We start from the raw sequence: 56370 nt of genomic DNA on the forward strand, positions 1-56370 counted from the left end.
CTCGGCGACCTGGTCGCCACCTGCTCCTCGCCGCTGTCGCGCAACCGCACCTTCGGCGAGCACCTCGGCCGCGGGCTGGGCGTCGAGGAGGCCACCGCGGTCAGCAACGGCGTCGCCGAGGGGGTCAAGTCGTGCGAGTCCGTGGCCGACCTGGCGCGCTCCCACGGCGTCGACATGCCGATCGTCACCGGCGTCCAGCGGGTCGTCACCGGCCGCTGGACCCCGACGGAGGCGCTGCAGCAGCTGCTCTCGCGCGCCCCCAAGCCCGAGCGCGGCTGAGCGCCTAGGGTGTTCCGTGCCCGTTCCCCGGGCCCCCGACCGAGAGGTACCCCATGACTGACACCCGTCGCCCCAGCGTGGCCGTCGTGTTCGGCGGCGCCAGCAGCGAGCACGGCGTGTCCTGCCTCACCGCCGCGAGCGTGGTGCGCGCGCTGGACCGCTCCCGCTACGACGTGGTGGGCATCGGCATCACCCCGGACGGGCGCTGGCTGCGGGTGGAGGCCGACGACGTCGTCGCGCTGGCCACCGTCGACGGACAGCTGCCCAGCGTCCCCGAGGGCCACCCGACGGCGGTGCTGCTGCACGGCACCGGCGCGGTGCAGCTGGCCTCCCGCGACCTCGACACGCTGCTCGACCCGGTGCCGGTCGACGTCGCCTTCGCGCTGCTGCACGGCCCCTTCGGCGAGGACGGCACCATCCAGGGCATGTTCGAGATGCTCGGGCTGCGCTACGTCGGCTCGGGCGTGGCCGCCAGCGCGGTGTCGATGGACAAGCAGCTGATGAAGCAGGTGCTGGCCGCCAGCGGGCTGCCGGTCGGGCCCTACACCGCCTTCACCGCCGCCGAGTGGCGCGACGACCCCAGCGCCCGGCTCGACGCCGTGCTGTCCCTGGGGCTGCCGGTGTTCGTCAAGCCCGCCCGGGGCGGCTCCAGCATCGGCATCAGCCGCGTCGACGACCCCGACCACCTGGCGGCGGCCGTCGAGACCGCGCTGCGCCACGACGCCAGGTGCGTGGTCGAGAAGGGCCTGGTCGACGTCCGCGAGCTCGAGTGCGGGGTGCTGGAGGGCCCCGACGGCCTCGAGGTCACCGCCGCGGCGGAGATCCGCACCCGCACGGCGTCCGGGTTCTACGACTTCCAGGCCAAGTACCTGCCCGAGGCCGAGCAGGTCGAGCTGCTGGTGCCCGCGGAGGTGGACCCGGTGCTGGCCGAGCGCCTGCGCGACACGGCCGTGCGCACCTTCCGCGCGGTCGGGGCCGAGGGCCTGGCCCGGGTGGACACCTTCGTCACCGCCGACGGGCAGGTGGTGGTCAACGAGATCAACACCATGCCCGGCTTCACCGAGCACTCGATGTTCCCGATGGTCTGGGCGGCCAGCGGGGTGGCCTACCCCGAGCTGGTGGGCCGGCTGCTGGAGCACGCCCTGCAGCGCCCCCTCGGGCTGCGCTGACCGGCGGGTCGGGCGCCGCTCAGACGCAGGGCTGCAGCACCGGGTCGTGCTCGCGGACGAGCGGGGCCAGCTCCACCAGCACGTCCGCCTCGGGGGCGTAGCGGCTGGGGACCCCCACCTCGACGAAGGCCGTCCGGCCGATGGTGGTGAACAGGTAGCCGTCGGTGGCGGGTTCGGCGAACCAGCCCACGCCCTCGACCTCGAAGCACTGGCTGGTCGGCTCGAGCGCCGCCGGCTCCGCCACCCCGCAGCGCAGCGTGATCGGCGGGGTGCCCCAGGCGGCGGTGAGTTTGCCGGTGGCCGGGCCGGTGACGTCGCGGGCGGTCTGCCCGGCGACGGCGGCGGGCAGGTCGGCGACGAGCTGGGTGCAGACCTCGGCGGCCGCGCCCTGCGGCGCCGGCTGCTCCAGCGCGACCTCGGCCGTGCACCCGGTCAGCAGCCAGCCGGCCAGCGCGCCGGCGGCCAGGACCGCCGCGGGCCGGGCCCGACGCCCGCTCAGAGGTTCACCACCGGGCAGGTCACCGTGCGGGTGATCCCCGGCACCGTCTGCACCTGCGCCACGACCAGCCGGCCGAGGTCGTCGACCGTCGCGGCCTCGACCTCGACCACGACGTCGTAGGGGCCGGTGACGTCACGGGCCACCACCACGCCCTCCAGCCGGCGGATCTGCTCCGAGACCGCCGCCGACTGCCCGACCCCGGTCTGCACCAGCACGTAGGCCCGCACACTCATCGCTGCACCTGCTCCCGCCTCGCTCCGCCCGGCCGGTCCGGGATCGGTCGGTGGTGGAGGGACGCACCACCGGGGCACGTCGTCGTGGTGGTTCTCACGCTACCGTGTGCGGGTCCCGGCCTCCCGGGAACGACCACCCGCCGCCGCCCGGAAGGAGCCCTCATGACCGAGTCCGCCACGCTGGCCGGGCTGGGGGAGTTCGGCGCCGTCGGGCTGCTCACCCGCGGCCTGGTCGCCGGGGCCGGGGTGGAGCTGGGGCCGGGGGACGACGCGGCGGTGCTGCAGCCGGGCGGGGCCCGCGTGGTGGTCTCCACCGACACGATGGTCGAGGGCGTGCACTTCCGCCGGGACTGGGGCAACGGGCTGGAGACCGGGCGCAAGGCGGTGGCCGCGGCCGCCGCGGACCTGGAGGCGATGGGTGCCGAGCCGTGGGCGCTGGTGGTCTCGCTGACCGCGCCGGGCGACCTGCCGGTGACCTGGCTGCGGTTCTTCCACCAGGGCGTGCTGTCGGAGTGCGAGCTGGCGGGGCTGCAGCTGGTGGGCGGCGACACCACCCGCGGCCGCGACGTCACCCTGGGCATGACGGTCCTCGGCCGCCTCGACGGCGAGCCGGTGACCCGCGCCGGGGCCCGCCCCGGCGACGTGGTGGCGGTCCGCGGCCGGCTCGGCTGGGCGGCCGCCGGGCTGGCGGTGCTGACCCGCGGCTTCCGCTCGCCCCGCGCCGCGGTGGCCGCCCAGCTGGTGCCGGAGGTGCCGTGGGGGGCGGGCGGCGAGGCCCGCCGGGCCGGCGCCAGCGCCATGATCGACGTCTCCGACGGTCTGCTGGCCGACCTCGGCCACGTCGCCCGCGCCTCCGGGGTGTCGGTCGACGTGGAGGCCGCCCGGCTCGAGGTGCCCGAGGTGCTGCGGACGGTGGCGCAGGCCACCGGCAAGGACGCGCTCGGGTTCGTGCTGACCGGCGGGGAGGACCACGCGCTCGCCGCCTGCTTCCCCGCCGCCGGCGTGCCGGACGGGTGGAGCGTCGTCGGCCGGGTGGTCGAGGCCGGCGACGAGCCGGCGGTCACCGTGGACGGCCGCCGCTGGGAAGGAGCGCAGGGACATGACCACTTCGCCTGAGCCCGGCGGACCGGTGGCGCTGCCCACCGCCCGCGTCCTCACCGTGGCCGGTTCGGACTCCGGCGGGGGAGCGGGGATCCAGGCCGACCTGAAGACGATGCTCGCCCACGGGGTGCACGGGATGAGCGTGCTCACCGCCGTCACAGCGCAGAACTCCCTCGGCGTGCAGGACTGGTGGCCGCTGAGCCGCGAGGCGGTCACCGCCCAGTTCCGCAGCGTCGTCGACGACATCGGCGTGGACGCGGTCAAGACCGGCATGCTGGGCACCGCCGAGCTGATCGAGACCGTGGCCGGGCTGCTCGACACCCTGCCCGAGGGGGTCCCGGTGGTGGTCGACCCGGTCTGCGCCTCCAAGCACGGCGACCCGCTGCTGACCGAGGACGCGCTGGCCGCGCTCCGCGACGTGCTGCTGCCCCGGGCCACCGTGGTGACGCCCAACCTCGGCGAGGCCGCCCTGCTCAGCGGGCTGGGCACCGGCACGGCCCCGGCCGCGCTCGCCGCCGCCCTGGTGGCCGCCGGACCGGACTGGGTGCTGGTCAAGGGCGGCCACAGCGAGGGCCCGCCGACCGACGTGCTGCTCTCGGCCGCCGACGGCTCCCAGCCGGTCAGCTTCACCGCCGAGCGGGCCGACAACACCCACACCCACGGCACCGGCTGCACCCTCGCCTCGGCCATCGCCAGCCGGCTCGCGCTCGGCCACGACATGGTGGCCGCGGTGGCCGCGGCCAAGGAGTACGTCACCGGGGGAGTGCGCACCGGGTTCCCGCTGGGGGAGGGGATCGGACCGGTCGACCACCTGTGGCAGCTGCGCCCCCACCTGGGCCGATGACCCGGCGTGTGCGCCCGGACGCCGGTCGCAGCATGGCGTAGCCTCCCTGGCATGGCGACCCGCGCGTCTTCCCCACCGCGGTCGAAGAGCTCCGGATCGGGCACGGCCCGTTCCGGTTCCAGCTCCAGCCGTCCGCGGTCGTCCGGAAGCAAGACCAGCTCTCCCCGCAGCACCAGCGCACGCGGCACCGGTTCCCGCAGCAGCAAGCCGGCCTCCCGCCGGCCCGCCGGCGGCGGCCGGAGCAGCCGGAACGCGCCCCCGCGCCGGTCGCTGGCGGCGGTGCTCGGCTCCGGCGTCGTCTCGCTCTTCGCCGGGCTGGCCCACGGCGTGGGCGGCGCGGCGCGCAGCTTCGGCCCCCGCGACGAGGAGCTCGACCCGGCGCTGCGCCGCGACGGCGCCGGGCTGCTGCTGCTGGCCGCGGCCGTCGTGCTCGCCGCGGAGTTCTGGTTCGGGCTGCCGCAGCCGGTGGGGCGCTGGGTGCACGTGGGCGTGAGCTCGGTGATCGGGACGCTGTCCTTCGCCGCCCCGCTCTTCCTGGCCGGGATGGCCTGGCGGACGCTGCGCCACCCCGACCGCAACGGCCCGGCCGGGCGCCAGGTCGTCGGCTGGATGTCGCTCTCGCTCGGCCTGCTCGGGCTGGTCAACATCTCCGCCGGCAGCCCCGAGCCCTCGGACCCGCTGCGGCTGCGGGACGCGGGCGGGGTGCTCGGCTTCATCTCCTCCAGCCTGCTGTCGGAGCTGCTCACCGTCTGGGTGGCGGTGCCGCTGCTGGTGCTGCTGACCCTGTTCGGGCTGGTCGTCGTGGTCGGCGTCCCGCTGCACGAGGTCCCGTCCCGGTTCCGGGCGCTGCGCCAGGCCACCGCCCGGCCCCAGCTCGAGCGTCGTCCCGACGACATCGAGTACGGCGTGGACGAGGCCTACGACACCCCGCTGGTGGAGGACGAGCCGCCGCGCCGGCGCGGCCGCCGGGGCCGGGCCGCGGCCGGCGAGCCGACGGTGCTCCCCGAGCCGGTGGAGGCCTTCCCCGCGGCCGAGCTGGAGCCGGTGCCCGACCCGGCGGAGGAGGAGCGCGGCCGGCGCACCACCGCCGGACTGCCCGTTGCCGGCGAGCCGGCCGAGACGGTGCTCGAGCCGCCGAACCACAGCCCGATCCCGCAGCGGGTGGAGCAGCTGACCCTCTCCGGCGACGTGCAGTACCTGCTGCCCGACGCCTCCACCCTCAAGGCCGGCTCGGTGCCCAAGGCGCGCAGCGAGGCCTCCGACGCGGTGGTCGGCCAGCTGACCCAGGTGATGCAGGAGTTCGGCATCGACGCCACGGTCACCGGCTACACCCGGGGCCCCACCGTGACCCGCTACGAGGTCGAGCTCGGCCCCGCGGTCAAGGTGGAGAAGGTGACCGCGCTGAGCAAGAACATCGCCTACGCGGTGGCCAGCGCCGACGTGCGGATCCTGTCCCCGATCCCGGGCAAGTCCGCCATCGGCATCGAGATCCCCAACGTCGACAAGGAGATCGTCTCCCTCGGCGACGTGCTGCGTTCGTCGCGGGCCCGCAACGACCACCACCCGATGACGGTGGGGCTGGGCAAGGACGTCGAGGGCGGCTTCGTGGTGGCCAACCTGGCCAAGATGCCGCACCTGCTGGTGGCCGGCGCCACCGGCTCGGGCAAGTCCTCGTTCATCAACTCGATGATCACCTCGGTGATGATGCGGGCGACCCCCGACGAGGTCCGGATGCTGCTGGTCGACCCCAAGCGGGTCGAGCTCACCGCCTACGAGGGCATCCCGCACCTGGTCACGCCGATCATCACCAACCCGAAGAAGGCCGCCGAGGCGCTGCAGTGGGTCGTGCGTGAGATGGACATGCGCTACGACGACCTGGCCGCCTTCGGGTTCCGCCACGTCGACGACTTCAACAAGGCGGTCCGGGCCAACCAGGTGACGCTGCCCGAGGGCTCGGAGCGGGTGCTGGCGCCCTACCCGTACCTGCTGGTCATCGTCGACGAGCTCGCCGACCTGATGATGGTCGCCCCGCGCGACGTCGAGGACTCGATCGTGCGGATCACCCAGCTCGCGCGGGCGGCCGGCATCCACCTGGTGCTGGCCACGCAGCGGCCCAGCACCGACGTGGTGACCGGTCTGATCAAGGCCAACGTGCCCAGCCGGCTCGCCTTCGCCACCTCCTCGATGACCGACTCCCGGGTCATCCTCGACCAGCCGGGCGCGGAGAAGCTGGTGGGTCAGGGCGACGGGCTGTTCCTGCCGATGGGGGCGGGCAAGGCGATCCGCGTGCAGGGCGCGTGGGTGGCCGAGAGCGAGGTGCGGGCGGTGGTGAAGCACGTCACCGAGCAGCTCTCGCCCACCTACCGCGACGACGTCGCGGCGCCGGCGGAGTCGAAGAAGGTCGTCGAGGACATCGGCGACGACATGGAGCTGGTGCTGGAGGCCGCCAAGCTGGTGGTGCAGCTCGACCTGGGCTCGACGTCCATGCTGCAGCGCAAGCTGCGGGTGGGCTTCGCCAAGGCCGGCCGGCTGATGGACATCCTGGAGACCCGCGGCATCGTGGGCCCGTCGGAGGGCTCCAAGCCGCGCGAGGTGCTGGTCAAGCCCGACGAGCTCGACGACGTGCTGGAGAACCTGCAGAACGGCTGAGACGGCCGGGCCCACCCGCACCGGGTGGGCCCGGACCGGCGGCTCAGCCGGGGGTGATCTCGTTGCCGCAGGTGCTGATCGCCTCCGACAGCGCCGTCAGGTCGTCGGCGTCGGCGGAGGCCAGCTCGCCGTCGGCGAAGGCCTGCAGCGAGTCCGCGGAGGCCGAGTCGTAGATCTTGTCGACCGCGCAGCTGCTCAGCTGGTCCAGCACCGCCTTGCTGAGCTCGCCCATCCCGGGGGCGAACTCGCCGATGGCGGCCGTCAGCCCCGCCGCCACCTCCTCGCGGCTGGGCTTGTCCCCGCCCTGCTCCTCGCTGCTGCTGGTCTCCCCGCCGGCGCTGGGGCTCTCGCCCGCGCTGGGGCTCCCGCTCGCGCTGGGGGCCTGCTCGCTGGCCGCCGGCGCGTCGGGCGAGGCGGTCTCCTCCGAGCTGCCCCCGCAGCCGGAGAGGGTCAGGCCGAGCCCGAGGACGAGCGCGGCGAGGCCCCCGGTGAGGCGGCGGGAGGACGTGGGGACGATGGGCATGGATCTCCTCGGGGAGGTTCGTGGACGTCGGCGGACGGCGCTGTCCCGACCGGGCCACCAGGCCCGGGTCGCCGCCCACCCTAGAGGTCGGGGGGTCCGCCACCCCGGCGCCGAGGGGCCGTCGATGCGGTGCCGGGCACCGGCCCGGGACATACTGGACGACGACATGACGACCCGCACCGAGCCCGAGCGCCCCCCGACGCAGCCGACCCAGCCGACCACCGTCCACCTGGTGTCCCTGGGCTGCGCCCGCAACGACGTCGACTCCGAGGAGCTCGCGGCCCGGCTCGAGGCCGGCGGCTTCCGGCTGGTGGACGACCCGGAGCAGGCCGAGGCGGTGATGGTCAACACCTGCGGGTTCGTCGAGTCGGCCAAGAAGGACTCCGTCGACACCCTGCTGGCCGCTGCCGACCTCAAGGAGTCCGGGCAGGCCCGGGCCGTGGTGGCGGTGGGCTGCCTGGCCGAGCGCTACGGCCGCGACCTGGCCGAGTCGCTGCCCGAGGCCGACGCCGTGCTCGGCTTCGACGACTACGCCGACGTGGCGGCCCGGCTGCAGGACGTGCTGGCCGGTGGCCGCCACGTCGCCCACGCGCCGCGGGACCGCCGCCGGCTGCTGCCCATCACCCCGGTGCAGCGCCAGGAGGCGGCCGCCTCCGTCGCGCTGCCGGGCCACGGCGCCGCACCCGACCTGCCGGCGGGGGTCGCGCCGGCCAGCGGGCCGCGGGCGCTCCGCCGCCGGCTCGGCTCCGGCCCGATGGCCCCGCTCAAGATCGCCTCCGGGTGCGACCGCCGGTGCACCTTCTGCGCCATCCCCGCCTTCCGCGGCGCCTACGTGTCCCGCCCGCCGGCCGACGTGCTCGCCGAGGCCCGCTGGCTGGCCGGGCAGGGGGTGCGCGAGCTCTTCCTGGTGAGCGAGAACTCCAGCTCCTACGGCAAGGACCTCGGCGACATCCGCCTGATGGAGGGCCTGCTGGGCGAGCTGGCCGCGGTCGACGGCATCGACTGGGTGCGGGTGTCCTACCTGCAGCCGGCGGAGACCCGGGCCTCGCTGGTCGCGGCGATGACCTCGGTCGAGGGCGTCGTGCCCTACTTCGACCTGTCCTTCCAGCACGCGGCTCCCGCGGTGCTGCGGCGGATGCGACGCTTCGGCGACCCGGACTCCTTCCTGGGGCTCGTCGAGTCGGTGCGCGAGCGCGCCCCGCACGCCGGGATCCGGTCCAACGTCATCGTCGGTTTCCCCGGCGAGACCGAGCAGGACCTGCAGACGCTGCTCGACTTCCTCACCGCCGCCCGGCTGGACGCGGTGGGCGTCTTCCCCTACTCCGACGAGGACGGCACCGCGGCGACCGGCCTGGACGGGCACCTGCCCGAGGAGGTCGTGGAGGAGCGGCGCGCGGCCGCGGTGGACCTGGTGACCGAGCTGATGGACCAGCGGGCCGAGGACCGGATCGGCGAGCGGGTGCAGGTGCTGGTGGAGAGCGACGACACCGACGACCCCGACGAACCGGCCTGGACCGGCCGCAGCGCCCACCAGGGGCCCGAGGTGGACGGCGTCACCCGGCTGGTCGAACGCGACGGGCGTCCGCCCGCCGGTGTCGGCGTGGGCGACCTGGTCACGGCGGTGGTCCGGGCCAACGAGGGGCCCGACCTGCTGGCCGAGGTGGTGCGGTGACCGCCGCCCGCGAGGGCGCGACGGCGTCCAACGTCAACGTGCCCAACGCGCTGACGGTGCTGCGGGTGCTGATGGTGCCGGTGTTCGCCTGGGTACTTCTGGCCCACCCCCACGAGGCGGGCTGGCGCGTCGGGGCGGCGGCGCTGTTCGTGGTGGCCATCCTGACCGACAGCCTGGACGGCCACCTGGCGCGCAAGCACGACCTGATCACGAGCTTCGGCAAGCTGGCCGACCCGATCGCCGACAAGGCGCTGACCGGGATGGCCTTCATCGGGCTGAGCATCATCGGCGAGCTGTGGTGGTGGGTCACCGTCGTGATCCTGGTCCGTGAGTGGGGCATCACCGTGATGCGGTTCGTGGTGCTGCGCTACGGCGTGATGGCCGCCGGCCGGGGCGGGAAGCTGAAGACGGTGCTGCAGGCGGTGGCCCTGGTGCTCTACCTGCTGCCGCTGAGCGGGGTGCTCGACGTGGTCGCCACGGTGGCCATGGCCGCCGCCTTCGTGGTGACCGTGGTGACCGGGCTGGACTACGTCCGCGACGCCGTCCGGCTGCGGCGCGACGGCCGCCGCCCGGCATGAGCCGCCCGGTGGCCGCCGAGCTGGTGGCCGAGCTGACCGGACGGGGGCTCACGCTGGCCACCGCCGAGTCGCTGACCGCGGGGCTGGTGGCTGCCACCGTCGCGGAGGTGCCCGGGGCCTCGGCGGTGCTGCGGGGCGGGGTGGTGGCCTACGCGGGCGAGCTCAAGGCCGAGCTGCTCGGGGTGCCGGTCGACGTGCTGGCCCGTCACGGCGCCGTCTCGCAGCAGACGGCGGCCGCGCTGGCCGCCGGCGCCCGTCAGCGGCTGCGGGCCGACCTGGGGCTGGGGACCACGGGGGTGGCCGGGCCGGACCCGGCCGAGGGGCACCCGCCGGGGCACGTCTGGATCGCGGTGGCCACCGCGGACCGGGTGGAGACCAGGCTGCTGGACCTGCCGGGCGGACGCCAGGAGGTGCGCGCGGCCACCGTGGTCGAGGTGTGCCGGCTGGCGCTGCAGGTGCTCGCCGCACCCGCCGACGGCGCGGCCCCGACCGGGACCGGGGAACACACCCCGTCCGCCGGCGGTTGAGGAGGAGGACCCGTCGGCGACGCCGGGCGGCGCGAGGCGTCCGGTCCGCGGGTCCCGTGAGAGTGGTGGGACCCAGTGGGTACAGTCTGAGCATGGTGAGGGAGGCAGCGATGAAGCCGGTTCTGTTGCGTGAGCTGATGGGCGAGTCCCTCCGCGAGCAGCGGGTGGCCCAGGGTCGGACGCTGCGCGAGGTCTCCCAGCGGGCACGGGTCAGCCTCGGCTACCTGTCGGAGGTCGAGCGCGGTCAGAAGGAGGCCTCCAGCGAGCTGCTGGCCGCCATCTGCGACGCGCTCGGCACCCCCATGTCCGAAGTGCTGTCCACGGTCAGCAACAAGATGGCGCTGCAGGAGAAGGTCACCATCCTGCCGGTCCGCCAGATCCGCACCACCGTCGCCGCCTGAGCCGGGCCGGCCCCGAGCCGGCTCAGCCCTCGGGCCGCAGCTCAGCGCCGCAGCCGCAGCCCCTGCGGGGTCATCGTGAACCCCGCCTGCTCCAGCGCCCCCTTCACCGCGGGCGCCTCGAACACGTGCACCGAGTCCGAGCGCTCGATGGTGACCCGTCCCAGCCAGCCCGACCTCACCGCCTCGGCCAGCGCCGCCGTCGCCGCGGCCAGGTCGTCGGCGTCGGCGGTGAAGGTGAGCAGCGAGCGGCCGCCGCGCTCGACGTAGAGCAGCAGGTGCCCGTGCCGCAGCACCACCAGCGCGCCGGGCTTGCGGCCCGGACGGTGGCCGCTGCGCTCGGGCCAGGGCAGCGCCGCGCCGAAGGGGTTGGCCGGGTCGCAGGCCGCCAGCACCGTGGCCGGCTCCGGCTGCTCGGGCCGGGCTGGCGGTGAGTCGTCCTCGCTGTGGCTGCGCAGCCGGTCCACGGCGCCGGACAGGGCGAACTGGGCGGCGCCGAGACCCTCGACGAAGTAGCCGCGGCGGCACTGGCCGGCCTCCTCCAGCTGGCTCAGCCCCCGGTACACCGGCCCGAAGCCGCCGTCGGTGCGCTCGGTCAGCACGCTGCCGCGGGTGAGCACCCCGTAGCGGTCCAGCATCAGCAGCAGGTCGGTGCTGAACCGGCGCGGGTCCGCCTCGGCCCGGGGGACCAGCGACCAGCGCCCCGCCGTGGTCGCCGAGTCCAGACCGGGCAGCGCCCCGGGACGCCGGGGCCGGCTGGCCTGCAGCCGGCTGGGACGGCGCGCGGCGGGCGTGCGCGGACGCCGCAGGGCGCCGCCGGTGCTCGCGGCGCGCATCGCGGCGAAGCTGTCGGAGGTCACCAGTCCCGCCCACACCAGCTCCCAGAGCGCGATGCTGGTGTCGCGGCGGGAGCGGTCCGGCAGCACGAGGTCCTCGAACCGCCAGGCGCCGCCCAGCGCCAGCCGCTCCAGCACCTGCCGGGCGTCGTCGGAGGGCGGGGAACCGGGCGGCGGGGCGAGCTCGAGCTCGGCCGGCCACAGGGTCACCCAGCCGTCGCCGGAGCCGTCGGCGGCCGAGCCGATCCGCGCCGTGCCGGCCCAGCACACCTCGCCCGCGGCGAGCAGCTCGTCGAGGTGGCGCGGCTGGTAGTCCGCGACCCGCGAGGGCAGCACGACCGCCTCCAGCATGCTCGCGGGCAGCGGGTAGCCGGCCAGCGACTCGACGGCCGCCATGGTGCCGTCGGTGCCGCGGGTGCGGGACCGCTGCGTCGCCGAGACGCCCTGCCAGTCGGCCAGGAAGCGGGTGTAGGTGGGCTGGTCGACCGGCTCCACCTCACGGCGCAGCCGGGCCAGCGTCCGGCGCTTGATCAGCGCCAGCACGCGGCCGTGGCAGAACTCGTCGCGGCCGGGCCCGGTGAAGGCGCCCGAGGTGAGGGTGCCGTCGCGGACCAGGGTGCGCAGCGCCGAGCCCACCACCGCCACCCCGAGGCCCAGCCGGTCGGCCACCGCGCCCGCCGTGAAGGGACCGTGGGTCCGGGCGTGGCGCAGCACCAGGTCGTGCAGCGGATCGGCGTCGGAGTCCGGTGGCGGGGCGGCGTAGCCGGGGGGCACCGGGACACCGAGGGCGTCCTGCAGCCGGGTGAGGTCCTCGGTGACGGCCCACCGGTCCTCACCCGCGACCCGCACCGGCGCCACCCGCCGGGCCGCCGCGAGCTCGGCCAGGGCGGCATCCACGTCGATCTCGCTGCTGCGGCTCACCAGCTCGGCGGTGGAGAAGGGGCCGGCGGTGCGGACCAGGTCGAAGAGCTGCTCGGTGGTGGTCGCGCGCCGCTCGGGCAGCAGCGCCTGCAGGCCGGCCTCGACCTCGGCGATCACCTCCTCGTCCAGCAGGGTGGCCAGACCGTCGGTGCCCAGCAGCTCCGACAGCAGGCTGGCGTCCAGGGACAGGGCGGCCGCCCGGCGCTCGGCGAGCGGCACGTCCCCCTCGTAGACGAAGGCCCCCATGTAGCCGAACAGCAGCGACGTGGCGAAGGGCGAGGCCTGCGCCGTCTCGACCTCGACCACCTGCACCCGCTGGGCGTCGATGCCCTGCAGCAGCTCCCGCAGCCCGGGCAGGTCGTAGACGTCGTTCAGGCACTCGCGGATGGTCTCGAGCACGATCGGGAAGTCGGGGAAGCGCGCGGCGACCTGCAGCAGCTGGCTGGAGCGCATCCGCTGCTGCCACAGCGGCGAGCGGGAGCGGGGGTCGCGGCGGGGGAGCAGCAGGGCGCGGGCGGCGCACTCGCGGAAGCGGGAGGCGAACAGGGCCGAGGAGGTGACCTCCTCGGTGACGATCCGGACCAGCTCCTCGGCGTCCACCCGCAGCAGCTCGGCGCCCGGCGGGTCGGCGTCGGTGTCGGGGACGCGCAGCACGATGCCGTCGTTGGTGGCGGTGGCCGAGACCTCGGTGCCGTACCGCTCCCGCGCCCGCTGCTCGATCACCAGCGCCCAGGGCGCCAGCACCGAGCTGCCCAGCGGGGAGTGGATGCAGACCCGCCAGTCGCCGAGCTCGTCGCGGAACCGCTCGACCACCACCGCGGTGTCCGAGGGCAGCACGGTCGTGGCCGACCGCTGCTCGGCCAGGTAGCCGACCAGGTTGTCCACCGCCCACTCGTCCAGCCCGGTGCCGGCCAGCCGCTGCCGCGCCCGCTCCGGGGGCAGCGAGGCCACCTCGCGGACGAAGCTCCCCAGCGCCCGCCCCAGCTCGGCCGGACGGCCGGGTGCGTCGCCCTTCCAGAACGGCAGCCGTCCCGGCACGCCCGGGGCGGGGGAGACCTGCACCTGGTCGTGGGTGATCTGCTCCACCCGCCAGGAGGTGGTGCCCAGGGTGAACACGTCACCCACCCGGGTCTCGTACACCATCTCCTCGTCCAGCTCACCGACCCGGCGGCCCGGGGTGCCGGGCTCGGCCCCGACGAGGAAGACCCCGAACAGCCCGCGGTCGGGGATCGTGCCGCCGGAGGTGACGGCCAGGCGCTGCGCCCCCGGCCGGGCCGAGAGCTGCCCGGTGTCGCGGTTCCAGATGATGCGGGGCCGCAGCTCGGCGAAGTCCTCCGAGGGGTAGCGCCCGCTCAGCATGTCGAGCGTGGCGTCGAAGGCGGAGCGGGGGAGGTCGGTGAACCCGGCGGCCCGGCGGACCAGGGCGTAGAGGGCGTCGGCGTCCACGTCGTCGGTGGCGGTGATGGCGACGACCTGCTGGGCCAGCACGTCGAGGGGGTTGCGCAGGTCGGCGACCTCCTCGATGGCGCCGGCCCGCATCCGCTCGACCACCACCGCCGACTCGACCAGGTCGCCGCGGTGGTTGGGGAAGAAGACGCCGCGGGAGGTGGCCCCCACCTGGTGCCCTGCCCGGCCGACCCGCTGCAGCCCGCTGGCCACCGAGGGCGGGGACTCCACCTGCACGACCACGTCGACCGCGCCCATGTCGATGCCCAGCTCCAGCGAGGAGGTGGCCACCACGCAGGGCAGCTGCCCGCTCTTGAGGGCCTGCTCGATGTCGGCGCGCTGCTCCTTGCTGACCGAGCCGTGGTGGGCCCGGGCCACCACCGGCGGGGCACCCTGGGCGGCGCCGGACTGGGCCATCACCTGGGCCGGCGGGGTGAGGTCGTCGGAGACCTCGACGCCGAGGTCGGCGGCGTGCAGCTCGTTGAGGTGGGCGGTCAGCCGCTCGGCCACCCGCCGGGAGTTGGCGAAGACGATCGTGGAGCGGTGCGAGGTGACCACGTCGAGGATCCGCCGCTCCACGTGCGGCCAGATCGAGGGCCGCTCCCGCACCGCCAGCGGGTCGTCGGGGTCCACCGCGGGAGAGCCGCCCAGGTCGGACATGTCCTCGATCGGCACCGCCACGGTGAGCTCCCAGCGCTTCTCCGCCGGCGGGTCGACCACCTGCACCGGGTGCGCGCCGCCGAGGTAGGCCGCGACCCGCTCGGCGGGGCGGACGGTCGCCGACAGCCCGATGCGCTGGAAGGCCGGGTGGTCGTGGTCGCGGACCCACTGCTCGAGCCGCTCCAGGGTCAGGGCGAGGTGGGCTCCGCGCTTGGTGCCGGCGAGGGCGTGCACCTCGTCCACGATCACCGTGTCGACCTCGGACAGCACCTCCCGGGCCTGGGAGGTGAGCATCAGGAACAGCGACTCCGGCGTGGTGATCAGCACGTCGGGCGGGGAGGTGGTGAGCCGGCGTCGCTGCGAGGCGGGCGTGTCCCCGGACCGGACGCCCACCGAGATCTCGGGCGCGGTGAGCCCCAGCCGCTCGGCGGTGCGGGAGATGCCCCGCAGCGGTGCCCGCAGGTTGCGCTCGACGTCGACGGCCAGCGCCTTGAGCGGCGACACGTAGAGGGTGTGGACACCCGTGCGCCCCGCGTCGGCGGGCCGCCGGCTCAGCCGGTCCAGGGCCGCCAGGAAGGCCGCCAGCGTCTTGCCCGAGCCGGTCGGGGCCACCACCAGGGCGTTCTGCCCCGCGGTGATGGCCTCCCAGGCCCCGGCCTGGGCCGCCGTCGGCTCGGCGAAGGAGTCGAGGAACCAGCGGCGGGTGGCCTCGCCGAAGGCCGCCAGCCCCCGGGCGTCACCGGCGGCGGTGCGCGGGCGGGGAGCGGTCCGGGTCGGCATGGCTCCATCCTGCCGCGCACCTCCGACAGTTCCACGCCCCGGGCGCCGGAGGACCGGCGCCGACGACCGCCGGCCACCCCGGGTTGGGCCGGCGGCGCCTCCTCCGCCATGCTGGACGGGTGCGTGAAGCCGAGCTCTGGGAGCGCCTCGACCAGCACCTGGGGAAGGGCTACGCCCGGGTCTGGGCCGCCCAGCACGCCCTGGCCGGGCTCGACTCGCGGACGGTGGAGGAGGCCCTGGCCGACGGGGTCCCCTGCAAGACGGTCTGGCGGGCCGTCTGGGAGGCCCTGGAGCTCCCGGCGCGGGAGCGCTGAGCGCCGTCCGACACGCCGCGGCGTGTCGGCCGGGCATCGAACAGGTGTTCGGTAGGGTTCTCGGTGTGGGCGGGACTCGTCCACACCCGCCCGGTCGTCCACAGGGTCGGGGCGCAGACGCAAACTGTCAGCCGCGGCTCCTAACGTTCGGAGCAGGTGGCGCGACGGCCCCAGGACGCCCGAGGGCGAGATACGGAAGGAACCTCCCATGGCACCAGCAGTGGCAGACCGCACGAAGGCCCTCGAGGCCGCGCTCGCCCAGATCGAGAAGCAGCACGGCAAGGGCTCGGTGATGCGGCTCGGCGACGACACCCGTCCGCCGATCGCGGTGGTCCCCACCGGCTCCATCACCCTCGACGCCGCCCTGGGCATCGGTGGTCTCCCGCGGGGCCGGATCGTCGAGATCTACGGCCCCGAGTCCTCGGGCAAGACGACGGTGGCGCTGCACGCCATCGCCAACGCCCAGGCCGAGGGGGGCATCTGCGCCTTCATCGACGCCGAGCACGCCCTCGACCCCGACTACGCGGCCAAGCTGGGGGTCGACACCGACGCCCTGCTGGTCAGCCAGCCCGACAACGGCGAGCAGGCCCTCGAGATCGCCGACATGCTGGTCCGCTCGGGTGCGCTCACCATGATCGTGATCGACTCGGTCGCCGCGCTGACGCCGCGGGCCGAGATCGAGGGCGAGATGGGTGACTCCCACGTCGGTCTGCAGGCCCGGCTGATGAGCCAGGCGCTGCGCAAGATGACCGGTGCGCTGCACGGCGCGGGCACCACCGCGATCTTCATCAACCAGCTGCGCGAGAAGATCGGCGTGATGTTCGGCTCGCCCGAGACGACCACCGGTGGCAAGGCGCTCAAGTTCTACTCCTCGGTCCGCCTCGACGTGCGCCGGATCGAGACCCTCAAGGACGGCTCGGAGATGGTGGGCAACCGCACCCGGGTCAAGGTGGTCAAGAACAAGGTCGCCCCGCCGTTCAAGCAGGCCGAGTTCGACATCCTCTACGGCCAGGGCATCAGCCGCGAGGGCAGCCTGATCGACATGGGGGTCGAGGCCGGGATCATCCGCAAGGCGGGTGCGTGGTTCACCTACGACTCCGACCAGCTCGGTCAGGGCAAGGAGAACGCCCGCAACTACCTGAAGAACAACCCGGACGTCGCGCTGGAGCTGGAGCGCAAGATCAAGGAGAAGCTGGGCATCGGCCGTCCGGTCGACGAGGTGCCGGCCGGGGTCGACCCGGTCACCGGCGAGGTGGCGTTCTGAGATGACCGCGGTGCCGGGGGCGGGTGGGTCCGACCCCCGCCCCGGTCACCCGCCGGCCGAGGACGGCACCGAGCCGGGTCCCGACGCGGACCCGGAGGCGGTGGCGCGTGAGATCGTGCTGCGGCTGCTGACCGTGCGGGCGCGCAGCCGGTCGGAGCTGCAGACCGCGCTGGCGAAGCGACGGGTGCCGCCCGACGTGGCCGAACGGGTGCTCGAGCGGATGGGCGAGGTCGGCCTGGTCGACGACGCCGCCTTCGCCGAGAGCTGGGTCAGCTCGCGGCAGCAGCGGCGTCACCTCTCGACGAGGGCGCTGCGCCACGAGCTGCAGCGCAAGGGGATCGACCGCGACCAGGTCGACGAGGCCCTCGCCGGGGTCGAGCCCGAGGACGAGCACGCGGCGGCGCTGGCGCTGGCGGAGAAGAAGCTGCGCTCGATGTCGGGGCTGGAGCCGCACGTGCGCCGACGCCGGCTGGCCGGAGCCCTGGCCCGCAAGGGCTTCGGGTCGAGCCTGGTGATGCAGGTGCTCGACGAGGTCGAGCTGAGCGACGACGAGGGCTGATCCCAGGTGGTCAGAGCCGAGAACCGGGCGTCTCCACCTGGGACGCCATCGCCCCGGCGTTGACCGCGTCCAGGTTGCGGTCGGCGTCCATCGGCGCCCCGCCCCTGGAGCTGCGGCGGAGTCGCCGCTCCACCAGCTGCGCCAGGCTGGTCAGGGCGAAGTTGAGGGCGATGTAGACGACCGCCGCGAACACCATCGCCGCCACCACGTTGCCGCGGTAGGTGGCCAGGTCGTTGAGCTGCTTGAGCAGGTCGGTGTAGAGGATGGCCGTCCCCAGGGCGGTGTCCTTGAGGATGACGACCAGCTGCGACACCAGGGACGGCAGCATGGCGGTGATCGCCTGCGGCAGCTGGACGCTGGTCAGCACCTGGCCTTCGCTCATCCCGATGGCCAGGCCGGCCTCCCGCTGGCCGCGGGGCAGCGAGTGCACGCCGGAGCGCACCAGCTCGGCGATCACCGAGGCGTTGTACAGCGTCAGCCCCATCACCACGCCGAACAGCGGGGCGACCTCGCGGCCCAGCACCAGGACGTAGATCGCGATGTAGTACCAGAAGATCATCATCAGCAGCACCGGGATGGCGCGGAAGACCTCCACCAGCACGCCGCACACCCGTGACACCAGTCGGACCGGGCTGAGCCGCCCGCAGCCGAGGGCCAGCCCGAGGACGACCGAGGTCAGCACCGCGATACCGGCGGCCTTCAGCGTGTTCAGCAGACCCGGGACGATGTAGAACCGCCAGCTCTCGCCGTCGGCGAAGGGGCGCAGCTTCAACGCGGTGAACTCGTTGCGCAGCCCCCAGCCCAGGGCACCGAGCAGCGCCAGCACCGCCAGCCAGCCGAGCACGGTGATGACGGTGTTGCGTCGCCGGGCGCTGGGGCCCGGGTGGTCGAAGAGGACGCTGTTGACGCTCATCGCTGGACCGCCACCTTCCGGGAGAGCCAGGTGAAGAAGATGCCGGTGGGCAGCGTGAGCACCACGAACCCCAGAGCCACCAGCGCGAAGATGAAGTACAGGAAGTTGGGGTAGAACTCGATCATCGTCTTCATCGTGGCGGCGGCCTCGGCGATGCCGACCGTCGCGGCGACGGTGGTGTTCTTGGTCAGCGCGATCATCACGTTGCCCACCGGCGCCACCGACCCGCGCACCGCCTGCGGCATGATCACGTGGCGCAGCGAGGGCAGGAAGGGCATCCCGATGGCCCGGGCCGCCTCGGCCTGGCCCACCGGCACCGTGTTGATGCCGGACCGGAGCGCCTCGGCCACGAACGAGGCGTGGTAGACGGCGATCGCCACCACCCCCCAGAACAGGTTCTGGGTGTCCCGGCTCTCACCGAAGCGCAGACCCATGGCGTTCATCAGGCCGAAGACGCAGAAGAAGAGGATGAGCGTCAGCGGGGTGTTGCGGATGAGGGTGACGTACATCCTCGCGAAGAACTGCAGCGAGCTGAAGGGGGAGACCCGCATCACCGCGATCACGGTCCCCAGCACCAGCGCGCCCACCGCCCCCAGCACCGCCAGCTGCAGCGTCATCCAGAACGCGGCCAGCAGGTCGAACCGCTGCAGCATCTCGGCCAAGGCGGGACCTCTCTACTCGGCGCTGCCGGGGACGGTGGGCGGACCCACCGTCCCCGGCAGCCACATGTCGATCAGGGGCAGGTGTCGATCAGCAGGGAGTCGGTCAGGAGCAGGTGTCGAACTCGGGCGGGTTGACCGAGGTGTCGACCTGGAAGCCGGAGGCACCCAGCGTCTCGTCCAGGGCGGCCTGCCACTCGCCGGAGTCGACCATCGAGGTCAGCGCGGCGTTGATGTCCTCGCAGAGCTGGACGTCGCCCTTGGGGATGCCGACGCCGTAGCGCTCCTCGGAGAAGGTCTTGCCGACGACCTTGAGCTGGCCGGCGTACTGCTCCTGCGCGGCGAAGCCGGCCAGGATCGTGTTGTCGGTGGTCACCGCGTCGACGCCGCCGCTGCTGAGGGCCTGCACGCACTGGGAGTAGTTGGCGTACTCCTGCAGCTCGACGTCGGGGTACTCCTCCTTGACCTTCTCGGCCGGGGTGGAGCCGGTGACCGAGCACAGCGTCTTGCCCGACAGGGTCTCCGGGCCCGTGATCTCGGTGTCGTCGGCCCGCACCAGCAGGTCCTGACCGGCGATGATGTACGGCCCGGCGAAGGAGACCTGCTCCTTGCGGGTGTCGGTGATGGAGTAGGTGGCGAAGATCATGTCGACCTGGCCCGAGGACAGCAGGGTCTCGCGCTGGGCGGAGGGGGACTCCACGAAGGTGATCTGGTCCTCGGAGTAGCCGAGCTCGCCGGCCACGTAGCGGGCGACCTCGACGTCGAAGCCGGTGTAGTTCTCGCCCTCGCGCAGGCCCAGACCCGGCTGGTCGAACTTGATGCCGATGGTCACGCCGTCGCCACCCTCGGTCTGGCCACCGGTCTCGGCGGCCTGCTCGTTGACGCAGGCGGACAGCGGCAGGGCCACCAGGGCCGCCGCGGCGATCGCCCAGAACTTCTTGGCGGGGGTCATCAGTTCTCCTTCGTCGGTGCTGCCGCCGCACCGGACGGCACGGCAGCGGTCCAGCTGGTCAGTGGGTGAGGATCTTGCCCAGGAAGTCCTTGGCCCGCGCGCTCTGCGGGTTGCTGAAGAACTGCTCGGGCTCGGCGGACTCCACGATCTGGCCGTCGGACATGAAGACCACCCGGTTGGCGGCGCGGCGGGCGAAGCCCATCTCGTGGGTGACCACGATCATCGTCATGCCGTCGCGGGCGAGGTCGGTCATCACGTCGAGGACCTCGTTGATCATCTCGGGGTCCAGCGCCGAGGTCGGCTCGTCGAACAGCATCACCTTGGGCTCCATGGCCAGCGCCCGGGCGATCGCCACCCGCTGCTGCTGACCGCCGGAGAGCTGGGCCGGGTACTTCTCGGCCTGGTGGGCCACGCCCACCCGTTCCAGCAGCTCCATGGCCCGCTGCCGGGCCTCGGCCGGGCGCTGCCTGCGGACCTTGGTCGGCCCGAGCGTGACGTTCTCGAGGATCGTCTTGTGGGCGAACAGGTTGAACGACTGGAACACCATGCCGACGTCGGCGCGCAGCTGGGCCAGCGCCTTGCCCTCCTCGGGCAGCGCCTGGCCGTCGATCTCGATCGACCCGGACTCGAAGGTCTCCAGCCGGTTGATGGTGCGGCACAGCGTGGACTTGCCCGAGCCCGACGGCCCGATCACCACGACCACCTCGCCGCGGTGGACCGTGAGGTCGATGTCGCGCAGCACGTGCAGCGCCCCGAAGTGCTTGTTGACGCCCTTGAGCACGACCAGCGGGTCGTCCCGCACCGCGCCGCGCCCGGGCGCGGGCTCAGCCGCCTGACTGCCGTTGGAAGCGCTCATGCGTCGGAGACTATCGGCGTCACGGACGCCCGGCCCGCAGCCGACGGTTGAGATTCGGTTACGTTTCCGCCCGACGGCGGCCCGGCTCAGCGGCCGGTGATGCCCCAGGTGCCGGTGAAGACGTCCCCCGGAGCCAGCACCAGCCGCCCCTCGGAGGTGGGGCCGTCGTTGAAGGCGTCGGGACCGCAGGTCATGGGCTCCACCGCCAGGGCGATGTCGCGCCGCTTCTCGCCGGTGAACAGCTGGGCCCAGCCGAACTCCGGGCCCGCCCACATCACGGCCTCCCGCTCCCCGCGGCGCAGCACGATGCGCCACCGCCCGTCGTCGTCGCGGTGCAGGTCGGTGAAGGCGGTGTCGAGCACCCGCTGCCCCAGCTGGGCACCGTCGCGCAGGTCCTCCGGCCGTCCGTCCACCGCCGAGAGCCGCACCGGCAGCAGCCGCTCGTCGACCTCCAGGTAGGTGTCGGCCGGCAGCAGCACCGACACGTCGTCCACGGTGTCCTCCCCGACGGTCAGGTAGGGGTGGGCGGCGTAGCCGAAGGGGATGTCGCGGGGGCCGGTGTTGGTGGCGGTGACCTCCACCGTCAGCCCGTCGGCGTCCAGCCGGTGGGTGATGGTGGCCTCGACCGTGCCGGGCCAGCCCAGCTGCGGGTGCACCACGATCCGCTGGGTCAGGTGCGACTCGCCGTGCTCGACCGTCCGCCACGGCTGCCAGTTGGCCAGCCCGTGGATGGCGTTGTGGCGGTGCGGCTCGGTCAGCGCCAGCTGGTGGGTGACGCCGTCGAACTCGTAGCGGCCGTCGCGGATGCGGTTGGGCCAGGGCAGCAGCTGCTGGCCGCGGCAGCCCACCACCCGGTCCTCGGGGGCGAAGCCGGCCACGACGTCGCGGCCGCCCCGCTGCAGCACCCGCAGCGCGGCGCCGACCTCGGTCACCACCGCCCGCCACTCGCCGGAGGAGATCTCGTGCTGGACACCGGTGGGCAGGCTCGCGCTCATGGCGGCACCCTAGCGTCGCCGGCGACTCGGCTGACAGGCCCCGACCACCTACAGTGGAGCCGCCATGACCAACATCCTCTCCGAGCCCGCGGCCGCGCGGCGCAGCTACCAGGTGCGCACCTACGGCTGCCAGATGAACGTGCACGACTCCGAGCGGATCTCCGGTCTGCTGGAGGAGGCCGGCTACGCCCGCGCCGAGGAGGGCACCGAGCCCGACGTGGTGGTGTTCAACACCTGCGCCGTGCGCGAGAACGCCGACAACCGGCTCTACGGCAACCTCGGCCACCTGCTGCCGGTGAAGCAGTCCCACCCCGGCATGCAGATCGCCGTCGGCGGCTGCCTGGCCCAGAAGGACCGCAGCACCATCACCGACAGGGCGCCCTGGGTGGACGTCGTCTTCGGCACCCACAACATCGGCTCGCTGCCGGTGCTGCTGGAGCGGGCCCGGGTGCAGCAGGAGGCCCAGGTCGAGGTGGTGGAGTCGCTGGAGCGGTTCCCCTCCACCCTGCCCACCCGCCGCGAGCAGGCCTACTCGGCCTGGGTCTCGATCAGCGTGGGCTGCAACAACACCTGCACCTTCTGCATCGTGCCCGCGCTGCGCGGCAAGGAGACCGACCGGCGACCCGGCGACGTGCTCGCCGAGATCCGCGCGCTGGTCGACGAGGGCGTGCAGGAGGTCACCCTGCTCGGCCAGAACGTCAACGCCTACGGCGTGGAGTTCGGCGACCGGCAGGCCTTCGCCAAGCTGCTGCGGGCCTGCGGCGAGGTGGACGGCCTGGAGCGGGTCCGCTTCACCTCACCGCACCCGCGCGACTTCACCGACGACGTCGTCGCCGCGATGGCCGAGACGCCCAACGTGATGCCGCAGCTGCACATGCCGCTGCAGTCCGGCTCTGACCGGGTGCTGCGTGCGATGCGGCGCTCCTACCGCAGCGACCGCTACCTGGCCATCCTGCAGCGGGTGCGCGAGGCGATGCCGCACGCCGCGATCACCACCGACATCATCGTCGGCTTCCCGGGCGAGACCGAGGACGACTTCGCCGCCACCCTGGAGGTGGTGGAGCAGGCCCGGTTCGCCGGCGCCTTCACCTTCCAGTACTCGATCCGCCCGGGGACGCCTGCCGCCACCATGCCCGACCAGGTGCCGAAGGCCGTCGTGCAGGAGCGCTACGAGCGGCTGGTGGCCCGGGTCAACGAGATCGCCTACGAGGAGAACCAGGCCCAGGTCGGGCGCACCGTCGAGGTGATGTTCGCCGCGGGGGAGGGCCGCAAGGACGAGGCCACCCAGCGGATCACCGGACGGGCCCGGGACAACCGGCTGGTGCACGTCAGGACGCCGGAGGACCCGGCGCAGCGCCCCCGCCCGGGCGACCTCGCCGAGGTCGTCATCACCCGCGGCGCCCCCCACCACCTCGTCGCCGACGGCGAGCTGACCCGGCTGCGCCGCACCCGTGGCGGGGACGCCTGGGAGTCCTGGCAGACCGAGGGCCCGCCGGCGCCCCGGGCGGTCGTCCTCGGGATGCCCCAGCTCGGGGTGCCCGAGCCGCTGCCGCAGACGAGCGGCTGCACCCGCTCCTGAACCCCGGGCGGTGACCGGTCCGTCCGGCACACTGCCGCCATGGCGGTCGACGACTGGTCCTGGTTCTTCGCGTCCGAGCACGGCCGCGACCGGATGCTGCGTGAGGAGCTCGAGTCCACCAGTGCCGCCGCGCAGGCCGCCCGGGCGCAGGCCTGGCGGCTCCGCAGCCAGCTGGCGCAGGTGCAGGGCAGCATGGAGAAGCGGCTCACCGCGCTCTCGCGCGCCTTCGACGCCTACGTCGAGCTGGGGCACGTCCGCGAGCGGCTGATGGACTTCGGCGACACACGGCTGGTCCGCCGGGACGCGGCGAGGGCGGTGGAGGCGCTCGCCGCCGGCCACGTCCCCTCCCCGCTCGACCCGGCCGACTACGAGTCCGGCTACTGGCTGCTGGACGCCGTCAACGCGGTGGTCGCGGTGGCGGCCGGCCGCCGCGACCCCGAGCTCGAGGAGCGTGTCGTGCGCGGCGGACGGAGCGGGGCGCTGTTCCTGGTCGGCTGCGCCACCGCGCTGGGGCACGGGGCGCAGGTGGTCGACCGGCTGCCGGCGACGACGACCGTCGACGAGGCCTTCGACCCCGCCTCGCGGGTGCTGGCCGACGCCGCCGCCGCCGGGCTGCTGGGGCCGGCCGGGCTGGCCACGCTCGACCCGGTGGTGACCGCCGCCCTGGCGCGCGACGCCGATGGCTGGACGCAGTGGCTCCACGACGCCAGCGGCACCGACGCGGTCGACGCCCAGCTGGTGTGGCTGGAGGACCACCTGGCCGCGGACCCGGGTCCCGACGCTCCGGCCCCGCAGGACGCCGCACGCGTGGACGAGATCACCGGCCGGCTCCGTGCGCTGACCAGCTCGCTGGTGGCCGAGGGCAGCGACGAGGAGCGGGAGCTGCTCGCCCGCGCCGCCAGCCTGCGCCACCGCATCCAGCACCCCGAGGAGGAGGAGACCGCGGCCCCGGCCGAGGACGGCGACCGGGTGCTGGTGCGGGACTGGGTGCTGGAGCTGGCCCGGCAGCCGGCCTCGGCCGCCGGTCGCCAGGCCCGGGAGTGGCTGCGTGCCCCGCTGGCCGCGCTCGTCGAGCGCATCCCCGCCTCGCCGCCGCGGCCGGAGCGGACGGCGTCGGTCGTGGTCGACGGCTGGCGGATCCAGGCGGGCGAGCAGGGCGTGGACACCGAGGTGGTGCGCCGGTCCCGGGCGACGGTCCGCGACGCCGAGCTGGTCCGGCCTGCCTCGGTCACCGGCTGCTGGGTGGCCGGCGGGCTGGCGTCCCTGGTCGGGGTGCTCGTGCTGGTCGACGCGGTCGGAGCCGGCACGGCCCTGCTGGTGGCGGGACTGGTGCTCCTCGCGCTGGGCTTCCTGCTGCGTGAGCGGGCCCGCGCCGCGCACGCCCGCGAGCAGCAGCGTCAGCTGGCCGCGCTGGAGGACGCGGTCCGCGCCGCGGAGCAGGAGGCGTCGCGGCTGCGGGAGGAAGGTGCCCGCGCCGACGCCGAGCACAGGGCCAGGCGGGAGCGGCTGCTGGACCGGCTGGCCCAGCCGGTGGGCGTCACCGGCTGACGTCCACGACGGGGCGCCCGTCGCGGCCGCCCCGGCGGTGGTCTCAGGCCGGCGGGGCCGGCGGCGGCGGGGTCGTCCCGCCACGGCGCTCGTTGCGCTCGATCAGCCTGTCCACCGCGGCCTGGCCCTTGTCGACCTTGTCGGCGTGCCGGCCGCCGGTGCGCTGGTCCACGACGTCGCCCACCTTGTCCACGCCGGAGCGGAGCTTGTCGGAGTGCTGGGCGGCCAGGTCCTTGGCCTTGTCGAAGATCCCCATGGCGGTCGTCCTCCCTGTTCGTGCCGGACCGGGCCGGTGGGCCCGGCGTCGATGGCTCGACACCTCCGAGTCTGACAGGATCGCCCAACGAGCACGGGGAGGGCGGGAGTGGAGAGCGTGGACGGCGGGGTGCCGGAGCCCCCTGTGCTGAGCCTGATCGGACCCACCGCCTCGGGCAAGACGGCGCTCTCCGTCGCCGTGGCCGAGGCCCTGCGCGCGGCGGGCCGCCCGGCCGAGGTGGTCAACACCGACTCGATGCTCGTCTACCGCGGCATGGACATCGGCACGGCCAAGCCCACCGTCGCCGAACGGCGTGGCATTTCGCACCACCTGCTGGACGTGCTGGAGGTCACCGAGACCGCCAGCGTGGCCGACTTCCAGACCATGGCACGCGCGGCGGTGGCCGGGTGCCGGGCCCGCGGGGTGCTGCCCGTGCTGGTCGGCGGCTCCTCGCTCTACGTTCGGGCGGTGCTCGACGAGATGGACTTCCCCGGCACCGACCCCGAGCTGCGGGCCCGGCTGGAGGCCGAGCTGGCCGAACGGGGGCTGCCGGTCCTGCGGGAGCGGCTGACCCGGCTGGCGCCGGAGGCCGCGGCCCGGATCGAGCCCGGCAACGCCCGCCGCGTGGTGCGGGCCCTGGAGGTGGTGGAGCTGACCGGGGGCTTCACCGCCGAGCTGCCCGAGCCGCGCTACCACCTCAGCGGGGTGGTGCAGGTCGGGCTCACCCTCGACCGGGGCCTGATGGACGAGCGGATCCGGCTCCGGGTGGAGCGGATGTGGGCCGACGGGCTGGTCGACGAGGTCCGCCGGCTGGAGGCGCGGGGGCTGCGCCGGGGCCGGACCGCCTCCCGCGCCCTCGGCTACCGGCAGGTGCTGCAGCAGCTGGCGGGGGAGCTCACCGAGGCCGAGGCGAGGGAGCAGACCGTCACCGGCACCAGGCGCTTCGCCCGCAAGCAGCTCGGCTGGTTCCGCCGGGACCCGCGGATCCGCTGGCTCGAGGCCACCACGCCACCCGAGCGGCTCGTCGGCGAGGTGCTGGACCTGCTGCCGCCGAGCTGAGTTGGCCGGTGCCGGTCCGGCCGGGAGAATGGGCCCCATGCGCAGCTGGTCGTTCGCCAAGGGGCACGGGACGCAGAACGACTTCGTGCTGCTGGTCGATCCCGACGGCAGCCTCGACCTCGGCGCGGACGAGGTCCGCTGGCTCTGCGACCGGCGTGCCGGCGTGGGCGGCGACGGCGTGCTCCGGGCCGTGCGTGCGGCGGCCGTCGACGACTGGCAGGGCGACGGTGCGCTGTGGTTCATGGACTACCGCAACGCCGACGGCTCGGTGGCCGAGATGTGCGGCAACGGCGTCCGGGTGTTCGCCCACCACCTGCTGGCCGAGGGACTGCTCAGCGGCCGGCGCTTCGACATCGCCACCCGTGCCGGGGTGCGCCCGGTGGAGGTGCTCGACGGCGCGCGGTACCGGGTCGAGATGGGTCCGGTCCGGGTGGAGCCGGGGGCGGTCACGGTCACCGCGGCCACCGGCGAGGGGGAGCGGTCGTGGCCGGCCACCGCCGTCGACGTGGGCAACCCGCACGCCGTGGTGCTGCTGGGCCCCGCCGACCCGCAGCTCGCCTCGCTGGAGCTGCACGTCGCGCCCCGCTGGCGGCCGGCGGACGTCTTCCCCGAGGGCGTCAACGTCGAGTTCGTCCGCTCGGTGGGCGAGCGGCACCTGCAGATGCGGGTGCACGAGCGCGGCTCGGGCGAGACCCGCTCGTGCGGCACCGGCACCGTGGCCGCGGTCGCCGCCTCCGCGCGGTCGGTCGGCGCGGCCGTCGGGACGTGGCGGGTCGACGTCCCCGGCGGCACGGTAGAGGTGGAGCTCGCCGAGGGCACCAGCTACCTCACCGGGCCCGCCGAGGTGGTCGCCCACGGCCAGGTGCTGCTGCCCACCGGCTGAGCCCGCGCCCGACCGGTCCGCGGGCCGGTGTGCCCCGGGTGTCGGTGGGTAACGTCCTCGGATCGAGAGGACCACGCACGGGCCGCCGGAACCACGTCGCGCCGGCCGGGGCGGGCGTGAGACGCTGGGAGGAACATGACGGCTCTGCACAGGCACCACGACGACGGCGACGACCTGCCGCGCGACAGCTCCACCCGACCGCTCGAGGACGACCTCGACCTCGACGACCTCGCCGAGGACGGTCTCGACCCGGACGGGCTGGCCCCGGGCCCCCTCGACCCCGACGACTACGACGACGCCGACGACCCCGACGGCGACCAGCTGGACCTGGCGGAGCGGCACTCGCTGCGCCGGGTGGCCGGGCTCTCCACCGAGCTGTCCGACGTCACCGAGGTCGAGTACCGCCAGCTCCGGCTGGAGCGCGTGGTGCTGGTCAGCGTCTGGACGACCGGCAGCCAGGTCGACGTCGACAACTCGATGGCCGAGCTCAAGCTGCTGGCCGAGACCGCCGGCTCGCAGGTGCTGGAGGGGCTGGTGCAGCGTCGCCAGCGTCCCGACCCGGCCACCTACATCGGCCGCGGCAAGGTGGACGAGGTGCGCGAGGTCGTGGTCGCCACCGGCGCCGACACGGTGATCTGCGACGGCGAGCTGACCGCCGCCCAGCTGCGCAACCTGGAGGACCGGGTCAAGGTCAAGGTGGTGGACCGCACCGCCCTCATCCTCGACATCTTCGCCCAGCACGCCCGCAGCGCCGAGGGCAAGGCGCAGGTGGAGCTGGCCCAGCTGCAGTACCTCAAGCAGCGGCTCCGGGGCTGGGGTGGCAACCTGTCGCGCCAGGCCGGTGGACGCGCCGCCGCCGGTGGCGGCATCGGCGGCCGCGGCCCCGGTGAGACCAAGCTCGAGACCGACCGCCGGCGGATCAACACCCGCATCTCCCAGCTGCGGGCCCGGCTCCGCGAGCTCGACGCCACCCGCGAGACCAAGCGCGCCGAGCGGGTCCGCAACCGGGTCCCCTCGGTGGCCATCGTCGGCTACACCAACGCCGGCAAGTCGAGCCTGCTGAACCGGCTGACCAGCGCCGGGGTGCTGGTGGAGAACGCGCTGTTCGCCACCCTGGACCCGACCACCCGCCGGACCGAGACCGCCGACAGCCGCGTCTACACGCTCACCGACACGGTCGGGTTCGTCCGCCACCTGCCGCACGACCTCGTCGAGGCCTTCGCCTCCACCCTGGAGGAGACCGCGAGGGCCGACCTGCTGCTGCACGTGGTGGACGCCTCCGACCCGGACCCGGTGGGCCAGATCACCGCCGTCCGGCGGGTGCTCTCCGACATCGGTGCGGCCCAGGTGCCCGAGCAGATGGTGTTCAACAAGGCCGACCTGGCCAGCGCCGAGACGCTGACCACGCTGCGGGCGGCCCACCCGGACGCCGTGGTCGTCTCGGCCCGCACCGGCCAGGGCATCGACGAGCTCCGCGCCACCGTCGAGCAGCGGCTGCCGCGGCCGGAGGTCGAGGTGCGCGCACTGGTGCCGTACTCCCGGGGCGACCTGATCGACCGGATCCACAGCGCCGGGGAGTTCATCACCAGCGAGCACACCCCCGAGGGCACCCAGGTGGTGGCCCGGGTGCACGCCGACCTGGCGGCCGAGCTGGAGCCCTACCGCAGCTGAGCCGAGCCGCTGGTCACCGCACGGTGACCAGCAGCTCGGCGTGCAGCAGCGAGAACCAGCCGTCGGGCTGCTCGGCCCAGCGCCGCCAGCCGTCGGAGATCCGCTGCAGGTGCTGGCGGGTGGTGTGCTGCTCGACCACCGCCTGCTCGGCCATCGCGGAGTCGACGATGCGGTCGGCCCACATGCCGCCCCACCACCGGCGCTGCTCCGGCCCGGCGTAGCACCAGGTGCTCGAGGTGGCCTCCACCTCGGTCAGGCCGGCCTGCCGGGCCCAGCTGAGCAGTCGACGCCCGGCGTCCGGCTCGCCGCCGTTGCGGCGGGCGATCTGCTGGTACAGCGACATCCAGTCGTCCAGCTCGGGGGTGGGCGGCCACCAGGTGAAGGCGGAGTAGTCGGAGTCGCGGACGGCCACCAGTCCGCCCGGGCGGGTCACCCGCGCCATCTCCCGCAGCGCCTGCACCGGGTCCGCGACGTGCTGCAGGACCTGGTGGGCGTGCACCACGTCGAAGGAGTCGTCGGGCAGGTCGAGGGCCTGGACGTCCCCCACCACCAGGTCCCCCTCCACGCCACGTGCCTCGAGCCCCGCCCGGGTGTGGGCCAGCGCCGCCTCGTCGGCCTCCAGCGCGGTCACCCGGCCGGGGGCCACCAGCTCGACGAGGTCGGCGGTGATCGTCCCGGGCCCGGCGCCGACGTCGAGCAGCCGGTCGCCCGGACGCAGCCGGGGGAGCAGGTAGGCGGCGGAGTTCTCGGCGGTGCGGGACGCGTGCGAGCGCAGCACGCTCTCGGCGTGTCCGTGGGTGTAGCGGGTCATGCTCGGACGGTAGCCGCCACGGCCGTCCCGTCCCAGCCGTCTCGCCCGCCGGTTCAGGCCACCGAGGCCACCGGGGGCGGGGGCAGCACGGGGCCGAAGAGGGCGTCGAAGACCGCGTGGCGGTCGAAGCCGAGCGCGTGGCTGCGGGCCCGGGCCCGGGCCGCGCGGCGCTGCTGCGGCGTCCAGTCGCACACCACCTCGTCCAGCGCGGCGCGCAGCGCCCGGGGGTCGGAGGCCGGCACCAGCACCGCGGTGTCGCCCACCGCCTCCGGGATGCCGCCGGTGGGGCAGGTGACCACCGGCCCGCCGCCGGCCAGCATCGACTCGACCAGGGCGATGCCGAAGGTCTCCACGAACTCCGGCTGCGGCCTGCTCGGCAGCACGAAGGCCGCGGAGCCCGCCATCAGCGCCGACTTCTCGTCGTCGTCGACGTCGGTCAGCACGTCGATCCGGTCCGCCAGCCCCGACGCCTCGACCCAGCCGCGCAGCTCGGCCTCCTGCGGACCGCGGCCGGCCAGCACCAGCCGCACCCGCTCGCTCGCCCGGCTGCCGACGTAGGCGGCCACCAGGTCGTCCAGCCCCTTGGCCGAGGCGAGCCGGGACAGGAACAGCACGTACCCGCCGGCCACGAGCCCACGGGCGCCCAGCACCTCGTCGGCCCGGTCGGCGTCCAGCTGCAGGTAGGCCGACGAGTCCACCGCCGGGTAGGACACCCGGACCCGCTCGGCCAGCTGCTCGGCGAACCGCGTCCCGGTGGCCGCGTCCAGCCGCGCCGCCTCGCCGACGACCAGCTCCTTGGTGTACTCCGACACGGCGACGCAGTGGTCGTTGTCCAGGTAGGTGGACAGCACCTGGATGGCGGCCCCGTAGCGGCCGGAGGCCACGCAGTCGCGGACGACGTTGGTGACGTCGGAGCCGACGGCCTCGGCGATGGTCACCAGCTCCGGGGCCGCGCCCAGCCGGCGGGCGGTCCGCGCCGCGTCGGTGACCGCCGTGGCGTGCGGGCTGAGGTACAGCGACATGGCGTGCGTCGGCACGCCGTCGGTGAACAGCTCCACCAGCCGTCCGGTGAGGCCGGCGAGGTGGCGCCCGTCGGGCACCCGGTAGTCGCCGACGGGCTCGGGACGCTCCACGGTGATGCCGGGGCTGTAGGGCTGGACGTGCTCCAGGGGCTTGAGCGGCAGCCCGCTCTCGACCAGCCGGTCGAGGGTCCAGGTCAGGATGCGGACGTCGGTGTAGCCGCGGGTGAGCGCCACCTCGGCCAGGCAGCGTGCCTCGCCGGAGTGGCCGCAGATCACCGGGTCGGCCCGGACGACGAGGACGAGACGCCGACGGGGGCCGTCGGTGGACTCCGCGGCTGCGGGGACGGGAAGGGAGAGCACGGTCACCTCCAGGGTGGGGTCGGGGACGGACGGGGACGGGATCGGGGACGGGCGGGGACGGGGTCGGAGACGGAGGGGGGACGGTGGCCGGTGCCCCAGCCCGACGGCCGGGGACCGAGCTCGACGGCCAGGTGGGACGCCCGGCGGAGCTCGGTGCCGGTCAGCCAGGTGCGGGTCAGCGGGTGGCCGTCGAGGCTCACCGAGCGGACGTGGTTGGTGGGCGAGCCCGGCTCCGCCGGCTGGAGCCCGCCGGCGGTGACCAGCAGCTCCCCGTCGCCCAGCCGCAGCCGGGCCTCGGGCACCGCCGGGGCGCCGAGCAGCACCAGGTCCTGCCCGGCGACCGGGAACAGCCCGAGGCTGGCCCAGACGTACCAGGAGCTGAGCCCGCCGGAGTCGTCGTTGCCGGGCAGCCCGCCGCGCCCGGTGCCGAACTGGTGCACCAGGACCTGCTGGACCACCTCGCTGGTGCGGTCCGGCCGCCCGGCCCAGTGGTAGGCCCAGGGGGCGTCCACGTCGGGCTCGTTGTTGAGGCCCTCGAACCGGCCCAGCGCGTACCCGGCCGCCAGCTCCTCGGTGGAGGGGCCGACCCCGGGCTGGCGCACCGGCGGCTGCCCGAAGCCGAAGAAGCGGTCCAGCAGGGTCACGAAGGCGGTGTCGCCGCCGGCGAGCTCGATCCGCGCCCGCATGTCGTGCAGCAGCCGGAAGGAGTAGTTCTCCCGGCCGCCCTCGTAGAAGGAGGAGTCGACCAGCAGACCGGTGCTGGGGTCGAAGGCGCGCCGCCAGCCCTCCGCCAGCCCGCACAGCCGGCCGGCCAGCTCGGCGTCGCCCAGCCGTCGAGCCACCACCGCCGTGCAGGAGTAGCCCAGCGCCAGGTCCAGGGTGTGGCTGACCGGGTGGGCCACCCCGCTGACCAGGTAGTCCTCGCCGTAGCTGCGGCGCAGGTCGGCCTCCATGTGCACCATCGCCCACTCCCAGTCGATCCCGGGGAGGTCGAGCCGGCACAGGTCGGCCAGCAGGGTGTGGGCCAGCGCGCTGCCCTGCCGGGAGAACCGGTCGGCGCCCTTGGCCATCCGGTAGCCGATGGGCAGGTTGCCCTCCTGCTCGCAGACCGACAGCAGGGCGTTGGCCAGCTCCACGGCCCGCTCGGGGAAGAGCGCGGTGAGCAGCGGCAGCTGGGTCCGGTAGATGTCCCACATGGTGCAGATGTCGAAGACGAAGGGGCCGTCGGTGGGCCAGGCGGGCGACTCGTCGGGGGCGAAGCAGGGCTTGACCATCGAGTGGTAGAGGGCGGTGGCCAGCACGGTCTGCTGCTCGCCGGAGACCGGTTCGACCTGGACCCGGTCCAGGTGGCTGCGCCACACCTGGGTGGTGGCGCTGCGGCGCCAGCCGAACGCCGGTGCGCGGCCGCCGCTGTCGGCCGCCAGGTTGGCGCGAGCCTGCTCGCAGCCCCGCAGCGAGAACCCGAGCCGGATCTCGACCACCTCACCGGCCGCCGCCGGGCCCCGCCACATCAGGCCGAAGGAGCGCAGCGTGGTGGAGCGGATGTAGTCGAAGTCGAGCCGGGTGCCGCCGGGCATCAGCCGCCGGTCGTACCACAGCAGCTGGCGCCAGCCGGGGCTGGTGACCTCCAGGTGCACCGACAGCGGGACGCCCTCGACCAGGATCTCGCCCTGGGCCACGCCCGGGCCGAGCAGCGCCAGGTGGGCCCTGAGCGGCACGGTCTGGCTGTGCGGCAGCGCGAGCCCGCCCATCGAGGCGTCGACCACCAGCCGGGCCTCGTGGTGGCTGGGGAAGGTGTAGCGGTGGACCGCGGACTTGGGCCCGACGGTCAGCTCGCAGCGCACCCCCGACTCCAGGGTGCCGGCCCAGTACCCGGGAGCGGCCTCCTCCTCGCTGAGCCGGTAGGTCCGCCCGAGGGAGTCCAGCGGCTCCACCATCGGGGTGACCCGGAAGTAGTTGTAGTACTTGCGGATGGCCCCGGTGCCCGACTGCTGGAAGTGGGTGAAGCCGCTGGCCACCAGGTCGTCGTGGACGGTCGGCGGCACGCCCTCGGTGTTGAAGTCGTAGCGGCCGTAGCCGGTGGGGTAGGCGCCGGAGTAGGGGCACACCGAGACCATCCCGAAGGGGTGCGTGGCGCCGGGGTGGGTGTTGCCGATCTGCGGCTTCGGCCACCACCAGGTCGCGGCGAGGCCCGAGGCCGGCGGCAGCCGGGTGGCCTCGGTCCCGATGAAGGGGTCGACGGCGTCGTACACCCTGCACCCCCTTCCCGACCGGTCGTGCCGCCACGCTAGGCAGCGGGTGTTTCGCGGGTGTGTCGTGCGCCGATCCAGCCGGTTACGGCTCGCCGGACGTGCGGGTGCGGGGGTGTGCACACGCGCGGGCGTCGGGCGGCCGGAACGGCTACGGTGAAGCGGTGCCCGCACAGCCCTCGTCCGACCGTCCCGCCCGCACCGGGGCCGGTCACCGGGAGGTGCTGGCGGCCGCCGTCGGTGGGATCTCCGGTGACGAGCGTCCCGGGCAGGTGGCCATGGCCGATGCCGTCGCCGCCACGCTGTCGACCGGGCAGCACCTGCTGGTCCAGGCCGGCACCGGCACCGGCAAGTCGCTGGGCTACCTGGCCCCGGTGCTCAGCCACCTGGCGGCCCACCCCGACGACCGGGTGGTGGTGGCCACCGCGACCCTGGCGCTGCAGGCCCAGCTGGCCAGCAAGGACATCCCGGCCGCGCTGGACGCCGTCGAGCGGGTGACCGGCCGCCGTCCCCGGCACGCGGTGCTCAAGGGCCGCTCGAACTACGCCTGCCTGCTGCGGGTCCGCGACCAGGTCATCGACGACCAGGACGCGCTGGTCACCGGGGCGGATCTGCTGGCCCAGGCCGAGGGCGCCCGCCCGACCACGGCCGACCCCACCCCCGGCGGACCCGGCGCCGGTCCGGGCTCGTCCGCGCTGGGTGCGCAGGTGCTGGCCCTGCGGGAGTGGGCCGAGGAGCAGGCGGGCGGCGGTGGGCTCGCCGACCGCGACGACGCACCGAGCCACGGCCCCAAGGCCTGGGCGCAGGTGTCGGTGCCGGTGCGCGAGTGCCTGGGCGCCGCCCGCTGCCCGTGGGGCGAGGTGTGCTTCGTGGAGAAGTCGCGTGAGAAGGCCCGTGAGGCGGACCTGGTCGTCACCAACCACGCGCTGCTGGCCATCGACGCCATGCACGGCGGCACGGCGCTGCCCGAGCACACCGCGGTGGTCATCGACGAGGCCCACGAGCTGGTGGGCCGGGTCACCGGTGCGGCCTCGGGCGAGCTGTCACCGGCGCACCTGGAGCGGGTGGCCCGGCGCTGCCTCACCTGGCTCGACGACGACCTGGGCGGGGAGTTCCTCGACACCGCCGACGTGCTGCGGGAGGCGCTGGAGGAGGCGGCCCCGGAGCGGCTCACCGACCCGGACCACCCGGTGGTGCAGGCGCTGCGGACGGTCCGGGACGTGGCCCGCCGGGTGGTCTCCGCGATGGGTCGCGGCGAGGGCGGTCAGTCCGGCGAGGTCGACCCGGAGCAGCGGCAGGCGGGTTCGGTGGCCAAGGAGGTCTTCGACCTCGCCGAGCGGATGGCCGCCCTGGCCGAGGCCGACGTGGTCTGGGTGCTGGACCGCGAGCGCGCCGGCCGGGAGCTGCGGGTGGCCCCGCTCAGCGTGGCCGGGCTGATGCGCAGCCACGTCCTCAGCCAGCACCCCACGGTGCTGACCTCGGCCACCCTCCAGGTCGGCGGCGACTTCACCGCCACCGCCGCCTCGATCGGGCTGCAGACCCGGGAGCGCACCGACGACCCGACCCGGGCGCCCACCGAGGAGGTGCTGTCGTGGCGGGGGATCGACGTGGGTTCCCCCTTCGAATACCGCCGGCAGGGGATCCTCTACGTGGCCGAGCGGCTGCCCCCGCCGCGCCGGGACGGGATCACGCCCGAGACGCTGACCGAGGTGGCCGAGCTGGTGTGGGCGGCGGGCGGGCGCACGCTCGGGCTGTTCGCCTCCCAGCGGGCGGCCGAGGCCGCCGCGGCGCACGTGCGCCGCGAGCTCAAGGACCACACCGTGCTGTGCCAGGGCGAGGCCCAGCTCTCCGAGCTGACCCGCCGCTTCGCCGAGGAGCCGGAGACCAGCCTCTTCGGCACCGTCTCGCTGTGGCAGGGCATCGACGTCCCCGGTGACACCTGCGAGCTGGTCATCATCGACAAGCTGCCCTTCCCCCGTCCGGACGAGCCGCTGATGCAGGCACGCCAGCAGGCGGTCACCGAGGCCGGCGGCAACGGCTTCATGCAGGTGGCGGCCACCCACGCCGCGCTGCTGCTCGCCCAGGGGGCCGGGCGGCTGATCCGCCGCGCCACCGACCGCGGGGTGGTGGCGGTGCTGGACCCGCGGCTGGTCACCGCCCGCTACGGCGCCTTCCTGCGCTCGACCATGCCGCCGATGTGGACGACCACCGACCGCGAGGTGGCCGTGCAGGCGCTGCGCCGGCTGCAGGAGACCCGCCAGGCGTCCTGAACCGGCTCAGCCGGTGGTCCAGATGCCGATCTCCCAGATCGAGTAGCCCCAGTCGGAGGCGCGCTCGACCCCCTGCACGCGGACGAAGCGGACCGGGTCCGGGTCGTCGGTGCGCAGCACGTCCAGGGCGCAGCTGGTCTCGTCCACATCGGCGACGTCGGTCCAGGTCCGGCCGCCGGCGGAGGTCTGCAGCCGGTACCGGGTGGCGCAGGCCGCCTCCCAGGTGATGGTCACCGCAGCCACCGGCACGGGCTCGGCCAGCTCCACCTGCACCCAGGCGGCGTCGTCGTAGCCCGAGGCCCAGCGGGTGCTGCGGTCGCCGTCGTTGACGTGACGGGCGGCCAGGTGCGGCAGGTCCTGCTCGACGCTGGAGGCCGTGGCGGTGCCCTCGGCGGCCACGTCGCGGACGGCCCCGAGGTCCCACAGCTCCAGGGCCAGCCCCGCCTCCACCAGGAACACGTCCAGCACACCGTCGGCGATCCGGACCGGCGCGGCGCCCCAGGTGTTCTCCGGCGGCTCGACCCGCACGGCGGCGGCCTGCCGCTGCAGCTGCTCCGACCGCCCGGCCAGCGCGGCGGCCTGCTCCTCGTCGCCGTCCAGACGGGCCTGCAGGGCGTCCAGCAGGGCCAGCGTCGCCTCGCCCCAGAGCCGGGTGGCCGTCAGCCAGGGCTCCGCGTCGGAGACGAACCCGGGGTCGACGGAGCCGGCGGCGATCGTGGCGGGGGCCGCGGTGATCGCCTCGGCGTGCTCGCGGAGCTGGGCCACCGCCTCGCTGCGCCGGCCGGCCTCCCAGTCGGCCCAGAACTCCTCCAGACGCCCGCTGAGCACCGGCGCCTGCGGCTGCCAGGGGGTGCCGAAGCTGGGGGCCAGGTGGTTGAGGTCGCCCAGCACCAGCAGCGCCTCGGTGGCGGCCTCGTCGTCGCCGGCGAGGTAGCGCATAGCCTCACGCCAGCTGCGCTCCGGGTCGTAGCCGGTGTCGTTCCAGGTGAAGTCGGCGACCCCGAAGACCGCCACCTTGCTCGCGGAGGCCTGGTTCATCGGGTTGGAGACGATGCCCGCCAGGTGCTGCGACAGCCCGGGCTCGCGCTGGGCGTAGGGGGCGAGCAGCAGCCGCCCGCTGGTCTGGCCGTAGTCGTTGACCGGGTAGTTGTCCCACAGGAAGGGCGGGCCCCCGAACACCTGGGCCGCCCGGTCGGCCTGCTCGGTGGTGACCTCCTGCGGCACCACGCCGACGCCGGTCCACATCACCACGACGTCCTCGTCCATCCCGCGCAGGGCCTGCTTGTAGGCCGAGTCCTCGGTGTCGGAGTACTCGGTGGGAACCATCTGCAGCGGGTGCGCCCCCTCGGAGGTCTCGATGAACTCCCGCTGGATGCGGTCGAGCAGCCTCGCCTGCGCGACGCCGGCGGCAGCCGGACCGGGAGCCCCGAAGGTCTCCTCGTCGGCCTCGCAGTTCCAGCGGGCGTAGGCGATGTCGTCCAGCGGGACCGAGAAGGCCCGCACCCCGGCGTCGTACATCTGCTGCAGCTTGGCCACCAGCGCCCGGTGGTCCTCCTCGGCGGAGTAGCAGACCGTGTTGCCGGGGGAGAGGGCGAAGGTGAAGCGGACGTGGTGCGCGGTCGCCTCCTGCACCAGCTCGCGCAGCTCGGCCAGCCGGTCGGCCGGGTAGGGCTCGCGCCACAGCTCGCGGTGGTAGGGGTCGTCCTTGGGGGCGTAGATGTAGGTGTTGGCCTTGACGTCACCGTGGAAGGCCATCTGGTCCAGCCGCTCCTGCGGCGTCCACGGCTCGCCGTAGAAGCCCTCGATCGTGCCGCGCAGCGGCATCGAGGGCCAGTCGCTGACCCGCACCGCCGCGAGGCGGGCCCGGGCGCCGTCGCCGACGACCAGCTGACGCAGCGTCTGGACGGCGTAGTACTGCCCGGCGGCGTCGACCCCGCCGAGGGCGACCGTACCCAGGCCGCCGCCGCGGCGGTCGACCCGCAGGGCGTACCCCTCCGGACGGTCGGGCACGTCCACGTCACCCAGGGCGGCGGCCACGTCGGGACGGTCGGCCGGGCCCAGCAGGAACCGCAGCGGGGCGTCCGTGGCCTCGGTGACGACCTCGACCCGGGCGGCCGAGTCCGCCAGCACGTCGACCAGCAGGTCGCGGGCGGCCGGGTCGGTGGTCTCGCCGACGACCACCTCGACCCGGCTGGGGAGCACGGTGTCGCGACCCTCGCGGGCGATGTGCTGCGGGGCCGGTGAGACGGTGGGCAGCGCCCCCTCCGGTGGTGCGGCGGCGGCAGGAGGGACCAGGGCCAGCGGGGCCAGCACCAGGCCGAGGGCGAGCGCGGACAGGGCACGCAGACGGTGCGTCATCGTTCCTCCGGAGGCGCCGCCGGTGGGGGGTGGGGGTGGGGTCGGCGGCTGCCAGCAGTGAACCGGCCGCCGCAGCGCGACGTCAAGGGCTGCCCGGAGCAGCCGCCCGGGTCAGCCCAGCACCGGCTCGTCCCACGGGCGGGAGCAGAAGACGAGGGACCAGGGGCTGCAGCCCAGCTCCCGGCGCTCCAGCACCGGGGCCTGGTTGGACACCACCAGCCAGTCGGTGCCCGGGTCGACCGAGGTCGGGTCCAGCGGCTCGACCGCGTCGGCGGCGTACTGGCCGAGGGTCAGCCGGCTGCAGTGCTGGTCGCCGGGGGCCACCGCGCCGCCCGGCACCCACAGCAGCTGAGTGCCCGCCTCGGAGGAGGGCTCGACGGAGGAGGTGAGCACACGGCAGTGGACCGCGTAGCCGGGGTCCTCCCCGGGTGCGCCGAACAGCTCGGCAGGCAGCGCGCCGGCCCGCTGCACGGCCTCGTCCTCCGAGGCGACCGGGTACAGGTCCAGGGTGGTGAACCAGCAGCTCTGGTGGTAGGCCTGCACGATCCAGCCCCCCTCGGTGGTTCCGAAGGCGCACTGCAGGGCGGCCCAGCTGTGCGTCGGGGGCTCCGGCAGGACCGCCCGCTGCCGCTCCCGCAGCGCGAGCACCTCGGGCTGCACGACGGCCCGCCGCTCGGCGACCTCGCCGGCCACCTCGCGGCGCAGAGCCACGCCGCGGATGCTGCCGATGCCGCCGTGGACCACGTAGACCACGACGGGGACGGCCACCAGCAGCGCCAGCACCCAGGCGACCACCCGCACCGCTCGGCGGAGGCGGGGCCCGTCGGGACGGGCGGCGCTGGCCGGCTCGGGGCTGGTCACGGAGGTGACCCTAGTGGCTGGGCGGGCCGCGGCCGGGACGTCAGACCCGGCGCAGCACCGTGACGACCTTGCCCAGGATGGAGGCCTGGTTGCCGTCGATCGGCTCGTAGGCGGGGTTGTGGGGGAGCAGCCAAACCTGGCCGGGGGTCCGCTTGAAGGTCTTCACCGTCGCCTCCTCGCCGATCAGCGCGGCCACGATGTCGCCGTTGCGGGCGTCCTCCTGCTGGCGGACCACCACCCAGTCGCCGTCGCAGATGGCGGCGTCGACCATCGAGTCACCACGCACCTCGAGCATGAAGAGGGTGCCGTCGCCGACCAGCTGCCGCGGCAGCGGGAACACGTCCTCGACCAGCTGCTCGGCCAGGATCGGCCCACCGGCGGCGATGCGGCCGACGAGCGGGACCGGCACGGCGGTCGGGAAGGCGTCGCCGATCCCGGTCACGTCCCCCTCCTCGGGGCCCGCGACCGGGGGCGTCGGCGCCGTCGCGGGAGCAGCGGCCCGCTCGACGCGGTCGGCCGGGGCGCTCGAGCCCGGGAGCAGCACCTCCAGCGCCCGCGGCCGGTTGGGGTCGCGGCGGAGGTAGCCCTTGGCCTCGAGCACCTTGAGCTGGTGGGCGCCGCTGGAGGAGCTGGCCAGCCCCACGGCGTCGCAGACCTCCCGGATGCTGGGCGGGTAGCCGCGGCCGTCCACCGACTGCTTGATCACCTCGAGGATGCGCCGCTGCCGCGGCGTCAGGCCGTGCCCGTCCTCGGGGCCGTCGGGCAGCGAGGTGACCGACGCGCCGGCCTCGGCCAGCTGCGCCCGGACCATGCTGGCGCTGGGGCGCCCGCGCCGCCGGGGCTGGCCGGGACGCGGTGGGGTGTCGTCGTTGCTCGCCATGGCACCGACGGTAGGGGGTCGGCGCCGGTCAATCAAACACCTGTTCGACGTGTGTCGCGTCGTGTCGCGGCAGGCTCCCAAGACCGTGGTGCGCGCCTGCGTGCCCGTCACCGTGGGCGTCGTCGTCGATGTCGCCGTCGGTGTCGCCGCGGAAACTGTCAGACCCCGCTGGTGGCATGGGGTCATGGGCAGACGAGCGGTCGACACGCCGGTCCCGGCGTCCTTGGCACACACGTTCGATTGCGGTAGACATGAGGTATCGAACACAGGTTCGATCACCGGAGGAGGCAGCATGAGCAGCATCACCGTGGCGACGCACCCGTGGGCCCGGAACCCGGTCACCGGCCGGCCGACCGGCCGCCGTCAGCGCCCCCAGGCGCGGGTCCGTCCCACCGGGGTCCGCCCCACCGGCGTGCGCCCGCCCGAGCTGGCCGCCCCCGCCCCGGTCGTCCGGGCCTGCCGCGTGCAGCCTCCCGCCCCCTCCGTCGTGGCGCCGGCGCCGGTGGCCGCCCCGCAGTGGCGGCTCACCCCCCGCGGCGCGGCGGCGCTGCTCGGCAGCACCGCGTCGCTGCTCGTGCTGGCGGTGGTCGTGATGATCAGCCGGTTCCTGGCCGTCACCGGCTGACGTGGCCGGCGGCATACTGGGCGGTGATGAGCACCTCCGCCGCCGCACCCCACGTCGCCGACCGGCGGCGGGCCGGGCGCAGGCTGGTCTGGACGGGCGGGGTCGTCGCCGTCGGCGTGGCGACCAGCGCGCTCTACCGGCTGACCGGTCTGGGGTTCCCGTGCCCCTGGCTGGCCCTGACCGGCTGGCAGTGCCCGCTCTGCGGCGGCACCCGGATGGGGGCGGCCCTGCTGCGCGGCGACGTGGCGGCCGCCTGGTCCTACAACGCCGTCGCGCTGCTCGCCCTGGGCGGGCTCGCGCTCCTCGCGCTGGTCTGGCTGCTGCAGTGGTCCGGTGCCCGGGTGCCCCGGGTGCCCCGACGGGCGACGTCGGTGCTGGCCGCCGTGCCCGACTGGGGCTGGACGGCCGGCTGGGTCGGGGCGCTGGTGCTCTGGACCGTGCTGCGCAACGTGCTCTGACCCCCGCCGTCCCCGACCCGGCGGGTGGCCGCCGGCTTGCGTCCCGTGGGTAGCGACCCTAGGGTCCCGCAGTGGAGTAGCCACCACACCGGTGTGCGTCCACCGGGGGTCGGTCAGGGGTCCAGCGCCTCCCGGGCGGCACACCCGTCCACAGGGAGGTCGGTCGTGCACTGTCCGTACTGCCGTCACACCGACTCCCGGGTGCTCGACTCCCGGGTGAGCGAGGACGGCGCCAGCATCCGGCGACGTCGCCAGTGCCCGAACTGCGAGCGCCGCTTCACCACCATCGAGCAGATGCAGATGGTCGTGGTCAAGCGGTCCGGGGTCGTGGAGCCCTTCGTCCGCGAGAAGGTCGTCAACGGCGTCCGCAAGGCGTGCAAGGGGCGCCCGGTCGACGAGAACGCCCTCGCCCAGCTCGGCCAGGAGGTCGAGGAGACGCTGCGGGCCTCCGGCAGTCCCGAGATCCCCGCCGACGAGGTCGGCCTGGCCATCCTCGGCCCGCTGCGCCGGCTCGACCAGGTCGCCTACCTGCGCTTCGCCAGCGTCTACCAGCAGTACGAGTCGGTCGAGGACTTCGAGGCCGCCATCGCGCAGCTGCGTCAGCCGGCCGACGAGCCCGCCGCCGGCGAGGGCTGAGCAGGGCCCGCCGTGCAGCAACGCCTCAGCCTCGTCACCCTCGCCGTGCCCGACCTGGCCGCGGTCCGGCGGTTCTGGCTCGACGGGATGCGGTGGACGCCCTTCCTCGAGGCCGAGGACGAGGTGCTGATGATCCGCGTCGGCGAGCACCTGCTGCTGTCGCTGTGGGCGCTGGAGCACTTCACCGCCGAGGTCGGGACGCCGCAGGGAGGGCCCGGCGTGCCGCCGGTCACGCTGGCCCACGACGTGGCGAGCGTGGAGGAGGTCGACACCGTGCTGGCCGAGGCGAGGGCGGCCGGGGCGTTGTCGGTGACCCCCGGCAGGCACCGGGACTGGGGTGGCTACAGCGGCTACTTCGTGGATCCGGCCGGCTTCGCCTGGGAGGTCGCGTGGGCTCCCGGTCCGGTCTCGGACGTCGTGCTGCCCGGCCGGCCGCCCGCCTCCTGAGACGCGACTCCTCCTGACGCGCGCCCGCCTCCTGACGCCCACCTGCTGATGACGCACGTCACCGGCGGGCGGCCCCGGTCGGCGGTGTAATGACCGCATGACGACGTCCCGCTCCGTCACCACCCGGCCCGCCCCGCTCCGTCGCCTGCTGCTGGTGCTGCTGGCTGCGGTCGCGCTGGTCGCCGTGCCGGCTCCACCGCTCGCCCGGGCCGAGAGCAGCGAGGACTGGCGCATCAGCCGCTACCACGTCACCGCCGACGTCGGCGCCGACGGCACCACCGCCGTGACGGTCGACCTCGACTTCGACTTCGGCTCCGACCCGGGCCACGGACCCCTGCTGCTGCAGCCCACCCGGCAGCGGATCGAGGCCGACCCGGACCACTGGCGGAGCTTCCCGATCGAGCAGATCACCGCCGCCAGCCCGAGCGGGGCCCCGGCCGACCTGCACCTGGAGCACAGCGGCGGCGTGCAGACGATCCGGGTCGGCGACGAGGACGTCGAGGTGAGCGGGGTGCAGACGTACCGGATCAGCTGGTTGCAGCGCGGTCTGGTCACCCCCGAGGCCGTCGGCTCGGGGTTGGACGAGCTGGCCTGGAACGTCGTCGGCACCGAGTACGAGGTGCCCCTCTCCGACGTCCGCGTGACCGTCACCGGACCGGTGCCGCCCCAGCGGGTCGAGTGCGCCGCCGGGGAGCCGGGGGAGACCAGCCCCTGCGCCGACGCCCGGACCGAGGACCGGCGGGCCGTCTTCGCCGAGGACCTGGTCGAGCCCGGACAGGGCCTGACCGTCACCACGGGGTGGCCGGCCGGCACCGTCGACGCCCAGGTGCTGCTGACCGAGCGCGCCCACCTCGGCAACACCTTCACCCCCACCCCGGCCACCATCGGTGTGGGCGCGCTGCTGGCGGTGCTGGGCTCCCTGGCCGCCGCCCTGCTCGCCCGCCGCGGCCGCGACGAGCGCTTCGCCGGGATCACCCCGGGGCTGTCCCCGGTGGCCACCGCCACGGCGACCACCACCACCTCCCGCCGGCGCGGACCGGTCGCGGTGCGCTTCACCCCGCCCGACGGGGCTCGGGCGGCCGAGGTCGGCACGGTGCTGGACGAGGTCGTCCACACCCACGACGTCACGGCCGCCCTGGTGGACCTGGCCGTGCGGGGCCACCTGCGGATCGTCGAGGACCCCTCGGGCACGGAGAAGAAGCCCGTCTGGCGCCTGGAGCGGCTGCCCGCGCCGGAGGAGGACCTCGCCGAGCACGAGCGGGCACTGCTGGAGGGGGTCTTCGCCGACGGCGACGAGGTCGCGCTGGCCGACGTCGGGTTCGCCTCCATCCTGTCCGCCACCCAGGCGGCGCTGTACACCGACGTGGTCGAGCGCGGCTGGTTCCGCGCCGACCCGCGGGCGGTGCGCACCCGCTGGTACGTCGCCGGCATCCTGCTGGTGCTGCTCGGGGTGGGGCTGGCCCTCCTGCTCGCCTTCACCGTGGCGTGGGGGATCGCCGGCCTGGGCGTGGTGGTCGCCGGTGTGGCCACCCTGGTGCTCGCCGGACGCGCGCCCGCCCGGACCGCCGCCGGCTCGGCGCTGCTGGACCAGGCGCTGGGGTTCAAGCTCTACCTCAGCACCGCCGAGGCCGACCAGATCCGGGTTGAGGAGGCCGAGCAGGTCTTCTCGCGCTACCTGCCGTACGCCATCGCCTTCGGCGTCACCGACCACTGGGCCAAGGTGTTCCGCGACCTGGCCGCCCGCGGCCACGAGCTCGGCACGCCGGGCTGGTACGTCGGCGCGCACCCGCTGGTGTTCGCCTCGCCCACCTTCGGCGACCAGCTCAGCTCCTTCTCCGCCGCCGTCAGCAGCAGCGTCACGGCCTCGGCCAGCAGCGGCGGCGGCTCCGGGTTCGGCGCCGGCGTGGGAGGCGGCGTGGGCGGCGGCGGAGGCGGCGGCTGGTGAGCTGCCGCACCGTCCAGGCACGCCCGTGGCGGGACCTGACCGGGCCCCGGAGGGTGCGCTACGTTCGCAGCAGCACCGGTCCTCGGTGCCGTCCCGACCGGAGAGAGCTCCCGTGCCCGACTACACCGACTTCGACCTGGACCGCAGCACCGCCGAGTCGTGGGCGGAGTTCGAGGGCCGCCTGGCCGAGGTCGTGTCGATGATCGACGACAGCGGCGACTTCACCATCGGCTGCGTCGCCGTCGACGACGAACCGGTGCCCTTCGTCCGCTTCAGCAGCCTCGACCGCGACACCCTGCTGGCCGAGGCGGCCAGCAACGCGGTGGTGGGTGAGAAGTACCAGCTCGGGCCGGCCGAGCTGGCCCGGCTGGCCGAGCTCGGCTGGCGCGACCCGGTGAGCGAGCCGGAGCAGCCCGGCGAGCAGGTGAGCGAGAACTTCTGGCTGCACCGGCGCCAGGAGGAGTCGGACCGGCTGGCCGCCCTGGCGGTGTGCACGCTGCGCGAGGTCTACGGCGTGCAGCACCCCGTCTTCCTCGCCCCCGACCAGCTGGCCGAGATCCTCACCCCCTCGGTGGAGCCCCTGGCGCTGACCGAGTACGACGCCGAGGACGTCGTCGCGGTCCTGCCGGCCGGGGTCGACCACCTGCGCGACATGGTCGAGCTCGAGCTGACCGACATGTTCGGCCACGCCCCGGTGCACGACGCCGAGGGCGACATCGCCGTGCGCGTCGGCTCGACCATGCTCTTCCTGCGGGTCGCCCCCGACGCCCGCGAGGTTCTGGTCTTCGCCTCCCTGGTGCACGACGTCGAGGGGCGGTCCCGGGCGGTGGAGGTGCTCAACGACCTCAACGCCGACTCCCGCTCGGTCAAGTTCCAGCTGGTGCGCGACCGCGTCTTCGTCACCTGCTCGGTGATGGCCCACCCGTTCGTGCCCGCCCACCTGCACCAGGCCGTCAGCGTGCTGGCCGAGGTCGCCGACGGGATCGACGACGAGCTGGCCGGCAAGCTCCGCGGCCGGACCACCTTCGGCCCCGACGGGGTCTCGGGCAGCTGACCGGCGCAGCACAGGGCCCGCGGGTCGCTTCCCGACGGGGCCCCGGCTGGCTAGGTTGACCCCATGAGCAGCCAGAGCCGGGGCCCGCGCCCTGTGCGACCGGAGCCCGTGCCCCCCGCGGCCGGGCCGGAGGATCCGTTGCGGCGGATCGCCGACCTGCTGGCGGAGCAGACGGCCCTGCTGGGCGAGCAGACCGTGCTGCTGCGTCGCATCAGCCAGCAGCTCGACGCGCTGTCCGGGCGGCCCGCCGCCTCACCGTCGCCGGTGCCACGTGCCGGGGCCCGCCCGGCCGCCCCGGTGCGCCAGCCCACCGCCGTGCCGCCACCGGCCGCGGCGCCCGCTCCGCAGCCGCCACCGGTGCCGCTCCAGCAGCAGCCAGCCGTGCTGGCCCAGCCCGGCCCCGGCCACCACCGGGCGGGGTCCGCGCCGGGCCTGCCGGCGGCCGGGCCCCAGCCGCCGCAGCCGTCCGGCCCGCCACCGCGCCGGCCGCACCCCGAGCACCCCGTCCACGGCGTCCCGTCCCCGGCCAGGTCCGCGGGATCCGCCCCGGTCCGAGCAGGAGGACGTCCATGAGCAAGCCCCTCACCCACCGGGTGGTGGTCGGTGTCGACGGGTCCGACGACGGCCAGCGCGCCCTCGTCTACGCCGTCCGCGCCGCCCTGGCCCGGGAGGCGGACCTGCTGATCGCCCACGCCGTCGACGACGCGGTGCTGGCCGGTGCCTGGGGGGTCGTCTACGACCCCACGCTGCTGCAGCAGGCCGGCGAGTCCATCGTCGACGAGGCGGTCGAGACGGCCCGGTCCATGGGCCTGCCCGCCGAGCGGGTGCACCGCGAGGTCGCCATGGGCAACCCCAGCGGCGTGCTGGCCAAGCTGTCCGAGACCGCCGACCTGGTGGTCGTCGGCCGGCGCTCGGTGCGGGGCCTGGAGCGGCTCTTCGTCGGCTCCACCAGCGTGGGGGTGGCCGCCTCCGCCCGCTGCCCGGTGATCATGGTCTCGGCGGCCAGCCACGTCGAGCACACCGGATTCCTCGGTCGCATCGGCATCGGGCTCGAGCCCAACCCGAAGGCGTCGGGAGCGCTGCGGATGGCCTTCGAGGAGGCCGAGCGCCGCGGCGCCACCCTGGAGGTGGTGCACGCCTGGCAGCCGCCGACGGTCGGGCTGTTCAGCCGGACGCCGAACCCGGAGAAGCTGCAGGAGCTGCGACGCCGCGACGCCGAGCACGTGCAGGAGCTCGTCGAGCGCCTGCGCCGGGAGCACCCCGGCGTGGAGGTGGAGGTCCTGGAGGTCGACGCCCACCCGGTCGACACCCTGGTGACCCGCTCGGCCGACCTCGACCTGCTCTGGCTCGGCGTGCACGAGGGCGGGCTCGGTGTGGGCGCGGTCGTGCGCGGGGTGATGGCCCACAGCCGCTGCCCGCTGGCGCTCGTCCGGGCCTGCGTCGTGCAGGAGTGACCCCAGCGGCGCCGGTGCGCCGGGGCGTCGGGGCCCTCCAGGTCCGCGAGGAGCTCCCTCAGGTCTCGTCGGGGGTGCCCTCGTGGCCGGGACGTCCCGCGCTGCGCTCGCGCTCCTTCATCTGCGCCTCGTACAGGTGCCGCCGGCCTCCCGCGTGCTGCTCCCGGGCCTGCCGCTCCAGGTCGCGGAAGAGCGACCAGTAGCTGTCGTCGTAGTCCTCCACGACCTGGAAGGTCCAGCGCCCGCTCAGCACGTTGCGCCCGACGAGCTCCGCGTCCAGCCGGTCGGCGGTGTCGGCGTGACCCGCCTCCCGCAGCGCCTCGACCGCGCCCTGGAGCTGGATGTCGGCCGTGCCGGTGAGCTGGTGGAAGGTGTAGAGGTGGCCCCGGGCGCGCTCGACGGTCTCGAGCGCCTCCGAGAGCCGGCCCAGCGCCTCCACGGTCTGCTGGCTGACCTCGTCGGGGATCTGGTGGGCGGCGTCGCGGCCGTCGGGGGCCTCGTCGGTGGCGGTCATGCCGGCATGTCTACCCGATCGTCGCCGGCTCGCTCAGCCCGAGCATCCGCAGCAGCGGCCCGGCGCCGGTGACCTCGACCGGGGCGCCGCGGACCAGCCGCTCGGGGGTGAGCAGCAGCCGCTGGTTGAGGGCGGCCTCGCCGCGGCGCACCTTGAGCTGGGTGCCGTTCTCGACGTAGCCCACCTTGCGGCTCACCGCCAGCGAGGCCGGGTTGTCCACGAAGGCGCTGGAGGTGACCTGGCGGGCGCCGAGCACGTCGAAGGCGAGCGCGCACACCGCCTGCCGCATCCGGGTGCCGATTCCCTGGCCGTGGAAGCGGCGCCCCAGCCAGGAGCCCGTCTCCAGGCTGCGGGTCACCGGGTACTGCCGCGCGCTGAGCCCCTGGCAGCCCACCACCTCCCCGTCGCGACGCACCACCATCTCCAGGGTGAACGAGTCGGGGGTGAAGCCGGCCTTGACCGAGCTCTGGTAGCGCAGGTAGTTCTGCGGCAGCTCGGCCGGGTCGGCGTCGGTCCACGGCTCGTCGAAGGGCATCATGGCGGGGTCGTGGACCCCGGACAGCACCAGCTCCACCAGCTCCGGCACGTCGGACTCACGGGCCACGGTCAGGGTCAGGTCGGCGGTGGTCACGGTGAGCGCGTAGGGGGGCCAGCAGGCGGCGAGATCGTCCATGGCCGCAGTCGACCACCACGCGCGAGCGGCGGGCAAGCGGGTTGCCCGCTCACACGCCGCGGACGCTCAGCGGGAGCGGCGCAGCACGGCGGCGTGGCCGTCGCCGCTCTCCTCGACCCCGAGCCGGCGCAGGTCGGCGACGAAGCGGGGGCGGGGGAGCGAGGGGAGGGCGACGCTGCGCCGGTAGTCGGCGTAGGCGTCGTCGGTCGGCACCGGGCCCGCGGCGAAGACCCCGGTCTGCAGGAACCAGCGGGTCAGCCCGGGGTCGGGCCGGGTGGGCTGGGCGGCCGGGCGGTACGTGGTGCTCATGGACGACACGCTGCCGGGCGGGGAGGGGGCCGGGCATCCACCCGTGGTCACCGGCTGCGGACCCCAGGTGCGACCGCAGCAGCACCGGAGCCGCCGTCGGGCGTCGCGACCGCATAGGCTGGGCCGGCCATGTCAGCCCCCCGACCCGAACGCCGCCCTGCCCGGGAGGGCCGCCGGGGCCGGCCCCCGCAGCGCCCGGACCGCGACCGGGCGCCCCGCCCCGAGCAGCCACCGCCGCCGCTGCCGGACTCGGTGCGGCTGGAGCTCGACCCCGACCTGCCCATCACCGGACGCGCGGACGACATCCGCGCCGCCCTCGAGCGCTCCCAGGTGGTGGTGGTGGCCGGCGAGACCGGCTCGGGCAAGACCACCCAGCTGCCCAAGCTCTGCCTGGCCATGGGGCGTCGCGCCATCGGCCACACCCAGCCGCGGCGCATCGCGGCCCGCAGCGTCGCCGAGCGGGTGGCCGAGGAGCTCGGCACCGAGCTCGGCTCGGTGGTCGGCTACCAGGTCCGCTTCACCCGCCGCTCCTCGGAGGCCACCCGGCTCAAGGTGATGACCGACGGCATCCTGCTGGCCGAGATCGGCCACGACCGGATGCTGCGCCGCTACGACACGATCATCATCGACGAGGCCCACGAGCGCAGCCTCAACATCGACTTCCTGCTCGGCTTCCTGCGCCAGCTGCTGCCGCAGCGGCCGGAGCTGAAGGTGGTGGTGACCTCCGCCACCATCGACACCGCCCGCTTCGCCGAGCACTTCGCCGACGCCGACGGCAACCCCGCCCCGGTGGTGGAGGTGTCGGGACGCACCTACCCCGTCGAGGTGCGCTACCGCCCGCTGCGGGCCGAGGACCGCGAGCTCGACGAGGACGACGACGACCCCGACACCGACGCCGGGGCCGACCGGTTCACCGGCGAGGAGCGCGACCAGGTCGACGGCATCGTCGAGGCCGTCCGCGAGCTGCAGGCCGAGACCGACCTCACCGGTGGCGACATCCTCGTCTTCCTCTCCGGCGAGCGCGAGATCCGCGACGCCGCCGACGCGCTCACCGCCCTGCAGCTGCCGCACACCGAGATCCTGCCGCTCTACGCCCGGCTCTCGGCCGCCGAGCAGCACCGCGTCTTCGCCCGCCACACCGGCCGGCGCATCGTGCTGTCGACCAACGTGGCCGAGACGTCGCTGACGGTGCCCGGCATCCGCTACGTGATCGACACCGGCACCGCCCGGATCTCGCGCTGGTCGGCCCGCAGCAAGGTGCAGCGGCTGCCCATCGAGCCGATCTCGCAGGCCTCGGCCAACCAGCGGGCCGGCCGGTGCGGTCGCGTCGCCCCCGGGATCTGCATCCGGCTCTACAGCCGGGCCGACTACGAGTCGCGGCCGGAGTTCACCGAGCCCGAGATCCTGCGCACCAACCTGGCCTCGGTCATCCTGCAGATGGCCAGCGCGCGGCTGGGCGCGATCACCGACTTCCCGTTCGTCGAGCCGCCGGTCAGCGCCCAGGTGGCCGACGGCCTGCGGCTGCTGCGCGAGCTGGGCGCCCTGGACGAGCGCCGCTCGCAGGGCGGCGGCGACGACGTCCGCCTCACCCGGGTCGGGCAGCGGCTGGCCCGGCTCCCGCTCGACCCCCGGCTGGGACGGATGCTGCTGGCCGCCGAGGACCGGGGCTGCCTGCGCGAGGTGCTCGTCGTGGTGGCCGGACTGTCCATCCAGGACCCGCGCGAGCGCCCGGCGGAGCACCGCGAGGCCGCCGACGCGCTGCACCGGCGGTTCTGGACCGCGGCGGGGGCGCTGCCGTCGGAGGACCAGCAGCAGGGGAGCCCCGACGAGGGAACCCCCAGCTCGGACTTCCTGGCCTGGCTGCACCTGTGGCGCTACCTGCGCACCCGGCGGCGCGAGCTCTCCGGCAACGCCTTCCGCCGGATGTGCCGCGACGAGTTCCTCAACTTCCTGCGCATCCGGGAGTGGCAGGACCTGCACGGCCAGCTCCGCGAGATCTGCACCGAGCTCGGCATGACCACCAACACCCGCGACGCCCCCGTCGACCAGGTGCACACCGCGCTGCTGACCGGGCTGCTGTCCCAGATCGGGCTGCTCGAGGTCCGCGAGGAGGGCGGCCGGCCCCGTCGCGGCGGCGGCCGCGCGCCGATGCGGGAGTACCTGGGCGCCCGGGGGGTCAGGTTCGCCATCGCCCCCGGCTCGGTCCTCAGCCGCCGGCCACCGGAGCTGGTGATGGCGGCCGAGCTGGTGGAGACGAGCCGGCTCTGGGCGCGGACGGTCGCCCCCGTCACCGCCGCGCAGCTGGAGGAGGTCGGCGCGCACCTGCTGAAGCGCCAGTACTCCGAGCCGCACTGGTCCGAGCGGTCGGCGTCGGTGGTGGCCTACGAGCGGGTCACCCTGCTCGGCGTGCCCGTCGTCGCCCGCCGCCAGGTGGGCTACGGCCGCATCGACCCCGAGGAGTCCCGCCGGATGTTCATCCAGGCGGCCCTGGTGGAGGGCCGCTGGCGCACCCGGCACCACTTCTTCGCCCGCAACGCCGCCGTCCGGGCCGAGGCGGAGCAGCTGGAGGAGCGGGCCCGGCGGCGCGACATCGTCGTCGACGACGAGGCGATCGCGGCCTTCTACGACGCGCGGGTGCCCGCCGACGTGGTCTCCGGCGCCCACTTCGACCGCTGGTGGCGCGAGGCCCGGCAGCAGCAGCCCCACCTGCTCGACCTGACCCTCGACGACCTGGTCACCGACGCCGCCGCGGACGCCACCGGCGGCTTCCCCGACACCTGGACGGTCGCCGGACACGACCTGGCGGTGGACTACGTCTTCGACCCCGGCTCCGGCCGGGACGGGGTGACCGTCACCGTCCCCGTCGAGGTCCTCAACCAGGTCGACGAGGCCCCCTTCAGCTGGCAGGTGCCCGGGCTGCGCCGCGAGCTCGCCACCGAGCTGATCCGGGGGCTGCCCAAGCAGCTGCGCACACGGTTCGTGCCGGCGCCCGACCACGCCCGGCGGGCGCTCGAGTGGCTGTCGGAGCACCAGGTCGGGAGCGACGTCCCCTTCCCGCGCGCGCTGGGGCAGGCCCTGCGCGCGCTCACCGGGGAGCAGGTGCCGGAGGAGGCCTGGCAGAGCCGGCCCGTGCCGGAGCACCTGCGGGTCCGGTTCGAGGTGCCGACCCCGGACGGGCGCCGGCAGGGCCGCGACCTGGCCGAGCTGCGCCGCGAGCTGGCCCAGACGGTCAGCGAGACGCTCGGCCGCGTCTCCTCCGAGCTGGTGCAGACGGGCCGCACCGACTGGACCTTCGGCACCATCCCGGCCGAGCTCCGGCTGGAACGGGGCGGGCACCGCGTCGTCGGCTACCCGGCGCTGACCGAGGAGCGCACGCCCCGCGGCGCCACCGTCGGCCTGGTGGTGGCCGAGAGCCCGCACAAGCAGCAGCAGCTGCACGTGCGCGGGCTGCGCCGCCTGGTCCTGCTGCAGACCCCGGACCCCACCCGGTGGGTGGTCTCCCACCTGCCCAACACCGACAAGCTCGCCCTCGGCCACAGCCCCTACCCGGGCGTCCCGGACCTGCTGGCCGACGCCCGGCTGGCGTCGGTGGGCAGCCTGGTGGAGGAGGTGTGCCCGCACCCGGAGCAGGTGCGCGAGGAGGCGGACTTCCGCCGGCTGTGCGACCGGGTCAGGGCCGACAACGCCGAACGGATGCGGAGCGTGGTGGCCACCACCGCGCGGCTGCTGACCACCCACCAGCAGGTGCTGCGGCTGCTGGCCGGCCCCGGCCTGCCGCCGGAGACCCGCGACGACGTCACCGAGCAGGTGGGCAACCTCGTCTTCCCCGGCTTCCTGGCCGTCACCGGCTACGGCTGGCTGCAGCAGCTGCCGCGCTACCTCGCCGCCGCCGAGCAGCGGCTGCGCAGCGCCGCGACCGACCCCGCCCGCGACCGGCGCCTCGGCGCGGAGGTGGTGGGCGTCGAGGACGCCTACGCCGAGCTGGTCGCCGAGCAGCCGCCGGGCCCGCTGCCGCCGGCCGTGGAGGAGATCGGCTGGCAGGTCGAGGAGCTGCGGGTGAGCCTGTTCGCCCAGACCCTGGGCACCCGGGGCACCGTGTCGCGCAAGCGGGTGCTGCGGGCGATCGAGGCCGCCCGGCGCGGCTGAGCGGCGGGCGGGAGGGGAGCGCCGCCGCCGTCGCTAGGCTGTGGTCATGATCGAGCCGAGCCTGCTGTACGAGATGGATCCCGAGGTCCGGGAGCAGCTGAGGGGCAGCCGGCCGGTGCTGATCCACCTGCTGGAGGGCTACGTCGACGCCGGCCAGACCGGTCGCGGGCTCAGCCGGCACCTGCGTCGCCAGGCCGAGCACCAGACGCTGGTGACCTTCGACCACGACGTGCTGCACGACTACCGCTCGCGCCGGCCGGTGATCACCTTCGACACCAACACCTGGAAGTCGGCGAGCGCCCTCTCGCTGGAGATCAGCCACGCCACCGACAGCCTCGGCCAGGACTACCTGCTGCTGCACGGGCCCGAGCCCGACACCCAGTGGGACCGGATGGTCGCCGCGCTCAACGGGCTGGTCGAGGAGCTGGACGTGTCGGCGGTGGTGACCGCCTACGGCGCCCCGGTGGCCGTCCCGCACACCCGGCCGACGCTGATCACCGCCCACTCCACCGACCCCGAGCGCTTCACCGACAACCCCCGGCTGATCGACCGCGTCGACGTCCCGGCCAGCTTCAGCGCCTACTGGGAGCTCGCCCTGGGCGGCCAGGACCGGCTCGCGATGGGCTTCGCCGCGCTGGTGCCGCACTACCTGGCCCAGGCCACCTTCCACCAGGCGGTGGTCGCCGTGCTGGAGCGGATCAACGCCGCCACCGGGCTGGCGCTGCCGATGGGCGACCTGCCCGACCGGGTGGCGGCGAACCTCACCGAGATCAACACCGAGATGAACAGCTCGGCCGAGGTGCTCGAGGTGGTCTCCTCGCTGGAGACCCAGTACGACGCCATGCAGCTGCGGCCGGAGGAGTACCTGCCCAGCGCCGACGAGCTGGGCGCCGAGTTCGAGCGCTTCCTCGCCGACCAGGCGAAAGACGACGAGTGACGACGCTCCGCGCCGGGGGACGACGAGTGACGACGCTCCGCGCCGGGGGACGACGAATGACGCTCCGCGCCGGGGGACGAGTGACGCCGCGACTGCGCCGAGGGGTCCGCTGATGCCGGCCTCGGTCGAGGAGCTGGTCCAGCTGCTGGAGCTGGAGCAGATCGAGCTCACCCTCTACCGCGGCAGCCAGCCCGCCACCCACCTGCAGCGGGCCTTCGGCGGGCAGGTGCTGGCCCAGGCGCTGACCGCCGCCCAGCACACGCTGACCAGCGACATGTCGGTGCACTCCCTGCACGCCTACTTCCTCAAGCCGGGACGCACCGACGCGCCGATCATCTACGACGTCGAGCTGCTGCGCGAGGGTCGCAGCTTCGCCACCCGGCGGGTGCTCGCCCGCCAGGGCGGCGCGGTCATCTTCACCGTGTCGGTGTCCTTCCACACCGCCGAGGACGGCCTGGAGCACCAGGACCCCGAACCCGCCGACGTCCCGGCCCCGCTGGACTGCCCGCGGCTCAGCGAGGCCATGGAGGCCCTCAGCGGTCGCCGTGCCGACACCTGGGAGGCGGAGTGGGGGGCGCTGGACGTCCGCTACGCCGGCGACTCGCGTCCCGGCGGCGTGCTCAGCGCCGACGACCACCCCGCCCGGGCCCGGGTCTGGATGAAGGTCGCCGGCGAGCTGGGCGACGACCCCCGCCGCCACCAGGCCGCCCTCGCCTACGCCTCGGACCTGACCCTGCTGGCGGTCAGCGTCGTCCCGCACCCGGTGCTGTTCGGCGGCCCCGGTCTGCAGGCGGCCTCGATCGACCACTCGATGTGGTTCCACCGCCCCTTCCGCGCCGACCGCTGGCTGCTCTACGACCAGGTCTCGCCGTCGGCCCGCTCCTCCCTCGGCCTCTCCACCGGCCGGCTCTTCCAGGACGGCCAGCTCGTCGCCACCGTCGCCCAGGAGGGTCTCATCCGCGTCGTCGACCCGCGCTGACCCCCAGACCGCTTCCAGAACTTGTCGATGGCGTGAGGTCAGGCCCGTGGAGGGTCCGGCCCCACGCCATCGACAGGTTCCGGCAGGCGGTCAGCCCCGAGGTCCTCGGGAGTCCAGCGCCACACCAGCCGTCCCGGTCACCAGGGCCCACCGGAGCCGGGGACCGACCAGATGCACCCGGGCACGTGGATGTCCTGTGGGAGGGGGTGTCAGGGGTGTGGCGGGCGTTGGGAGAACTCGTCCGAGGAACGAGGACGAGGCTCGACCGGGCGGGACACCCCCTCCCACAGGACATCCACCCCGAGCCGGCCTCCAGCCGCGCCCCGGACAGCACGAAGCCCGCCCTGGTGACCAGGACGGGCTCGGTGTGCGGCGACGGTGCGGGTCAGGCCGCGGCCTCGCTGTGCTGGCGCAGCACCGCGATGGCGTTCCGCTCGATCTGACGCACCCGCTCGGCGGTGATGCCCCAGACGGCGCCGATGTCGGCCAGCTTGGCCTGGCGGCCGTCGAGCAGGCCGTAGCGACGGCGCACGACGTCGGCGGACCGGTCGTCGAGGTGGCCGAGCATGCTCTCCAGCCGGGCCGACTCCTCGGCGTCGATGACGACCTCGTCCGGGCCCGGCATGGGCTCGCGGGCGATCAGGTCGCCGAGGGCGGTGTCACCGCCCTCCTCGACGGGGGCGTCGAGGGAGACGTGCTCCCGGCCGTAGCGCATGAGGTCGAGCACCTTGTCGGGCTCGACGCCCATCTCGTCGGCGATCTCGAGGATGTCGGGCTCGCGGCCCAGCCGACGCTCCAGGGTGCGGCGGACAGCCCCGACCTGGTTGACCTGCTCGGCGACGTGCACCGGCAGCCGGACGATGCGGCCCTGCTGGGCGACGCCGCGGCTGATCGACTGCCGCACCCACCAGGTGGCGTAGGTCGAGAACTTGAACCCCTTGGTGTAGTCGAACTTCTCGACCGCGCGGATCAGCCCGGTGTTGCCCTCCTGGACGAGGTCCAGCAGCGGCATCTGCGAGCGGCCGTACTTGCGTGCCACCGACACCACGAGCCGCAGGTTGGCGGTGACGAAGCGCTGCTGCGCCCGACGTCCCTCCTCAGCCAGGTGCTCGAGCTCCTCGGTGGTCGCCTTGCGGTAGCCGCGCGGTCGGTCCTTGGCCTTGACGGTGCCCGCCAGCAGCTGCTCGGCGTAGAGTCCCACCTCGATGGTGCGGGCGAGCTCGACCTCCTCCGCGGCGGTCAGCAGCGGGGTCTTGGCGATGCCGTCCAGGTACAGGCCCACCGCGTCCTTGCCGTCGATACCCTCGTTGGCCCGGATGCGTCCCTGTGCGTTCGTGCTCACTGTGTGCAGCCCTTTCCTTGGTGACACCGGGTACAACGCACGAAGGGGCCCAAGTGTTTCCGGAGCGACCCTGAAGCGTCCCTGAGGCGCCTTCGGTGCCCTGGGGAGTACCCGGGGACGCCGAGGTCAGACCGTGGTCGTACGTCGGGCCGGGGCGGTGGGGCGTCAGCGCGTGCCGGCGGCGGGGCTCACCTGGTCGATCAGCCAGGCCAGCTCGAAGGCGGTCTCGCGCCAGCTCTCGTAGCGTCCCGACACACCGCCGTGGCCGGCCACCATCTCGGTCTTGAGCAGGATGGGCCGGTCGGGGCCGTTGGTGGCCAGGCTCCGCAGCCGGGCCACCCACTTGGCCGGCTCCACGTAGTAGACCCGGGTGTCGTTGAGGCTGGTGGTGGCCAGGATCGCCGGGTACTCCACCGCGGCCACGTTCTCGTAGGGGGCGTAGGAGGCCATGTAGTCGTAGACCTCCGGGTCGTGCAGCGGGTCGCCCCACTCCTCCCACTCGATCACCGTCAGCGGCAGCTCGGGGTCGAGGATGGTGGTCAGGTTGTCGACGAAGGGCACCGCGGCGTGGATGGCCCGGAACGCCTGCGGCGCCAGGTTGGCCACCGCGCCCATCAGCAGCCCGCCGGCGCTGCCGCCCTCGGCGGCCAGCCGGTCCGGGGTCGTCCAGCCCTCGGCCACCAGGTGCTCGGCGCAGGCGATGAAGTCGGTGAAGGTGTTGCGCTTGCTCAGCTCCTTGCCCTGCTCGTACCAGGAGCGGCCCAGCTCCCCGCCGCCGCGGACGTGGGCGACGGCGTAGACGAACCCGCGGTCCAGCAGCGACAGCCGGGCGATCGAGAAGCCGGGGTCCATCGGGATCTCGTAGGAGCCGTAGCCGTAGAGCAGCGCGGGAGCGGTCTGGTCGGGGCGGACGTCGGCCCGGTGCACCAGCGAGATGGGCACCCGGGTGCCGTCGGGGGCGGTGGCCCAGGTCCGTCGCTGCACGTAGTCCTCGCTGCGGTAGGGGCCGTGGCGGGGGTGGTCGAGCACGGGGGCCCGCTTCAGCACCCGCCGCTCGCCGGTGGCCACGTCGGCCTCGAGCACCGTGGTGGGGGTGACCATCGAGGTGAAGCTGAGCCGGAAGCTGGTGGCGTCGTAGTTGGGGTCGCCCAGGTTGGACACCGTGTAGAGCGGCTCGTCGAAGGTCAGGTCGGCGCCGGGCCCCAGGTCGCCGGCGGCGTCGCGGGGCACCAGGTGGACGCCGGTCAGGCCGTCGCGGCGCAGCGAGACCAGGACGTGGCCGGCGTAGGCGTCCACGTCCAGCAGCCGCACCCCCGGGCGGTGGGGGAGCACCTCGCGCCACTCCTCGGGCGACGTGGCCGACAGCGGGGCCTCGGCCAGCGCGAAGTCCAGCGCCCCGTCGTTGTGGACCACCAGC

The 56370-nt window shown here is 74.6% G+C and carries 50 protein-coding genes (1 of these 50 cut by a window edge); 28 read left to right on the plus strand and 22 right to left on the minus strand.

All coding sequences use genetic code 11. The features are described from left to right. Both GC722_RS18205 and GC722_RS06365 read left to right on the plus strand, forming a co-directional pair. Positions 1-279 (plus strand): NAD(P)H-dependent glycerol-3-phosphate dehydrogenase (locus tag GC722_RS18205; RefSeq protein ID WP_331714455.1); only part of this gene is annotated, 279 nt, incomplete at its 5' end. A 53-nt stretch (positions 280-332) separates the two neighbouring features. Next, positions 333-1448 carry a D-alanine--D-alanine ligase family protein gene (locus tag GC722_RS06365; RefSeq protein WP_156609144.1) on the plus strand — a complete coding sequence of 372 codons (1116 nt, stop codon included), beginning with the start codon at positions 333-335 and terminating at the stop codon, positions 1446-1448. 19 nt (positions 1449-1467) lie between these two features. Here GC722_RS06365 and GC722_RS06370 read toward each other — a convergent pair whose 3' ends face one another. Both GC722_RS06370 and GC722_RS06375 read right to left on the minus strand, forming a co-directional pair. Next, the gene (locus tag GC722_RS06370; RefSeq protein ID WP_331714640.1) at positions 1468-1965 is read right to left on the minus strand and encodes a DUF3515 domain-containing protein; all 498 of its coding nucleotides are present in this window, start codon (positions 1963-1965) and stop codon (positions 1468-1470) included. Then, positions 1944-2180, minus strand: coding sequence for an Lrp/AsnC family transcriptional regulator (locus GC722_RS06375; RefSeq protein ID WP_156609148.1), 237 nt, complete (start codon positions 2178-2180; stop codon positions 1944-1946). Before GC722_RS06375 ends, GC722_RS06370 begins: the two co-directional genes overlap by 22 nt. Before the next feature lie 162 nt (positions 2181-2342). On the opposite strand from GC722_RS06375, the gene GC722_RS06380 reads away from it, so the two are divergent. The 3 genes from GC722_RS06380 to GC722_RS06390 are packed head-to-tail and all read left to right on the plus strand — an operon-like array spanning position 2343 to position 6774. Then, positions 2343-3296, plus strand: coding sequence for a thiamine-phosphate kinase (locus tag GC722_RS06380; protein ID WP_156609151.1), 954 nt, complete (start codon positions 2343-2345; stop codon positions 3294-3296). Continuing rightward, positions 3280-4125: a bifunctional hydroxymethylpyrimidine kinase/phosphomethylpyrimidine kinase gene (thiD, locus tag GC722_RS06385; protein WP_156609153.1), complete on the plus strand. Its 846-nt coding sequence runs from the start codon at positions 3280-3282 to the stop codon at positions 4123-4125. The genes GC722_RS06380 and thiD overlap by 17 nt, the downstream gene beginning before the upstream one ends. A 51-nt stretch (positions 4126-4176) precedes the next feature. Beyond that, a complete protein-coding gene (locus tag GC722_RS06390) occupies positions 4177-6774 on the plus strand; it encodes a DNA translocase FtsK (protein ID WP_156609155.1) in 2598 nt (865 codons plus the stop codon). 43 nt (positions 6775-6817) lie between these two features. Here GC722_RS06390 and GC722_RS06395 read toward each other — a convergent pair whose 3' ends face one another. Further along, on the minus strand, positions 6818-7297 hold the full coding sequence (locus tag GC722_RS06395; RefSeq protein WP_156609158.1) for a hypothetical protein: 480 nt from the start codon (positions 7295-7297) through the stop codon (positions 6818-6820). A gap of 166 nt (positions 7298-7463) precedes the next feature. Here GC722_RS06395 and rimO point away from each other — a divergent pair, with 166 nt between their 5' ends. From rimO to GC722_RS06415, 4 genes are all read left to right on the plus strand, one after another. Then, complete coding sequence (rimO, locus tag GC722_RS06400; protein WP_156609160.1) at positions 7464-8969, plus strand: 30S ribosomal protein S12 methylthiotransferase RimO; 1506 nt, start codon at positions 7464-7466, stop codon at positions 8967-8969. Continuing rightward, entirely contained in the window at positions 8966-9547 is a 582-nt protein-coding gene (gene pgsA, locus GC722_RS06405; RefSeq protein WP_331714456.1) for a CDP-diacylglycerol--glycerol-3-phosphate 3-phosphatidyltransferase, read from the plus strand. The genes rimO and pgsA overlap by 4 nt, the downstream gene beginning before the upstream one ends. Next, a complete protein-coding gene (locus GC722_RS06410) occupies positions 9544-10074 on the plus strand; it encodes a CinA family protein (RefSeq protein WP_156609161.1) in 531 nt (176 codons plus the stop codon). The genes pgsA and GC722_RS06410 overlap by 4 nt, the downstream gene beginning before the upstream one ends. 110 nt (positions 10075-10184) lie before the next feature. Next, positions 10185-10475 (plus strand): helix-turn-helix domain-containing protein, encoded by a 291-nt coding sequence (locus GC722_RS06415; RefSeq protein WP_156609163.1) that lies wholly within the window; start codon positions 10185-10187, stop codon positions 10473-10475. A gap of 41 nt (positions 10476-10516) precedes the next feature. Here GC722_RS06415 and GC722_RS06420 read toward each other — a convergent pair whose 3' ends face one another. Beyond that, on the minus strand, positions 10517-15115 hold the full coding sequence (locus GC722_RS06420; RefSeq protein ID WP_156609165.1) for an ATP-dependent helicase: 4599 nt from the start codon (positions 15113-15115) through the stop codon (positions 10517-10519). Between the two features lie 119 nt (positions 15116-15234). Between GC722_RS06420 and GC722_RS06425 the strand changes: the two genes are divergently transcribed. The 3 genes from GC722_RS06425 to GC722_RS06435 all read left to right on the plus strand — a co-directional run bounded on the left by GC722_RS06425 (position 15235) and on the right by GC722_RS06435 (position 17252). Next, on the plus strand, positions 15235-15429 hold the full coding sequence (locus GC722_RS06425) for a DUF3046 domain-containing protein (RefSeq protein WP_331714457.1): 195 nt from the start codon (positions 15235-15237) through the stop codon (positions 15427-15429). A 208-nt stretch (positions 15430-15637) separates the two neighbouring features. Next, positions 15638-16693: a recombinase RecA gene (gene recA / locus GC722_RS06430; RefSeq protein ID WP_156609170.1), complete on the plus strand. Its 1056-nt coding sequence runs from the start codon at positions 15638-15640 to the stop codon at positions 16691-16693. A gap of 1 nt (position 16694) precedes the next feature. After that, complete coding sequence (locus GC722_RS06435; protein WP_156609172.1) at positions 16695-17252, plus strand: regulatory protein RecX; 558 nt, start codon at positions 16695-16697, stop codon at positions 17250-17252. Positions 17253-17262: 10 nt separating this feature from the next. On the opposite strand, the gene GC722_RS06440 is transcribed toward GC722_RS06435, so the two are convergent. From GC722_RS06440 to GC722_RS06460, 5 genes are all read right to left on the minus strand, one after another. Further along, positions 17263-18165: an amino acid ABC transporter permease gene (locus tag GC722_RS06440; RefSeq protein ID WP_156609174.1), complete on the minus strand. Its 903-nt coding sequence runs from the start codon at positions 18163-18165 to the stop codon at positions 17263-17265. Continuing rightward, positions 18162-18818 carry an amino acid ABC transporter permease gene (locus GC722_RS06445; protein WP_156609728.1) on the minus strand — a complete coding sequence of 219 codons (657 nt, stop codon included), beginning with the start codon at positions 18816-18818 and terminating at the stop codon, positions 18162-18164. Before GC722_RS06445 ends, GC722_RS06440 begins: the two co-directional genes overlap by 4 nt. Positions 18819-18930: 112 nt before the next feature. Then, the gene (locus GC722_RS06450; RefSeq protein WP_156609177.1) at positions 18931-19776 is read right to left on the minus strand and encodes a glutamate ABC transporter substrate-binding protein; all 846 of its coding nucleotides are present in this window, start codon (positions 19774-19776) and stop codon (positions 18931-18933) included. Positions 19777-19834: 58 nt separating this feature from the next. Next, entirely contained in the window at positions 19835-20632 is a 798-nt protein-coding gene (locus GC722_RS06455) for an amino acid ABC transporter ATP-binding protein (RefSeq protein WP_156609179.1), read from the minus strand. Between the two features lie 86 nt (positions 20633-20718). Further along, positions 20719-21627, minus strand: a complete 909-nt coding sequence (locus GC722_RS06460) for an aldose 1-epimerase family protein (RefSeq protein ID WP_156609181.1) — start codon at positions 21625-21627, stop codon at positions 20719-20721. 64 nt (positions 21628-21691) lie between these two features. Between GC722_RS06460 and miaB the strand changes: the two genes are divergently transcribed. Together miaB and GC722_RS06470 are read left to right on the plus strand one after the other, a co-directional pair. Further along, a complete protein-coding gene (gene miaB / locus GC722_RS06465) occupies positions 21692-23206 on the plus strand; it encodes a tRNA (N6-isopentenyl adenosine(37)-C2)-methylthiotransferase MiaB (RefSeq protein ID WP_156609183.1) in 1515 nt (504 codons plus the stop codon). A gap of 39 nt (positions 23207-23245) precedes the next feature. Beyond that, complete coding sequence (locus tag GC722_RS06470) at positions 23246-24754, plus strand: hypothetical protein (protein ID WP_156609186.1); 1509 nt, start codon at positions 23246-23248, stop codon at positions 24752-24754. 43 nt (positions 24755-24797) lie between these two features. On the opposite strand, the gene GC722_RS06475 is transcribed toward GC722_RS06470, so the two are convergent. After that, positions 24798-25010: an antitoxin gene (locus GC722_RS06475; RefSeq protein WP_156609188.1), complete on the minus strand. Its 213-nt coding sequence runs from the start codon at positions 25008-25010 to the stop codon at positions 24798-24800. 129 nt (positions 25011-25139) lie between these two features. Here GC722_RS06475 and miaA point away from each other — a divergent pair, with 129 nt between their 5' ends. The 3 genes from miaA to hflX all read left to right on the plus strand — a co-directional run bounded on the left by miaA (position 25140) and on the right by hflX (position 28623). Then, positions 25140-26069 carry a tRNA (adenosine(37)-N6)-dimethylallyltransferase MiaA gene (gene miaA / locus GC722_RS06480; RefSeq protein ID WP_331714458.1) on the plus strand — a complete coding sequence of 310 codons (930 nt, stop codon included), beginning with the start codon at positions 25140-25142 and terminating at the stop codon, positions 26067-26069. A 37-nt stretch (positions 26070-26106) separates the two neighbouring features. After that, on the plus strand, positions 26107-26952 hold the full coding sequence (dapF, locus tag GC722_RS06485) for a diaminopimelate epimerase (RefSeq protein ID WP_156609190.1): 846 nt from the start codon (positions 26107-26109) through the stop codon (positions 26950-26952). Between the two features lie 135 nt (positions 26953-27087). Beyond that, positions 27088-28623 carry a GTPase HflX gene (hflX, locus tag GC722_RS06490; RefSeq protein WP_156609192.1) on the plus strand — a complete coding sequence of 512 codons (1536 nt, stop codon included), beginning with the start codon at positions 27088-27090 and terminating at the stop codon, positions 28621-28623. 13 nt (positions 28624-28636) lie between these two features. Here hflX and GC722_RS06495 read toward each other — a convergent pair whose 3' ends face one another. The 3 genes from GC722_RS06495 to GC722_RS06505 are packed head-to-tail and all read right to left on the minus strand — an operon-like array spanning position 28637 to position 33068. Continuing rightward, a complete protein-coding gene (locus GC722_RS06495) occupies positions 28637-29434 on the minus strand; it encodes a class I SAM-dependent methyltransferase (protein WP_156609194.1) in 798 nt (265 codons plus the stop codon). Between the two features lie 53 nt (positions 29435-29487). Next, a complete protein-coding gene (locus GC722_RS06500) occupies positions 29488-30816 on the minus strand; it encodes a glycosyltransferase (protein ID WP_331714459.1) in 1329 nt (442 codons plus the stop codon). 2 nt (positions 30817-30818) lie between these two features. Next, on the minus strand, positions 30819-33068 hold the full coding sequence (locus tag GC722_RS06505; RefSeq protein ID WP_331714460.1) for a glycoside hydrolase domain-containing protein: 2250 nt from the start codon (positions 33066-33068) through the stop codon (positions 30819-30821). 275 nt (positions 33069-33343) lie between these two features. On the opposite strand from GC722_RS06505, the gene GC722_RS06510 reads away from it, so the two are divergent. After that, entirely contained in the window at positions 33344-35335 is a 1992-nt protein-coding gene (locus tag GC722_RS06510) for an ATP-dependent DNA helicase (protein ID WP_156609732.1), read from the plus strand. A gap of 6 nt (positions 35336-35341) precedes the next feature. Here GC722_RS06510 and GC722_RS06515 read toward each other — a convergent pair whose 3' ends face one another. The 3 genes from GC722_RS06515 to lexA all read right to left on the minus strand — a co-directional run bounded on the left by GC722_RS06515 (position 35342) and on the right by lexA (position 39365). Beyond that, positions 35342-37693, minus strand: a complete 2352-nt coding sequence (locus GC722_RS06515) for a beta-N-acetylglucosaminidase domain-containing protein (protein WP_156609196.1) — start codon at positions 37691-37693, stop codon at positions 35342-35344. 111 nt (positions 37694-37804) lie between these two features. Then, positions 37805-38554 (minus strand): hypothetical protein, encoded by a 750-nt coding sequence (locus GC722_RS06520; protein WP_156609198.1) that lies wholly within the window; start codon positions 38552-38554, stop codon positions 37805-37807. A gap of 40 nt (positions 38555-38594) precedes the next feature. Continuing rightward, the gene (gene lexA, locus GC722_RS06525; protein WP_156609733.1) at positions 38595-39365 is read right to left on the minus strand and encodes a transcriptional repressor LexA; all 771 of its coding nucleotides are present in this window, start codon (positions 39363-39365) and stop codon (positions 38595-38597) included. Between the two features lie 361 nt (positions 39366-39726). Between lexA and GC722_RS06530 the strand changes: the two genes are divergently transcribed. From GC722_RS06530 to GC722_RS06555, 6 genes are all read left to right on the plus strand, one after another. After that, positions 39727-40059 (plus strand): hypothetical protein, encoded by a 333-nt coding sequence (locus GC722_RS06530; protein WP_156609202.1) that lies wholly within the window; start codon positions 39727-39729, stop codon positions 40057-40059. Between the two features lie 26 nt (positions 40060-40085). Beyond that, the gene (locus GC722_RS06535; RefSeq protein WP_156609204.1) at positions 40086-40517 is read left to right on the plus strand and encodes a DUF2752 domain-containing protein; all 432 of its coding nucleotides are present in this window, start codon (positions 40086-40088) and stop codon (positions 40515-40517) included. Between the two features lie 165 nt (positions 40518-40682). Then, positions 40683-41153: a transcriptional regulator NrdR gene (gene nrdR, locus GC722_RS06540; RefSeq protein ID WP_331714461.1), complete on the plus strand. Its 471-nt coding sequence runs from the start codon at positions 40683-40685 to the stop codon at positions 41151-41153. A 12-nt stretch (positions 41154-41165) separates the two neighbouring features. Further along, complete coding sequence (locus GC722_RS06545) at positions 41166-41600, plus strand: VOC family protein (protein ID WP_331714462.1); 435 nt, start codon at positions 41166-41168, stop codon at positions 41598-41600. Positions 41601-41697: 97 nt separating this feature from the next. After that, entirely contained in the window at positions 41698-43545 is a 1848-nt protein-coding gene (locus tag GC722_RS06550; RefSeq protein WP_156609209.1) for a DUF2207 domain-containing protein, read from the plus strand. Between the two features lie 112 nt (positions 43546-43657). Next, entirely contained in the window at positions 43658-44599 is a 942-nt protein-coding gene (locus GC722_RS06555; protein WP_331714463.1) for a T3SS (YopN, CesT) and YbjN peptide-binding chaperone 1, read from the plus strand. A 252-nt stretch (positions 44600-44851) separates the two neighbouring features. Here GC722_RS06555 and GC722_RS06560 read toward each other — a convergent pair whose 3' ends face one another. Next, positions 44852-45109 carry a hypothetical protein gene (locus GC722_RS06560; protein ID WP_156609211.1) on the minus strand — a complete coding sequence of 86 codons (258 nt, stop codon included), beginning with the start codon at positions 45107-45109 and terminating at the stop codon, positions 44852-44854. A 59-nt stretch (positions 45110-45168) separates the two neighbouring features. Here GC722_RS06560 and GC722_RS06565 point away from each other — a divergent pair, with 59 nt between their 5' ends. Further along, positions 45169-46053, plus strand: coding sequence for a universal stress protein (locus GC722_RS06565; RefSeq protein ID WP_156609213.1), 885 nt, complete (start codon positions 45169-45171; stop codon positions 46051-46053). A 58-nt stretch (positions 46054-46111) separates the two neighbouring features. Here the strand turns inward: GC722_RS06565 and GC722_RS06570 are convergent, their stop codons facing one another. The 3 genes from GC722_RS06570 to GC722_RS06580 form a co-directional block, all read right to left on the minus strand. After that, positions 46112-46567 carry a hypothetical protein gene (locus GC722_RS06570; RefSeq protein WP_156609215.1) on the minus strand — a complete coding sequence of 152 codons (456 nt, stop codon included), beginning with the start codon at positions 46565-46567 and terminating at the stop codon, positions 46112-46114. Positions 46568-46577: 10 nt separating this feature from the next. Then, positions 46578-47240 (minus strand): GNAT family N-acetyltransferase, encoded by a 663-nt coding sequence (locus tag GC722_RS06575; protein WP_156609217.1) that lies wholly within the window; start codon positions 47238-47240, stop codon positions 46578-46580. 66 nt (positions 47241-47306) lie between these two features. Next, entirely contained in the window at positions 47307-47549 is a 243-nt protein-coding gene (locus tag GC722_RS06580; protein ID WP_156609219.1) for a hypothetical protein, read from the minus strand. Between the two features lie 129 nt (positions 47550-47678). On the opposite strand from GC722_RS06580, the gene hrpA reads away from it, so the two are divergent. The 3 genes from hrpA to GC722_RS06595 all read left to right on the plus strand — a co-directional run bounded on the left by hrpA (position 47679) and on the right by GC722_RS06595 (position 53611). Continuing rightward, entirely contained in the window at positions 47679-51695 is a 4017-nt protein-coding gene (gene hrpA, locus GC722_RS06585) for an ATP-dependent RNA helicase HrpA (protein ID WP_156609221.1), read from the plus strand. Positions 51696-51741: 46 nt separating this feature from the next. After that, complete coding sequence (locus GC722_RS06590; RefSeq protein WP_156609224.1) at positions 51742-52632, plus strand: PAC2 family protein; 891 nt, start codon at positions 51742-51744, stop codon at positions 52630-52632. A 112-nt stretch (positions 52633-52744) separates the two neighbouring features. Beyond that, entirely contained in the window at positions 52745-53611 is an 867-nt protein-coding gene (locus GC722_RS06595) for an acyl-CoA thioesterase (protein ID WP_156609226.1), read from the plus strand. Positions 53612-53996: 385 nt separating this feature from the next. On the opposite strand, the gene GC722_RS06600 is transcribed toward GC722_RS06595, so the two are convergent. After that, on the minus strand, positions 53997-54953 hold the full coding sequence (locus GC722_RS06600; RefSeq protein ID WP_331714464.1) for a sigma-70 family RNA polymerase sigma factor: 957 nt from the start codon (positions 54951-54953) through the stop codon (positions 53997-53999). Positions 54954-55118: 165 nt separating this feature from the next. Then, positions 55119-56370 carry part of the coding region annotated (locus GC722_RS06605) for a S9 family peptidase (RefSeq protein WP_231747544.1) on the minus strand (this coding region is incomplete at its 5' end). Its footprint extends 578 nt past the window's final position, so 1252 of the 1830 annotated nt are shown.

The sequence above is a fragment of the Auraticoccus cholistanensis genome (assembly GCF_009742705.1).
In the GTDB taxonomy this organism is placed as follows: domain Bacteria; phylum Actinomycetota; class Actinomycetes; order Propionibacteriales; family Propionibacteriaceae; genus Auraticoccus; species Auraticoccus cholistanensis.

Coding starts and splice junctions, on each gene's coding strand:
- GC722_RS06410 (WP_156609161.1), top strand. CDS start 9,544: ATGAGCCGCCCGGTGGCCGCCGAGCTGGTGGCCGAGCTGACCGGACGG.
- GC722_RS06515 (WP_156609196.1), bottom strand. CDS start 37,693: ATGACGCACCGTCTGCGTGCCCTGTCCGCGCTCGCCCTCGGCCTGGTG.
- GC722_RS06510 (WP_156609732.1), top strand. CDS start 33,344: ATGGCCGATGCCGTCGCCGCCACGCTGTCGACCGGGCAGCACCTGCTG.
- GC722_RS06495 (WP_156609194.1), bottom strand. CDS start 29,434: ATGACCCGCTACACCCACGGACACGCCGAGAGCGTGCTGCGCTCGCAC.
- hflX (WP_156609192.1), top strand. CDS start 27,088: ATGACGGCTCTGCACAGGCACCACGACGACGGCGACGACCTGCCGCGC.
- miaB (WP_156609183.1), top strand. CDS start 21,692: ATGACCAACATCCTCTCCGAGCCCGCGGCCGCGCGGCGCAGCTACCAG.
- GC722_RS06570 (WP_156609215.1), bottom strand. CDS start 46,567: ATGACCGCCACCGACGAGGCCCCCGACGGCCGCGACGCCGCCCACCAG.
- GC722_RS06575 (WP_156609217.1), bottom strand. CDS start 47,240: ATGGACGATCTCGCCGCCTGCTGGCCCCCCTACGCGCTCACCGTGACC.
- GC722_RS06565 (WP_156609213.1), top strand. CDS start 45,169: ATGAGCAAGCCCCTCACCCACCGGGTGGTGGTCGGTGTCGACGGGTCC.
- GC722_RS06375 (WP_156609148.1), bottom strand. CDS start 2,180: ATGAGTGTGCGGGCCTACGTGCTGGTGCAGACCGGGGTCGGGCAGTCG.
- GC722_RS06550 (WP_156609209.1), top strand. CDS start 41,698: ATGACGACGTCCCGCTCCGTCACCACCCGGCCCGCCCCGCTCCGTCGC.
- GC722_RS06420 (WP_156609165.1), bottom strand. CDS start 15,115: ATGCCGACCCGGACCGCTCCCCGCCCGCGCACCGCCGCCGGTGACGCC.
- GC722_RS06460 (WP_156609181.1), bottom strand. CDS start 21,627: ATGAGCGCGAGCCTGCCCACCGGTGTCCAGCACGAGATCTCCTCCGGC.
- GC722_RS06535 (WP_156609204.1), top strand. CDS start 40,086: ATGAGCACCTCCGCCGCCGCACCCCACGTCGCCGACCGGCGGCGGGCC.
- lexA (WP_156609733.1), bottom strand. CDS start 39,365: ATGGTCCGGGCGCAGCTGGCCGAGGCCGGCGCGTCGGTCACCTCGCTG.
- dapF (WP_156609190.1), top strand. CDS start 26,107: ATGCGCAGCTGGTCGTTCGCCAAGGGGCACGGGACGCAGAACGACTTC.
- GC722_RS06440 (WP_156609174.1), bottom strand. CDS start 18,165: ATGAGCGTCAACAGCGTCCTCTTCGACCACCCGGGCCCCAGCGCCCGG.
- GC722_RS06590 (WP_156609224.1), top strand. CDS start 51,742: ATGATCGAGCCGAGCCTGCTGTACGAGATGGATCCCGAGGTCCGGGAG.
- GC722_RS06475 (WP_156609188.1), bottom strand. CDS start 25,010: ATGGGGATCTTCGACAAGGCCAAGGACCTGGCCGCCCAGCACTCCGAC.
- GC722_RS06380 (WP_156609151.1), top strand. CDS start 2,343: ATGACCGAGTCCGCCACGCTGGCCGGGCTGGGGGAGTTCGGCGCCGTC.
- GC722_RS06415 (WP_156609163.1), top strand. CDS start 10,185: ATGAAGCCGGTTCTGTTGCGTGAGCTGATGGGCGAGTCCCTCCGCGAG.
- GC722_RS06530 (WP_156609202.1), top strand. CDS start 39,727: ATGAGCAGCATCACCGTGGCGACGCACCCGTGGGCCCGGAACCCGGTC.
- GC722_RS06445 (WP_156609728.1), bottom strand. CDS start 18,818: ATGCTGCAGCGGTTCGACCTGCTGGCCGCGTTCTGGATGACGCTGCAG.
- GC722_RS06595 (WP_156609226.1), top strand. CDS start 52,745: ATGCCGGCCTCGGTCGAGGAGCTGGTCCAGCTGCTGGAGCTGGAGCAG.
- rimO (WP_156609160.1), top strand. CDS start 7,464: ATGACGACCCGCACCGAGCCCGAGCGCCCCCCGACGCAGCCGACCCAG.
- GC722_RS06395 (WP_156609158.1), bottom strand. CDS start 7,297: ATGCCCATCGTCCCCACGTCCTCCCGCCGCCTCACCGGGGGCCTCGCC.
- thiD (WP_156609153.1), top strand. CDS start 3,280: ATGACCACTTCGCCTGAGCCCGGCGGACCGGTGGCGCTGCCCACCGCC.
- GC722_RS06435 (WP_156609172.1), top strand. CDS start 16,695: ATGACCGCGGTGCCGGGGGCGGGTGGGTCCGACCCCCGCCCCGGTCAC.
- GC722_RS06455 (WP_156609179.1), bottom strand. CDS start 20,632: ATGAGCGCTTCCAACGGCAGTCAGGCGGCTGAGCCCGCGCCCGGGCGC.
- GC722_RS06390 (WP_156609155.1), top strand. CDS start 4,177: ATGGCGACCCGCGCGTCTTCCCCACCGCGGTCGAAGAGCTCCGGATCG.
- hrpA (WP_156609221.1), top strand. CDS start 47,679: ATGTCAGCCCCCCGACCCGAACGCCGCCCTGCCCGGGAGGGCCGCCGG.
- GC722_RS06450 (WP_156609177.1), bottom strand. CDS start 19,776: ATGACCCCCGCCAAGAAGTTCTGGGCGATCGCCGCGGCGGCCCTGGTG.
- recA (WP_156609170.1), top strand. CDS start 15,638: ATGGCACCAGCAGTGGCAGACCGCACGAAGGCCCTCGAGGCCGCGCTC.
- GC722_RS06470 (WP_156609186.1), top strand. CDS start 23,246: ATGGCGGTCGACGACTGGTCCTGGTTCTTCGCGTCCGAGCACGGCCGC.
- GC722_RS06580 (WP_156609219.1), bottom strand. CDS start 47,549: ATGAGCACCACGTACCGCCCGGCCGCCCAGCCCACCCGGCCCGACCCC.
- GC722_RS06365 (WP_156609144.1), top strand. CDS start 333: ATGACTGACACCCGTCGCCCCAGCGTGGCCGTCGTGTTCGGCGGCGCC.